Here is a 46,492-nt window from a genome sequence, read left to right as displayed (position 1 = left end):
CCCTACGACGGGGTCGCCTCCGTCGCGGTGGGAACCGTGTTGTGGGCCATCGCCGCGCTGGTCCTGGCGTTCTTCCTCGACGACCTGCGGGACGACGGCCGGCTCTGGTGGTTCGCGACGGCGATCTGCGGCTTCGTCCTCGGGCTCGCCGGCCTGTGGATCGTGATCCGCCGCCGCAACCGGCTGCGGGCGCGGGGAACCCCCGACCACACGGATCGATAGTCCAGCGACCGGAACCCACCGGCGCGGCTCAGGTCTCGTCGAGGTCGTCCTCCGCGGCTCGGAAGGCGGCACCGTCGGGGTCGCGCAGCGCCGCGGCCAGCGCATGCCGCCGGTCCCACTGCCCGCCGCGCCAGGCCAGGGCCCGCGCGAGCGCGTCCGAGCCGGCCTCGGCATCCACGTGGATCTCGCCGCCGATCCCGCCGAGTACCCGCCAGGGCACCCGGGTCGGCCGGCCGGCGAGATCCTCGACCAGCAGCGGGTCGTGAACCCGGTACGGTGTGCCGTCCGGTGCCTGCCGGGCCTCGCCGGGGCCCGCCGAGACGATCTCGCAGGTGCCCGCCTCGGCGGCGAGGCGCACGCCGAGGACGTGGGCCACCTCGGCCGCCCGGTCCAGCGGGAGACGCAGCCCGAAGCGGTCCGCGCCGAGCAGCCCCAGCATGTCCGGTGCGTCCACCACCACGACGTCGGCGCAGGCCCGGACGCCGTCCGGGGTGCGGACGGTCAGCGGCGGGTCGAACCGCCCGTCGTGGGCGGAACCGTCCGGCGCCGTCAGGACCCGGGCCACCGCGTCGACCGCGGCGATGTACAGCGTCCGAGCCGCGGGCCATGGTACGTCCCGGTCGACGTCGCCCAGCCGGTCGAGCAGGTCCATCACCGCGCCCAGGTCGCCGAGGACGTCCTCCAGCGTCAGCCGGCAGCCGAGGTGGCGCAGGAACTCGTCGTCGACCCCCGGGAGCGGTGCCGCCGGCGCGAACAGCCCGGTGAGCAGGGGGTCCGCGTCGGGTAGGACGAGCTCGCCCGGAGGCAGAACCCTGCCGTCCCGGTGCGCCGGGTGTTCCGCGGAGCGCTCCGCCGGGTGTCCCGCGGAGTGGGGCGCCCGGCCGTCGCCACCGACGGGCAGCACCGCGTGTCGCGCCAGCCACCAGCGCGTATAGGACGGCTCGGGGGCGAACACGACGTCCCGCAACGGTGGTCGGGCGAGCTCGGCGAGCGCCTCGGGCCAGGCGGCCCGGTCGACGAGTTCGAGGTCGCGTACCGCCGCGAACACCCCGATCATGGCGGGTGCCGGTGGCCCGCCGGGAGGCGGCCGACGCAGGTTCGCCGAGCCGCCCGGCGCACCGTGGTCGTCCGCCGTGACGTCGTCAACCCAGGTGTCGCTGTCGTCGAGGTCGAGCAGGATCTGCTCGTCGGGATCCAACGGCAGGTCGTGGGCGTGCAACACCCCGAAGGTATGCAGCACACCGACCTTCGCCAGCACCTCGGCGGGCCAGGCCCGCGCGACCTCGGCGCTCAGGGTGCCGAAGGGTGCGTCCTCGGCGAGCACCCGATCCAGGGGGCCTCCCTGGATCAGCAGCTCGCCGGCCGGGGTGAAGCCACCGTCGCCGTCCGGCAGCAGCAGCTCGTCGAGCCAGCTCAGGTCGGCCGTGGACTCCTCGCTCGCGTCCCGGGCCAGCGCCAGCACCGCGTTCGCCAGGGCGGTGAGATCATCGGGATCGTCCTCCGGATCGGCGTCCAGGACCGCCTCGCGTACCGCCGCATCCCGTAGGACACTCGCCGGAGTGCCCTCAAGCGCGCCGAGGGTGCGCAGGGCATCCCGCGCCGCGTCCTGGGCGCAGGCGTCGGGATGTACGATCCGCAGCGGCAGCCCCGATCGGGCCAGCGCGACGATGTCGAGGTCGGCGGTGGGCAGCAGGGTCCCACGCGGACCGGTGACCATCCGCGTCCGCAAGGCGCTGGACCCGGCTGCGCCGCTCGGCTCGGTGCCCTCCCAGGGCGCGGGAACCTCCGCGACCGGTACCGGAAGCGCGCCGAGCGCGTCCCGGTCCGGCGCCCCGACCAGGAGCGGATAGAGACGTCCCCACCAGTGTGGCGGGCGGGACACCCCGGAGAGCAGCTCGACCAGGGCGGCGCTGTCCACCCGTCGAACGCCCAGGGTGGAGAGTGCGGTACGCCACCGGCGGGCAGCATAGGCCGCCGGGAGCAGGCCGGGAACCTTCCCAGCGACCTTCGCCGCGACCTTCGCCGCGACGGTGTCGTCACCATCCGGACCCGCCCCGTCCGTGCCGGCGATCTCGGCCGGGTCGGCCCCGGTCCAGGAGGAGCGCAGCAGCTCGGTGACCGCATCGGTCGCGGGGCCGAGATCGCAGACGGAACAGTCCCGGCCACGCAGACCGCCGGGCAGTAGCGCCGCGTCCGGGAGAAGTCGGGTCAGCGCGTCCCGTAGCCTGCCGTCGACCTCGCCCACCGGCAGCCCCGTCGGCACGAGGGCCAGCGCGGCCAGCGGGTCGCCAGGCGTCTCGTCTGGATCCCTGCCGGCGTCTGGGTCCCTGCCGGCGTCTGGGTCCCCGTCGGCGTCTGGGTCCCCGTCGGCGTCTGGGTCCCTGCCGGCGCCCAGGTATTCGGCCAGCGCCACGGTGGCCGCGCTCAGCTGACCGGTGAGCCAATCCCGTAATGGACCCGATACCGTGTGTCGACGCGAGGGATCCAATGGCAGTTCGACGCTCGCCAGGATCGGCAGCGAGATCGGTTCGTCCGTCGGCTGAGGTGCCCGCACGACCCGGGCGACGCCCTTGGGCCATCCGTCGTCGCGGACCATGACCCGGGCGGTGAAGCGGTTCCGGCCGCGCTCCTCTACCGGGCGGTCGGCCAGCAGGCTGGCCGGGATCATGCCGCTACGGGCGATGCCGCGCCAGCGCTCGCCGTTGAGATCGGCGATCTCCACGCGCGTCGACGCCGCGCTCGACCCGGGCTGGGGTGAGCCGCCCCCGCGGATCCATCGACAGGTGATCGTTCGAACGGTCCCGTTGACGTCGACCACGATCTCGCTGGGACCGCCGAGGACGAGCGGCAGGGTCGGATCGAGCCCGGCCAGCAGATCCCGGGCCGCCGTGGCCGCCGCGACGTCCCGCAGCGGGAGGCGGACCACGCTGTCGTAGCCGTCCGGCGGTGCAGGCGGCGCGGGAAGATCGAACGGTAGCCGGAGGATGGGTACCGCCCCGTCGCGCCGGGCCAGTTCTTCGGTCAGGCCCGGCGCCGGCGCCGTGGTGCCGCAGCCGCCCACCCCCGCGGCCGTCACGGCCTCGATCACCCTGCTCTTCGACCAGGTGACTCCGGACGCCCCCCCGCCCGGGCGGGACCGGGAGACGATCGAGGGATCGTCGCTCACCGCGAGCACCGCGGCGAATCCTGCGCCGAACCGCCCTACCGACGTGGTGTCCCGTTTCGCCGAGGCACGCAGGGTCGACAGCGCCTCCACCCCCGCCGGGCTCAGCGGTGCCCCCGTGTTGGCGATCTCCAACAGGCCGCCGGGACCGGCGCCGGTCTTCGAAACATCAGGAGCATCCGGAGTAGCTAGAACGTCTGGGGCATCTAGAACGTCCGGGGCATCCGGTGCATCTGGCGTGTCCGACTCCGAAGCGGAGGTGCGCAGCCGCAGGTACACCCGGGCCGGGACGCCGGCCTCACGCGCGGCGTCGACCGCGTTCTGCACAAGTTCGACGACGAGGCGGTCGCGGTAGGCGCCGAGAGCCGCGTCCTCCTCGGCATTGGCGTCTTCCCGGAAGCGGGCCGGGGAGGCGGCCCAGGCGTCAAGAACCCGCTGCCGGATCGCGGCGGTTCCGTACTCGTCGGCGGGAGCGCGCGGGATCGTCACTGGCATCTGTCCATACTCGTCTTCCCGCCCGGCAGGGCGGGGGGTCGGGTCCGGCACGCCGGCGCGCGCGGACAGCCGGATATGACCGCGTACTGGTTTGTACCTGGTGGTACCTGGTGGTACCGGGCAGGATGGGATACCCGGCCGGGACGCGGTGCCGGGCAGGATGGAGGGATGCCACCCCGTGGACGCCGCCAGGATCCCCTGGTGACCGGTACCGAGCTGGCCGCGACGTTGGCGGACCAGTGGCAGCGGATCGTCGATGCGGTGAGTGTCCTGCCCGACGGGACTCTCGGGGCGCCGAGTCCGCTGCCCGGCTGGGCGGTCGGCGACCTCGTCCTGCACGTCTCCCGTTCCGCGACCGCGCTCACCGAGGCCCTGGCCCCCGCGGTCCCGGCGTCCCGGCGCACGACGGATCTCGTCACGGCGAGGGATCTCGTCACCGCGAGGGATCTCGTCACGGCGAACGGCTACCTGACGGGCGCCGGAACCCGGGCGGAGGCCGTCGCGGACACCGCCCGCTCGCTGGCGGCAAACCGTGGGCCGGCCGAGATCAGAGGCCGGCTGGCCGGCGAGGTGTCGGCCGCGGTGGCCGCCATGGCCGCGGCGACTCAGGAAGCGGTGGTCCCGACGCCGGGCGGCCCGATGCGACTGGCGGAGTTCCTGCGCACCCGAGCGGTCGAGGCGGTGGTGCACGGCCTCGAGCTAGGCGTCACGCCGGCCCGGGGGGCGCTCAAGGCGGCGACGAAGGTGTTCGCGGAGATATTCGCCGAGCGGGCACCCGGACGCTCGGTGGAACTGCGGGTGCCGCCGTTCACGGCCGTGCAGATCGTCGAGGGTCCACGCCATACCCGGGGCACACCGCCGAACGTCGTCGAGGCCGAACCCGTCGCCTTCGTCCTGCTGTGCGCGGGCCGCCTGCCGTGGGCCGAGGCGGTGGCCGACGGCCGGGTCGCGGCCAGCGGCGAGCGCGCCGACCTCAGTTCCTACCTGCCCCTCCTGTAGGTGCGGGTTGGCTGGGCCGGATGATCTACCAGGGACGATCTGGTCCGTCCGGGGCATGCGCGCACAACGGCCGATGCGCGTCCTCACTGCTAGCGTGGTGGGAGGTAGCTGCCGGGGCGAGGCGGTGGTCGGAGTGGTCGGCGCGTCTCGGCACGTCGGCGGACGAGCCCGGCACCTCTATAGTCCCGCATGGTCCCGCGCGAGATCGTCCGCATTCTTCGGTATCCCTGACCTGTCGAGGAGTCCTGGTGCCAGACGTCGCACCCCGCTTCGGCGCTATCCCCGGCTGGGAATCCGACCTCTCCGACGAGCCGGGGCCGCGTGACGCCTGTGGTGTGTTCGGGGTGTGGGCGCCCGGCGAGGACGTGGCGAACCTGGCCTACTACGGCCTGTACGCGCTGCAGCACCGCGGTCAGGAGGCCGCCGGCATCGCGGTCGGGGACGGCCGGACTGTGGTGGTCTTCAAGGAACTGGGGCTCGTCGCTCAGGTCTTCGACGAGGTCACCCTGTCCAGCCTGAGCGGCCATGTGGCGGTCGGCCACACCCGGTACTCGACGACGGGCTCTTCTACCTGGGAGAATGCCCAGCCGTCGTACCGCACCGCCCGCTTCGGCGGCCCCATCGCGCTCGGGCACAACGGCAACCTCACCAACATCGTCGAGCTCGCGCGGACGCTCGGCGCGGAGCGGGACCGCCTACGGGCGACCACCGACTCGGACCTCATCACCGCCATGCTCGCCGACCATCCCGGCCCGACCCTCGTCGACGCGGCGATGGACGTGCTGCCCCGGCTGACCGGGGCCTTCTCGCTGGTCTTCTCGGACGCCTCGACGCTGTATGCCGCCCGGGACGCGCACGGGATCCACCCGCTCGTGCTCGGCCGGCTCGATGGCCATCCCGACGGCGCGTGGATCGTCGCCAGCGAGACGGCTGCCCTCGACATCGTCGGCGCCACTCTCGTGCGGGAGATCGTTCCCGGTGAGCTGGTCGTTATCGACGCCGAGGGGATGCGTTCTCGCACGTTCGCCCGGCCCGATCCGCACGGCTGCCTGTTCGAGTACGTCTATCTCGCCCGCCCGGACACGTCGATCGCCGGACGCTCCGTGCACGCCACCCGGGTCGACGTCGGCCGGCAGTTGGCCCGCGAGGCGCCGGTGGAGACCGACCTGGTCATCCCCGTGCCGCAGTCCGGGGTACCCGCCGCGGTCGGCTACGCGGAGGAGTCGGGCATCCCGTTCGGTGAGGGCCTGGTCAAGAACTCCTATGTCGGGCGCACCTTCATCCAGCCCTCGCAGACGATCCGGCAGCGCGGGATCCGGCTCAAGCTGAACCCCCTGCGGGACGTGATCGAGGGGCGTCGCCTCGTCGTGGTGGACGACTCGATCGTCCGCGGCAACACGCAGCGCGCGCTGGTGCGCATGCTGCGGGAGGCCGGCGCGGCCGAGGTCCACATCCGGATCTCCTCGCCGCCGGTACGGTGGCCCTGCTTCTACGGCATCGACTTCGCGACCCGCGCCGAGCTGATCGCCAGTGAGGCGGGCATCGAGGAGATCAGAACCTCTCTCGGGGCCGACTCGCTGGCCTACGTCTCGTTGGAGGGCCTCATCGAGGCCTCCCGCCAACCGGCCGGCACGCTCTGCCGGGCTTGCTTCGACGGCGTGTACCCGGTTCCGCTGAACGATTCCGACAAGCTCGGCAAGCATCGGCTGGAGGCGACGGGCGGCGCGGAGACCACCGAGGACATGATCGCCGAGGCGCTGCGGCGCGGCGTGACGCTGGGCATGAACGGTGCCGATCCCTCCCCGGACAGCCACGACGCCGAGCCCGAGCTTGAGCCCGAGCCCCAGCCCCAGCCGGCCGGGGTGAGGCCCGCATGAGCGGTGGATTGAACTCGTACCGGGCGGCCGGGGTCGACGTGGCCGCGGGCGAGCGTGCCGTCGAGCTGATGCGTGGTCACGTCGCGCGCGCCACCCGGCCCGAGGTCGTCGGTTCGCTCGGCGGATTCGCCGGCCTGTTCGCGCTGGACACGGCGCGGTACCGCCGGCCGCTGCTCGCCTCGTCGACCGATGGTGTGGGTACCAAGATTGCCGTTGCCCGGGCCCTGGACACGCACGGCACCGTGGGTATTGATCTGGTCGCCATGGTCGTCGACGACCTCGTGGTGTGCGGCGCGGAGCCGCTGTTCCTGCTCGACTACATCGCGTGCGGCTCCCTGGTCCCCGCGCGCGTGGCCGAGATCGTCTCCGGCATCGCAACCGGCTGCGAGCAGGCGGGGGCGGCGCTGGTCGGCGGGGAGACCGCCGAGCACCCCGGGCTCATGGGTAGCGACGACTACGACCTGGCCGCGACGGGGGTCGGGGTCGTGGAGGCCGACGACGTGCTCGGGCCGGAGCGAGTCCGGCCCGGGGACGTGGTGGTCGCGATGGCATCATCCGGCATCCACTCCAACGGCTTCTCGCTCGTACGGCATATCTTGTTCGGTCCCGTCGATTCTGGCCAGCCAGGTGGGATTCCCGAGACCGCACGGGAGGATCTGGAGTCATACGTCCCGTCCCTGGGGGGCACGCTGGGCGCGTCCCTGCTGGTTCCGACCCGCATCTATGCCCGGGACTGCCTGGCGCTGGCCGCGGCTGTCGAGGTGCACGCCTTCGCCCACATCACCGGCGGCGGTCTCGCGGCGAACCTCGCCCGGGTCATCCCGCCGGGCCTGCTGGCCACGGTGGACCGGGCGTCGTGGTCAGTGCCCCCGATCTTCGGTCTGCTCGCCGAGCGCGGCGGGGTGACCCAGGCGGACATGGAAGCCACCTTCAACCAGGGAGTCGGCATGGTGGCGGTCCTGCCGGCCACTGCGGTCGCCGACGCTCTCGCGCTGCTCGCCGCGCGGGACGTGCCGGCCTGGGTGGTAGGGGAGGTCGGCGCGGCGGGCGCTCCGGAGCCAGCCGGCGTGGCCAGGGCTCGGTTCGTCGGCCGGCATCCACGCTGAGGCGGCCCCTCCGGGGGCAGCACGTCCGGGCAGGGCACCCCCCTGGGCAGGGCAACCCCCTGGGCAGGTTGGGCAACCTGTCCGGGCAGCCTGGGCTGATCAGGAGTGAACTGGCGAAGAAGCATGCAGCGCAGCCAGGATCACGGCAGCACGTTATGGCGGTGGGAGCCCGGGCCTGAGCCCGGACGACCACCATCGGCGACGACCACCGCGGTGAGCCTGCCGCGGTGAGCGACTACCGAAGCGACGCTGTCAGCGGGAGGAACGTCGATCGTCCTCGTCGTCTGCGTAGGCGTCGTATCCGTAGTCGTCATCTACGTACGAGTCGTCGTTGTTGTTCTCGCGCGTCGAGCCCGCGCCCAGATCCGCCTTCAATCGGTCGAGATCCATAGTGGGCGAGTTGTACTTGAGCTCGCGGGCGACTTTCGTCTGCTTGGCCTTAGCTCGGCCGCGCCCCATGGCTCGACCCCCTCGAACATGACGACGGGGACCCGCCCCGGTGCTCTCACTGTCTCGTGCTTCCCGAGACTACAGGGACCGGAGGCTTCTCGGCACGCCAACCCGACAGTTGCCTGTCCCCGGACAAGGTGCCCGCGATTGGAAACGGTGTATGAACCCGCTTGTCCGGTGGGTTCGATCGGGGATATCTGCTCGTCCCCGCCGTCGGCGGCCCGTTTGACGGGGCCTGGATGTGATCATCGTCACCTGTCCCCGTTGACGTTCAGGCCTCCGCCGGGCGGGTGATCGTTCCTGGTGGCGGGGGTGTGCCTCGCCCCACCCCGGTCGGCATCAGGGCAGCAGGATCCCCCGCAGGCGTCCCACGTCGGTCATACGGCGTTCGGCGAGCCGCTCCGCGGCCTCGGTCGGGGTCACCCCCTCGGCCTCGGCGAGGCGGAACACCTCCGAGGTGGTGTCGAAGATCTGCGCGGCCCTGGCCCGGGCCCGCTCCGGCGAGTAGCCCTCGATCTCGTCCGCGACCTGGATCAGGCCGCCGGCGTTGACCACGAAGTCGGGGGCGTACAGGACTCCGGCGTCGGCGAGCTGCCGCCCGGCCTCGGGCTGCGCGAGCTGGTTGTTGGCGCCGCCGCAGACAACGCCGGCTCGCAGCCGGCGGACGGTCTCCACGCTCAGCGCTCCGCCCAGCGCGCAGGGGGCGTACACGTCGACGTCGAGGTCGAGCAGGTCGTCCGGGTCCGGCACGGTCTCGGCCGCCGGGAACTCCACCCGCAGCCGGGCCAGGGCCACCGGGTCCACGTCGCCCGCGACCACCGAGGCGCCGCTGTCGAGGAGATGCCCGACGAGCCGCCGCCCGACCTTGCCGACTCCCGAGACCGCGACGCGGCGCCCCGCCAGGCTCGGCGTTCCCCACCGGTGCCGGGCGGCGGCGCGCATGCCCTCGAAGACTCCGTAGGCGGTCAGCACGCCGGAGTCGCCCGAACCGCCGTGCGCCGGTGACCGTCCGGTCACCCACCGGGTTTCCCGGGCTATGATGTCCATGTCCGCCACGTAGGTACCGACGTCGCAAGCGGTGATGTACCGGCCGCCCAGTGAGGCGACATGGCGGCCGAAGGCGCGCAGCAGCGGCTCCGACTTCGCGACGGCCGGATCACCGATGATGACGGCCTTGCCGCCGCCGAGGTCCAGCCCGGCGCAGGCGGCCTTGTAGGCCATCGCCCGGGACAGGGCGAGGGCGTCCGCCAACGCGACTTCCTCGTCGGCGTAGGGGTGGAAGCGGGTACCGCCCAGCGACGGCCCCAGCGCCGTCGAGTAGACGGCGATGATCGCGTGAAGACCCGAGGGACGGTCCGAGCACAACAGCACCTGCTCATGGTCACAAACGGCGCTGAACAGGGACGACATGGCGCACCTCTCTCCTCGGGGCCTCCGTGGGGCCTCCTGGGGCCTCCGCGGGGCACGCGGCCCCCACCGCATTGATCCCGCGCCGCGGGCCGAACCACCCCGCGCCGCACCCAGGGCCCGCAGATCGTGTCCTGGCGAACCCTACGGCGCCGGTAGGCCGGACGGCTTGTGTGCGGACGTGCCAGGATCGAGGCATGCCAGGATCCAGGGCATCCGCGTGGGTGTCGTCGGTCGGATCGCGCGCGGTAAGTGGGTCCTGAGGTGCCCGTCGTCTCCCCCGCGGCGTATCTGCGGGTGTACGAACCGCTCGCTGCCTTTCCCGCGGCCGAACGTGGCCGCTGGCAGCGTTACGCCGCCGCGGGGCCGCCGTCGCGCCGGGCCGGTTCCCGCCGGGAGCGGGTCCTGGCGCTGGTCGCGACCGTCCGTCCCACCCTTGACGTCGCCGACGAGTCGGCCTTCGTCCAGTGGATCGACGGTCTGATGTTCGTCTGTCCGTGGTCGACCCAGCTGCGGGTGTGGCAGGCGGCGCTCGAGTTCCGCGGCCTGATGCCCGACCGCGTCGCGGAGGCGTTCCTGCCACGGCGGATCATCGAGCCGGCCGAGGTCGAGCTGGACCGGTGGAAGGCCCGCCGCCCCGCGCTCAAGGTCCACGTGCAGACCTGTACCTGGATGGTGCCACCGCCGTGGTTCCTGCTCTTCGACCCGGCCGAACGGTCCCTGGTCACGGGGGACACCGCCGAGCGGTCCATGATCTACCGCACCACGATGAGCCTCGCCAGACGGCGGGCGGGCCGGGCGGTGGAGGCGGTGGAGGAGCTGCGGGCGAGCTCTCCGGACGCCCCGGGAGTCGAGGGCGTCGGCGAGCTGGCCCGTTGGCTGGGGTCCTTCCATCCACAGAGCAGGGTCGAACTGGACTACGACGGGCTAGTTGACTTGCTGGACGATGACATGCTTCGGCGCGACAACTCTGTAGAGGACATCGTCGAGGCTGTCAGTGCGTTACGCCGTGGGCGAACAGACCTAGCGGTCGAAGCCTACGAACGAGTCCTGATGAGGTGGAGGCCCCTGCAGGCACGGGAATCCGCGAGCTGATCGGCGCATTCTGTTAACTGAGAGTTGCCGCCCGCTTCGGACGAGCTGTGACTAGTCAGTAGATGGTCCTGACGTGCCATGTCCGAAATGCCCCCGAAGGATGCACGATCTGTATGGGACGGAGCGACGCTCTGTGACGGGAGGCCAACGCAATGACGACACGAACGCCAGACGCTGAGCCGCTGCTGACGCCCGCCGAGGTTGCCACGATGTTTCGGGTGGACCCGAAGACCGTGACCCGGTGGGCGAAGGCCGGAAAGCTGACGTCGATTCGGACTCTGGGCGGTCACCGCCGGTACCGAGAGGCGGAGGTGCGTGCCCTGCTGAAGGGAGTTCCGAGCATCGGAAGTGACATCTAGGTTCGCGCCAACCTGGCGCGTTGCACGAGCCCCCTCCTCTCCTCGGGTACGGGTCCTCGGGTGCGGGCCGCACGGCTGACAGTGCGAGGGTGTCGGTCGTGAGTCCCGCGGAATAGGGCCGAAGGTCTCGAGAGCGGTTGATCGTCCCGTATCGGACGACAGCCGGAGGCTGCGGTATCACCATCGGGCCGCTGATGGAGGGGTAGATAGATCCAGGCGTCGGGTCGTCCGGCATGTGGGTGAGCCCATGCGTCGGGGTCCTGTCCCGCCGACGTCCCGCGTCAAGGACCACCTCCGCACCGGGAGGGCGCTGGGTGGACCTGCTGGGGAACCGGCGGACGGCTGTTACGGCTGTCCGCCGGTCTCGTCGCGCTGGGCCGAGGCGCTGGACAGCCGAGGCGCTGGACAGAGATCCGAGCTGCCGGGAGGTTGATCATCGTTGGACCGCCGCCTGGCGCCGTAACCCGCCCGGCACCGTGACGTCGGGCGGCGCCGATGACCAGGGCTGGGGACGGAAGTCGGCTGTGCCCGGTTTCCGGCCCAGTACCAGCGCCTTCCGGTTCACGAACAGCTTCGCTCCGCAACCGTTGCTGACCGTTTCGGCGCCATGGTCGACGTGGCGGCTGGGCCTCGGCGACGCCAGCCGGGGCCTGTGCGGCGGGATGATCTACGCTGTGCGTGATCTGTTCGAGGCCGGAATCGGGCCGCCGCCTGACGTCGTGGCGCCGGCCGTCGGGTCCCCGCTGTACGCGTACCTCGTCCGCCGCCTGCTGGAGAGCTTCGATATCCCGCGGGGGGTGGCCCGCTACTACCGGCTCATGCAGGGCGCCGACGCCGACGCCAACCGGGGGATCCGGCTCCGGCCGGGGGCCGCGCGGACGAGCCTGGCGGACGAGTGGCCACGGATCCGGCTCGATCTGGACGAGGGGTTGCTGTCCCCGATCGGGATCATCACGGTGCGGTCCTCCGATCCGCGGCTGCTCGGCCTGAACCATCAGGTGCTCGCCTACGCCTATGTCCAGGCCGGAACGTCGATCACGCTCCGTGTCTATGATCCGAACACTCCCGGGGACCGGGCCGACGAGGTCACGCTGAGTTTCAATCTCGCCGAGGTCCATGGTCGCGGCGATCCCGCCGGGCCGGCGCAGATCGAGCACTCGATCGCGATCGGGGGGCGGCCGGTCCGAGCCTTCTTCCGTTCCCGCTACCGATGGGTCGACCCGCGCCGCGCCATCGCGCCCGCGGCCGGCCGCCCCGCGGGGCAGGAGGCGCCGCCGGGCCGTTCACGCCTGGAGAAGGGTCGGTGACGCGGCAGCCGGGTGGCCGGGCAGTCGTCGGGCAGCCGGGTGGTCGGCTGGCCGGCCAGGGGAGCGTTCCCACGGGGATGCCGAGCGGTCGGGATCGCCCGGGAAGGGTTTGTCGTCCGACCGGGCCGTCCCCTATGCTTGCGGTGTTTCAGACGATCGACGTCGCGGTTGGGCGGATGCGCAGCCTCGCTGAGGGTCGTCGCCGCGCCCCCATCGTCTAGCGGCCCAGGACGTCGCCCTTTCAAGGCGGTAGCACGGGTTCGAATCCCGTTGGGGGCACACTCAGGGTAGTCAATCTGCTACGAAATGGACGGGCGCGATCTACAGCGGCCACAAGTTCGTTGTCACCGCCGCCGAGGGCCACCGCGATGCGCTGCGCGACTACCTATACAGGATGGGGGTGCGTACCGCCAAGGGCGTCTACGAGGTGCCGCTGCACCGCCAACCCGTCCTGGGCCTGCCTGCCCCGGCAGGTGGCCTGCCCCAGGCGGAGCGGTTCGCCGCGACGCACCTGTGCCTGCCGATGTGGAAGGGCCTGTCCGACGATGACGTCGACCGGGTCGTCGCCGCGGTCAACCGGTGGCGGCCCTAACCCCGCAGCCCATGCAGACACCGGGGACGCTGCCCGCGTCGACTGGCCCGTGTATCCACAGTGGACACCCGACGGTACGGGCCACAGTATCTGACCACCACCGACGCCGAGGCCATGGGCTGGAAGGAGTTCTGCGGCCGGCTGCCGCTGCTGCACGCCACCACGGTCGCCGGTCTGCAGCTGGTCGTGGTGGGCAAGTCGGTGACCTGGAGCGACCGCGACCTCAACGTCTACGCCGGAACTCCCGGCCGTTCGGTGCGCTCCTGGCTCGACCTCACCGGCGACGAGTTCGCTGCGGCGCTCGGCTGGCACCCGCAGGTCGCGGCGCGGGTAGCGGCCGAGTTGGACGCCGACGTGTACGTCACGCACGGGTTCAACCCCGACGACACCTCCCCGGACGCCCACTCGGTGGCCTCGAAGTTCCACACCCACCTGCACGTCCCGCAGTACCATCGCCGTCGCCGAGTCACGCCGGCCCGGCTGACCGCCTTCGACCGCCTGGCGCTCGTCGAGCCGTACGTCGCGGTGTTCGCCGACCGGGCTTCACGCCCTGCACCGACTGCTCGACGACCTGCACGCCGGCTACCGGCAGGTCGTGAACGCGCTCACCGACGGCACCGAGGAGACCGCAACCGGCTGCGCCCGCCTCCGGCGACCGGGTGGGCGTCGACTTTGTTCCCCAGGTGGTCAGCACCTCCGGCGCGGCGAAGGTGCTGCACCCGGCCGGGCCGACGCTGGTGGTCAAGGACACCGGCCCCGCGTCAGCGGCCGAGCTGGCGCGGATGGCCGACTTCCACGCCGTGGTCGTCACTGCGGCGGGTGCCATCCGGGCGGCACCGAGATGATCGCCAATGGCGGCAGGCCGCCGCCCGAGCGCCGGTTCCCAGCTGGGTGGTTCAGCCCCCGGCGGCCGGCCCCGCCCCGGCGCCAGCCAGGGCAGGCGTGTCGGCGAGGTAGCGGCGCAGCGAGGTCTTCGGGATGCTTGGTCTTCGCGGCGATTGTGCCGAGGCTTACCCCCCTGCGCCTTGCGCAGCCGGGCGTACTCGATCTTCTCCGGGGGTGGGCTAGGTGCGGCCCACCGACCGGCCGGCGGCCTCGGCCACGGCGCGGGAGTGCGCGGCGCGTTCGGCTGTGAAGGTGCGTTCCATCTCGGTAAAACAAGGCGAGGAACAGGAAGGCGATGTGGCCCATGCCCTCGTCGCCGGTGTTGATCGGTAGCGGGTCGGCGAGAATTCGTACGCCGATGTTTCGCTCGGCGAGGTCGTGCACGAGGTTGAGGATGGACCACGAGGCCGCCGACAGCATCGCCGAGGCGGCGTACCGCGACCCGGACTCGCCGACCGCGATCAGCGGCTTCGACGACCGAGCCCAGGCCGCGGCCCACCGCAGCGCCCCGGGGCGACTACGACGACGAGTATCCCCACGGGCTGACGTACCAACAATCCGCCGATTGTTCTACTTGTGAGATTCTGGCGCGTCAGGGGTCGCCCGTAGGATGCCGGGTCATGAGGATGCTCGTCACCGGCGGGGCCGGGTTCATCGGCGCGAACTTCGTCCACCACACCATCTGCAACTACCCGCAGTACGAGGTGTGCGTGCTGGATGCGCTGACCTATGCGGGCAACCGCGACAGCCTCGCCCCGATCGCCAACAAGGTCCGGTTCGTCCACGGCGACATCTGCGACGCCACCCTCGTCGACCGTCTCATGGCTGAGCACGACGTGGTGGTGCACTTCGCGGCCGAGTCGCACGTCGACAACTCGCTGCACGACCCGGAGCCGTTCATCCGCACCAACATCCTCGGCACCTACACGATCCTGGAAGCGGTGCGCCGCCACGACAAGCGGCTGCACCACATCTCCACCGACGAGGTCTTCGGCGACCTGGCCCTCGACGCGGTCGACAAGTTCACCGAGGAGACCCGCTACGACCCTTCCAGCCCCTACAGCGCGGCCAAGGCCAGCTCGGACATGCTGGTCCGCGCGTGGGCGCGCTCGTTCGGGGTGGCCGCCACCCTGAGTAACTGCGCCAACAACTACGGTCCGTACCAGCATGTGGAGAAGTTCGTCCCCCGCCAGATCACCAACGTGCTCGTCGCCGAGCGGCCCAAGCTGTACGGGGCGGGTGAGAACGTGCGGGAGTGGACCCACGTCGATGACCACAATGACGCCGTGCACCTGATCCTCACCAAGGGCGCCCCGGGGCAGACGTACCTGATCGGCTCCGGCGACGAGCGCAACAACACCGAGATCCTGGCGCTTATCCTGGAGCTGATGGGCCAGCCTGCGGACGCCTTCGACCACGTCTCCGACCGGCCGGGCCACGACCTACGCTACGCCAACGACTCCACGAAGATCCGCACCGAGCTGGGCTGGGAGCCCCGTTACGGCGATTTCCGCGCCGGGCTGGCCGCTACCATCGACTGGTACCGCACCAACGACTGGTGGTGGAAGCCGCAGAAGGACGTCACCGAAGCCAAGTACGCCGAGCTCGGCCGGTAGCCCCCAGAACCTTCCTCGACGTTCCCCTCCTCGTGTCCCGTGTCAAGATCTTGGCTCAGGAATCCTGACCTGAAGGTTGGGTTTTCTGGATCTTGGTGGGGGGATTTGAGAGCGGGATCGCTCCAGCCGGTCACCAGCGTGATCTTGGGGAGCTCCCCGGTGACCGGGTCGGCCAGGACGTCGGTGAGCGGGCGGCCAGCGAGGCGCTCGGCCTCGGCCAGGGCGAGCTGGACGGTGACGACGGCCTCGGCGCCGGTGCAGGTCGGGGCGATGTGCCAGCCGAACTCGACCTTCGAGAAGTAGTCACAGACCCCGGCGAGGGTGAGGCTATGTGGCCGTCGACGGCCATCATCGCGTGGATCTTGCGATGGCCCCAGGCCGGCCAGTCCGCGGCGTACTTCGCCGCCAGCGGTTCGATCTGGTCGACGACCGGGGTGGGCCACGGCCCCTTCCCGATCGGTCCACCCGTCCGCGCGGTGGCCTGCCAGCGGGCATACGTCCGGTGTATCCCGGGAGTACGCGGGCATCAGGTGACCTGCGTGTCGTCGTCAAGTCCGAAGTGCCGGTCGTAGTCGGACAGCGGCCTGTGCTCGACGTCGGTGTCGGTGAGCGCCAGTGCCCGACGTAGCTGGGCTGCGGCGGCGGCATGGGCGGGATCGGTGCCGGTCTGCCGCGACGCCCAGCAAGCGAGGCGGCACCGTTCACGTTCTTTCAGCCGCTTGGAGTTGAGAGGGGCCGGACGGCGCCCTTGAGCGCGTTTCGAGGTCGGATCGACCGCCCGCGACGACGCTGGACTCCGCCGCCATGACTCCTGCCGCCATGGCTTCCCCCGCCCTGACTCCCGGAGGTACCGTGCGGATCGAGGAATCGGGGATAGCGGGCGTTCATCGGGTCTACCCGAAACGCTGGGACGACGCCCGCGGCAGCTTCTACGAGGGATTCCGCGCGGACCTGCTTGGCCAGGCCCTGGGCCACCCGTTCGACGTTGCCCAGATCAACTACTCGGTGTCCCGGAAGAACACCCTGCGCGGCCTGCACGGGGTGCTGATTCCGCCGGGCCAGGCCAAGTACGTGACGTGCGTGCGGGGCGCGCTGGTCGACATCGCGGTCGACCTGCGGGTGGGTTCCCCGACGTTCGGCCGGCACGAACGCACCGTGCTGGCCGCCGGCACCGGCGAGGCGGTGCATATCGCCGAAGGGCTCGGCCACGGTTTTCTTGCCCTCGAGGACGACACCTGCATCTGCTACGTCGTCTCCACCACGTTCGTTCCGGGTACCCAGTTCGAGGTGAACCCGCTGGACCCGGAACTCGACCTGCCCTGGGGCACCCCTGCCGAGCCGATCCTGTCGGCCAAGGATGCCGCCGCGCCCCTTCTCCAACAGGCGCTCGCCGCCGGTCTGCTGCCGGCCTGGCCCGCCGTCGACGAACGGAGCCCGACGTGATCAACGTGTTCCAGCCCTCGGTGGGCGCGGCGGAGCTCGCCGCCGTGGCCGAGGTCTTCCAGAGCAACTGGCTGGGTGCCGGGCCGCGCACCGCTGCGTTCGAGAAGGAGTTCGCCGGGTATCTCGACGTGCCTGCCGAGCACCTGCTGTTCCTGAACTCCTGCACCTCGGGGCTGTTCGTCGTCGCGGACCTGCTCGACCTCGTGCCCGGCGACGAGGTGGTCCTGCCGAGCATCAGCTTCGTGGCCGCTGCCAACGCCATCGCGGCGCGCGGCGCCACCCCGGTGTTCTGCGACGTCGACCCGCGCACCGTCAACCCGCGGGTCTCCGACGTGGCGGCCTGCCTCACCGAGCGGACCCGAGCCGTGCTGCCGCTGCATTACGGCGGGCACCCCGGTGAGATCGAGCAGGTCGCGCGGTTGTGCCGGAAGCGCGGGATCGCCCTGGTGGAGGACGCGGCCTGCGCGGTCGCGTCCAGCGTCGACGGCCGCCGGGTGGGGACCTTCGGCGACTTCGCCGTGTGGAGCTTCGACGCAATGAAGATCATGAGCACCGGTGACGGCGGGATGCTCTACGTCCGCGACCCGCGGGTGCTGGAGCGCGCCCGCCGGCTGGCCTACCACGGGCTCGCGCAGTCCAGCGGCTTCGCCCGCGCGCGGGTCTCGCACCGCTGGTGGGAGCTGGACGTCCAGGACTTCGCCCGCCGCCTGATCGGCAACGACCTGACCGCGGCGATCGGGCGCGTCCAGCTCGGCCGGCTGCCGGAGTTCATCCGGCGCCGCGCGGAGCTCGTCGCCCGATACGACGAGCAGCTCGGCGACGTCGGCGAGCTGACCCTGCCGCCGGCCCCACCCGCCGGGCACCAGAGCTCACACTATTTCTACTGGGTGCAGTTGGACCCCGAGCTGCGTGACCAGGTCGCGGCCCTGCTGTACCAGGCCGACATCTACACGACGTTCCGCTACCCGCCGCTGCACAGGGTGCCCGCCTACGGCGCGGACCCCGACCTGGTCCTGCCGGGCACCGACGCCGCCGCCGACGGCACCCTGTGCCTGCCGCTGCACCAGGGCCTCACCGACGCCGACGTGGACACCGTCGTCGGCGAGCTGCGCGCCGCGTTGGACAAGATCCGCTGACGGCTGGGAAGACAGGCGAGTACTCATGCGACTTCTCTTCCTCGCACTGGTCGTCGACGAGCATCACGAGGTGGCGATCGGCATCGATCTGGCGAACCAGCTCCGCGAGCACGGTTTCGACTGCCACTTCCTGCTGGCGCCGTACAACACCGGCCAGGCCGCCCGAGCCGGGCACCCGTTCACGGTTGTCACGCCGGAGCACGGCGTCGACCTGCGGGACGTCGTACGCACCCTGATCCGCGGGCTGCGGCCCGACGCCCTCGTCCTGAGCGACTACATCGGCCACTGGCTGACGTGCACCTACACCTACGACACCGATCCGTGGTTCGTCGACGATCTCGACCTGCCCGTGCTGCCGATCGACCTGTACGAACTCGCGGCGGGCGGGCTGGGCCTGGAGATCCGGGGCAGGGCCACCGAGGTCAGTGACCGCATCCTGTCGATGCCGGCGCGGCTGCGCCCGGTCCCGGTGGCCCGGCCCGCTGGCGCGCAGGTCGCCCCGCACGCCTTCCCCTACCGGTGCACCCGGGTACGGCGGCGCGATCAGGCGACCCGGGCCCGGGTGCGCGAGGAGCTCGGCCTGGGCCCCGACGACCGGCTGCTGATGATCCCCGGCCTGCGGCCGCAGCACGCGATGCTGACCCGTGGCGACGAGATGACCGGCCGGCTCGCCGCCCGCGTCCCGGAGCTCGTCGTCGAGTACCTGCGCGAGCTGCCGGCGAGCACCCACATCCTGATGATGGGGCCGACCTTCGACGCCTACCGGGCGCTGCCGCCGAAGCGGACGCACCTGCGGCCCGAGCACACCGCCGGGGAACACGACGATGCGGTGAGCGCCGCGGACGCCGTCTGGTCATCCTACTTTCCGGCCGCCTCCCTGGAGGTGGCCGTCCTGGCGGACGTCCCGGGCCTGCTCACCACGAACAGCCTCGACGTCCCTGCCGACGACCCGGGAGCGCTGGCCCGCCTGCTCGGCCCGGTGTCCGGGACGGTCGAGACCTGGCTGCGCGGTTTTCCCGACGGCCTTCCCTCGTTCTCGCTGTGGCCGTGGCGGTGGAACGGGGTGATGCGCCCGCTCATGCGCGACAACCCGTTCCTCGCCGCCGGGCGCACGGCGGAACTGCTCGACCATTCCCGGGTGGTCCGCAGCCTGCATGACATGTTGTACGAGCCGGCCGCGCGGGCGGAACTCGACGCGGCGCGCGCCGAATACCACGCGGCGCGCGCCGAATACCACGCGGCGCTGCGCGAAATACCGCCCACCCGGGACGTGGTGCTGGCCGCCGCCCGGCGGGCGGGCGTAAACGTCTGAAGAGAGCGGCGCGGATCCCGCGACACGCGCCGCGACCTGGGATACTTGACCTCAACTCAACTTCACCTTTTAGCCTGGTGGTCGATCTTTCGAGAACGGAGGTTTCATGGCGATCGACCCACAGGTCTCGGCGGTGCTGGCCGAGATACGCGTCGTAGAATTCAGCACAATCACGAAAACGGGTGGGACAAATACCCGGCCGATGGCGGCGAGCTGGATCCCGCAGACCGGGCAGATAGTCATCACCACGCCGCTGGCCTACGCCGCGAAGGTGTCCAACGCCCGGCGGGACAGCCGGGTGGCGGTCCTCTGCTCCGACTTCACCGGCAGCGGCCTGCCGGACTCCGCCCCCGCCGTGCTGGTGCAGGGGACAGCGACCGTCCCGGACGGCGTCGCCACCCCGCAGGACATCCCCGACTACTGGCGGGTCCTGTTCCGCAAGACGCCGACGCTGGTCGAGGAGTTCGCCTCGAACGAGGCCCGGGCCACGATGGACTGGTACTACTGGCGGCTGCCCATCGTCATCACGCCGGACCGGGTCCACGCCGTGGAGCGCACGCCGGCCGGCGGGGCCCTGGAACCGCCCGCCCCCTGGTTCGGCCCCCTCCAGGAGCGGATCGACGACGCCCTGCGCCGCTACCCGACCGCCGTGCTGACCGCCCCGGACGCGGCCGGCCACCCCAGCTCCGCGCGCGTCGCGCTGGCCCGGCAGGAGGGGCAGGACGTGCTCGCGGTACGCCCGCTCCAGCCGTTCGCCGGCCGGCCGGGACCGGCTAGCCTGCTCTGGCACCGGCACAACGGCCAGTCGGGCGACATGAGCTCCCTGCACGTGGCCGGGACCGCGACGACCTCCGACGGCGGCTGGAGCTTCTCCCCCGAGCGGGTACCGGGCGAGCCGGACGCCACCGCCGACACGGGCGCGGGTGCGGCCGACGCGGGTGCGGCCGACGGCGGCTACGACGCCGGCGAGGAGGACTGGATCGCCGACGCGCGCCGCCGCTCCGAGCTCTACCTGGAGCGGCGCGGCCTGCCGCGGCCGAGGGTCGACTGGGACGCACTGGCCGCCTGCGCCCCGCGCTGACCCAGGTGGCGCGGGCCCGCGCCCGTGCCCGCGTGCCCGAACGCCGTGTCCCACCCGTGCGGGACACGGCGTTCGGATCCAGAACCAGCCTTCGGGTCCGAACCAGCCGGGGTCCCCAGCCAGCGTCCCCAGCCAGCGTCCTCAGCCAGATCCGCGGCCAGCATCGGGGCCGGCCAGGGCATCGACCGCCGGGATCACAGCCCGCCCGGCGCGCTCCCGGCCGTGGCCCGCTCCCACCCCTGTTCCAGCAACTGGAGCAGCGTCTCGGTGAGGAGCGCGCCGCTGACCGCGGTACCGGTCTGGATCCGGTAGGACGGCACCGCCGTCACCCCGCGCCGGGTCGCGAGCCGCTCGTCCTCCCGCACCGCCTCGGCGTAGCGCCCGGCGTGCAGGGTGTCCCAGGCCAGCGCCTCCGGCAGCCCGGCCTCGGCGGCGAGCCGCACGAGCACCTCGCGATCGGACAGGTCGACGGTCGCGACGTGGTAGGCGTCGTACAGCCGCTCGAGCATCTCCTCCCCCCGCCCGCTGTCGACGGCGAGGTGCAGGACCTGGTGGGCGTCGAAGGTGTTCGTCGGGCGCACCCGCTCCGGGCGCATCGCCAGGCCCGCCGCCGCGCCTTCGGCCCGGATCCGGCCGAGCACCTCGTCCACCTCGGCCGCGCCCATCCCCCAGTCCTCGCGCATGATGTCGACGAGGCGCCGGCCTGGGCCGAGCGGGTAGCCAGGCCGCAGCTCGAAGGACCGCCAGGTGGTGCGTACCCGATCCGCGTGGTCGAAGGACCCCAGCGCGCGGTGCCAGCGCTGCCGGCCCAGCAGGCACCACGGGCAGGCGATGTCGAACCAGATCTCGACGTCCAGCCACTGATCCGCCACGGCGTCACGCTCCTTCGGTCGATGTTGTCGTCGGCGGTTTCGCCGACGTGGATGTCGATGTGGACGTGAATGTCGATCTTGAGGTGGATGTCGGCCCGACCGGCGACGCCGGCGCCGGGATCGGCTGCCGGGTCGATGCCCATCCCTGCACGAGTGCGATCGCCACCGAGATGGCGACCGAGATGCCGACCGCGACGAAGACCGTGTCCAGCGAGCTGGCGATGCCGTCGACGACGAAGTCCGCGAGCCGGTTGTCGGCGTCGGCGAGACCCGAGGTGTCGTTCAGGTCGACGCCGTCGGGGCTGCGCAGGTCCGCGAGCAGTGCGGCGCTGGGCGGATCGGCGGCCACAGCCGGGTCGGTGAGGACGGGATGGGCGGCCGGGTCCGCGGCCGCCCGGTCGAAGGCGTCGTCCACCCGCGCCCCGGCGAGCCCGAACATCAGCGAGACGAACACGGCGGTGCCGGCGACCCCGCCGATCTGGCGGGAGAAGTTGTAGAGGCCGCTGGCCAGGCCCATATCGGTGGGGGGCACGCTGTCCTGGAAGGCGATGAGGACCACCTGGAAGAACACCCCGAGCCCCAGGCCGAGCACGATGACCAGGCCGACCAGCGCCCAGATCGGGGTGTCGGGACCCACCCGGCTCAGCGACAGGTAGACGGCGGCGATCGCGGCCATGCCGGTGGCGAGCACCCCCGACTGGCCGAAGCGCTGGACCAGGCCGCTGGAGAGCCGGGAGCCGGTGGTGGTCGCGAGCGACTGCGGCAGCAGCAGCAGGCCGGCGGCCGTCGGGGAGAGCCCGCGCACGATCTGCAGGTACAGCGGCAGCAGCGTCAGCCCGGCGAAGACACCCACGCCGCCGAGGAAGTTCACCGCGTTGACCAGCAGGAAGGGGCGCCGCCCGAACAGCCGGCCGGGCAGCAGCGCGCTGTCGCCGGTGCGGCGCTCGAGCGCCGCGAACAGCGGCAGGCCGACCGCGCCAGCGGCGAGCAGCCCGATCGTCAGCGGTGACCCCCAGCCCCACCGGGCGCCGTTTTCGGCCACCACGAGCAGCGGCAGCAGGCAGAGCACCAGCATGATCGCGCCGCCGTAGTCGATCCGGTGGTCGACCCGCCGCGTCGGCACCCGGAAGAACACCGCGACCAGCACGAACGCCACCAGGCCGACGGGCAGGTTGACAAGGAAGATCCAGCGCCAGCCGGCGATGCCGAGGACCTGGTCGGCGCCGGCGAAGAGCCCGCCGAGCACCGGCCCGGCGACGCTGGCGACGGCGAATACCACGCCCAGGTTCGCCTGGTAGCGCGAGCGGTGCTCGGCGGGCACCATGTCGGCGACCACGGCCAGCGCCAGCGAGGTCAGCCCGCCGGCACCGGCGCCCTGCACCGCCCGTGCCCCGGCCAGATGGTAGATCGACTGCGCCAGCGCGCACAGCAGCGAGCCGAGCAGGAACAGCGACACCGCGCTGAGGTACACCGGGTGGCGCCCGAAGATGTCGGAGAGCTTGCCGTAGAGGGGCGCGGAGACCGTCATCGTCACCAGGTACGCCGTGGTGACCCAGGCCTGCGCGGTCAGGCCGTCAAGCTGGTCGGCGACCGTCCGCAGCGCCGACGCCATGATCATGGTGTCCAGGGCGCCCAGGAACATCCCCAGCATGAGCCCGGTCAGGATGACGAGCACCGTCCGCCGCGGCGGATGCACCGGCTCGTCATCCTGACCGGGACCGTTGGGACCGGCGGCGCGGTCGGTCGGGCTCATCGGGGCGTCCCTTCAGCGGCGCGGGCACACGCGGCACCGGGGCGGTCCGCGGGCATAACTCCCCGGACATCGTGCAACCTCAAGCGCGGTTCAGGTCAAGCACGGAAGGCGGTTCCTCCAGCGAGAGTCGAGGAGGCCTTGAGAGCGGCTGGACAACCCCGTACGAAGGTAAAAACATGCGAGTTCTCGTGGTTGCCGGCGGAAGCGGCGGCGTCATTTTCGCCGTGACACCGCTGGCGCTGGCTGCACGCAATGCCGGGCACGAGGTGTTCGTCGCGACTCTGGCGAACACGGTGCCGCTGGTCACTGGTACCGGCATGGCGGCGGTCAGCGTCAGCGAACAGTCAATGATGGATTTCATGTTCACCGACCGGACGGGAGCCCGCCTGGAGCTTCCCCGGGATCCGCACGAGCGGCTGGTGTTCAACGGTCGGGGATTCGGGCGGTTCGCGGCGGGAACGCTGCCCGCGCTCCGCGAGCTGGGTGAGCGGTGGCGCCCGGACGTCGTCGTCGGCGGCGCGCTGTCGTACGCGGCGCCGTTGCTGGCCAGCCGGCCGGCGAGGTCGGTGGCCGCAGCGGACACCATGACGCTGACCATGGTCGCGCCGGCACCGGCGTAGGCGCGCAGCCGCGCCGCGATCCGGTCGACCGGCCCGACCAGCGCGCAGTAGATGCTGGTCCGCCGGTCGCCAATGCCCAGCAGGTAGGCGTACTGGCCGCGCAGCTGGTTGGCGGCGGCGGCGACGTCGTCGCCGACCGCGGCCGGCACACAGGGGATGACCTCGAAGTCGCGGCCGTCCCGGCTGCCTGCGGCGAGCCCGGCCGCGATCTCCCGGCGCGCCTCGGTGACCGTTGCGGGTGAGGCGAAGACGCCGAGCCAGCCGTCCGCGATCCGCCCGGCCAGCCGCAGGTTGGCCGGGCCGACGGCGGCCAGGTAGATCGGGATGTCGGGTCGGTACCCCATGGTGAACAGGTGCAGCGGCGCCGCCGACCGCGCGCCCGACGGTAGCTGGAAGTGCCGCCCCTGGTAGGCGACCGGGCCGCCGGACAGCGCCGCGCGGACGATCTCGACATACTCCCTGGTGCGCGCGAGCGGCTGGTCGAACGGGACGCCGTACCATCCCTCGGAGACGTCAGGGTTCGAGACGCCCAGCCCCAGCCGGAACCGGCCGCCGGACAGCGCGTCCAGGGTCGCGGCGGTCAGCGCGGCGGTGCCCGGCGGGCGGGCCGGGATCTGCATGACGCACGACCCCAGCGCGATGCCCCTGGTCACCCCGGCAACCAGGCCGAGCACGCTGACCGCGTCCGAGCGGTAGCCCTCGGGCGCTAGCGCGAGCGCGTAGCCGAGTTCCTCGGCGCGCAGCGCGAGTTCGGCCGCGCCGACGGCGGCCAGGTTCACGGCGAGCCGTACCGGGCGCCCCGGGCCGCCGTTCTCCGCCCCGCCGACTTCTCCGGCGGCGAATCCCGCATCATCGAATCCCGAGCCGGCGTTCCCGGATCCGGCGTTCCGCGCGGCGGTGTTCCCGACAGCGGTGTTCCCGGAAGCGGTGTTCGTGGTCATGAGCGCTTCAGCACGAACCCGCGGATGGACTCGGCCGTGTAGTCGATCATCTCGTCGGTGAGCGCGGGATACACCCCGACCCAGAAGGTGTGCTCGGTGATGAGATCGCTGTTGGTGAGGTCGCCGGATACGCGGTAGCGGCGACCCAGGTAGGCGGGGTGGCGGGTCAGGTTGCCGCCGAAGAAGCGCCGGGTGGCGATCCGCCGGGACTCCAGGAAGTCCACCAGCTCGCGGCGGGTGTAGGCGGCGTCCGGTTGGACGGTGAGCACGAAACCGAACCAGCTCGGGTCGCTGTCCGGCGTTGGTTCGGGCAGCAGCAGGCCGGGCAGGCCGTCCAGGCTCTCCCGCAGCCGGCGCCAGTTGTGCCGGCGGATCCGGCCGAACTCGCCGATCCGGCGCAGCTGGCTCAGGCCGAGCGCCGCCTGCAGGTCGGTCGACTTCAGGTTGTACCCGACGTGGGAGAAGATGTACTTGTGGTCGTAGCCGTGCGGCAGCTCGCCGAGCTGGTGGTCGAACCGCTTGAAGCACTTGTTGTCCTCGCCCGGCGCGCACCAGCAGTCCCGGCCCCAGTCGCGCAGTGACTCCACGATGCGGGCCAGCGCGAGGTTGTCGGTGAGCACGCAGCCGCCCTCGCCCATCGTGATGTGGTGCGCCGGGTAGAAGCTCACCGTCGCCAGCTCGCCGAACGTCCCGGTCAGGCGCCCCTGGTAGGTGGAGCCGAGCGCGTCGCAGTTGTCCTCGACGAGCAGCAGACCGCGCCTCTCGGCGATCTCGGCGATCTCGGCGGCAGCGAACGGGTTGCCCAACGAGTGCGCCATCATGACGGCCCGGGTGCGCGGGCCGATCGCGGCCTCGACCCGTTCCGGTGTGGTGTTGTAGGTGCCCAGCTCCACGTCGACGAAGACCGGCGTCAGCCCGTTGTGGAAGATTGGGTTCACCGTGGTGGGGAAACCCGCGGCGACGGTGATCACCTCGTCGCCGGGCACCAGCCGCTGGTCCTCCAGCAGCGGCGAGGTCAGCGCGCTGAGCGCGAGCAGGTTTGCCGACGATCCGGAGTTCGTCAGGTGGGCCTTGCGCAGCTGGTGCATCCGGGCGAACTCCCGCTCGAAGCGGGTCGAGGACGTGCCGGCGGCGATGCGGAAGTCGAGCGCCGCCTCGACCAGGGCGACCCGGTCGTCGGCGTCGAGCGCGGCGCCGGAGGCGAGTACCGGGGTCACCCCGGGGACGAATTCCCCGCCGGCGCGGTTGTGGTGGTATCGGCGGACCTGGTCCAGGATCAGCGCCTTGTCGTCACCCATCCTCGGCTCCTTTCCGGTGTTTCGGGCGTCGCTGCTGTGCCGGGTGTGGGGGTGCGCCCGCGCCGGCGAGCTGGCGGGCGCGGTCGAGCAGGCGGGCCTGGGCGAGCACCGGGCCCGGCGGGTCGCCGCGGCCGGTGCGCACCGCGCGGGCGAACGCGGCGACGGCGTCGGCTACCTGGTCCTCGGCGGGCAGCACGATCCGCTCGTGGTGGTCCTGGCGGTCGACGCGCACCACCGGCTGGTGGTCGGCGGGCGTGGTGAACACGTGCTCGACGCCGATCCGGCCCTCGCTGCCCCAGATCTGGTAACTGGAGACGTAGCCGTTCTCCAGCCCGAAGGTGAGCTGGGCGGGCACGCCGTCGCGGCGGCGCAGCAGGATCGCCCCGCCGACGTCCACCCCCAGGCCCTCATCGTGGCGCAGCACGGCGCCGGCCACGTCGAGGTCCCAGCAGCCGGGGTCCGCGCTGGCGTCCGGATCCCAGCCGACGTCGAGGTCCGCGGCGTCGTCGAGGCCGCAGCCGCCCAGGAAGAACTGGGCCGCGCGCAGCGGGTACCCGGCCACGTCCAGCAGCGCGCCGCCACCGAGCTCCTGCTGGAGGCGGATGTCGCCGGCCGGCCGGGGCGGGATCGTGAACGCCGCGAAGAACGCCCGCGGCTCGCCGACCGCCCCGCGCGCGACCAGGTCGCGGACGGCGGCGTGCTGGCCGTGTCGGAGGAACATGTAGTTCTCCATCAGCACCAGGCCGCGCTCGCGGGCCAGGTCGAGCAGGCTGGCGGTGGCCGCGGCGCTGGTGGTCAGCGGCTTCTCAGCGAGCACATGCTTGCCGGCGTCGAGCGCGCGGCGGATCCACGTCTCATGCAGGCCCGAGGGCAGCGGCAGGTAGACCGCGTCGATGTCCGCGCGGTCCAGCAGATGCCGGTAGCCGGTGACCGGGTCCGCACCGTAGCGGCCGGCGAGCGCCGCGGCCCGGCCGGTCGACCGGCTGGCCACCGCGCGGATTACCAGCCCCGGCGTGGCCGCGGCGGCCGGCAGCACCCGCCGGGCAGCGATGTCGGCGCAGCCGAGCACGCCGAGGCGAACCGGCGCCCCCGCCGCGGCGGTCATCCGGACAACCGGGTGAGCTGGTGGTCGGCGAAGAGGAGCTGGTCGCCGGCGGACTCCAGGATGGCGCGGACGCGACCGACGAGGATGGTGTGGTCACCGGCAGGGTGACGCCCGTACACCTCGCACTCCAGCACGACGAGCGCGTCCGCCACGGCCGGCAGGCCGGCCGGCGTGGTGGTGAACTCGGCGGAGGCATGATCACCGGAAGGGTGATCGCCAGAGAACTTGTCGATGCCCTTGGTCGCGAAGCGGCGGGCAAGCGGTGCCTGGTCGTGGCGCAGCACACTGACCGTGAACAGCGCGCAGCCGGCGAAGGCGGCATAGCAGTTCGCCGCGTTCCCCACGCACACCGCGATCAGCGGTGGGCGCAGCGAGACCGACACCAGCGAGCTGGCCGTGAAACCGCGGCGGTGGCCCTGGTCGTCGACCGTCGCCGTGATCGTCACCCCGGTCGGGAAGCGGGCCATCGCGGCGCGCAGGTGGGCCGGGCCCACCTCGCGCTCGCGGGCGGGGTTCCCACGGGCCGTTGCGGGCACGGCCGGTCGGGTGCCAGCCGTGGCCGGCGTCAGCAGGGACAACCGATCCTCCGTCATGGTCGGGCGGTCCAGCCGATCAGCGGGCCGCGGACGCGGCGGGGCTGACCATGGTCATGCAGGCGAGCAGGCAGCGGGCCGCGACGTTCACGTAGTTGCCGTAGCGGAGGAAGCCACGCAGCTGCTCCGGGCGCATCCAGATGAAGTCCTCCGGCACATCCTCGGAGAAGGCGTCGTCCACCTCGACGACGACATAGCGGTTCTCCGCCTGGAAGAACCGCCCGCCCTCCTCGGAGTGCACGACGTCGAGCTGGATCGCGCTGGCCGGCGCGGCGTGGATCTGGTCCAGGTAGCGTGGACGCAGGCCGGGCGGGCTGCCGGCGTAGTTCGCCGGGATGCAGTTCACCGTCGGGGACATCTCGACCACGTCCGAGGTCCCGGCCTCGGTCCGGGCCTGCACCAGCACGTGCTGGACGCCGTTGATCCGCCGGCTCAGGAACCCGATCAGCCCGCGGTCGCAGGGGGCGATCATCGGCTGCGACCAGCTGCCCACCTCGCGGTTGCTGGCCCGCACGTCAACGCCTATGACCGTGAAGTACCGGCCCCGCTCGTGCTCGATCACCCCACCGGCGCGGACCCAGCCGGGCACCCGCGACAGCGGCAGCACCCGGCGATCCAGGCGGTAGCGCGCCTTCGCCTCGGTGAACCAGCTCAGCAGCTGCTCGGTGGTGTTCCGGGCACCTGCGTCCGGGTCCTCGCCGCCGAGGGCCGGGCTCAGGAACGGCAGGCCGGACAGCACCGTGCGGGCGTCCATGTTCACCAGGTTGTCGCGGCGCAGCAGGCCGCCGAGCTCGTCGAGGGCCACCCAGCGGAAGTCCGGCAGCACCGGCACGTCCTCGGTGAGCTCCACGATCATGTTCCGGTTCCGCTTGTTGAGGAACCACGAGCCCTGCTCGGACTGGAGCGCGTCGAAGGCGGCGCGCCCGGCCCGCGGCGCGAGGAAGTGCTCCAGGTACGGCACCGCGCTGCCCTGGTGTACCCGGCTGTAGTTGCTGCGGGTCGCCTGCACCGTCGGCGAGAGCTGGACCAGGTTCACGTTCCCGGGCTCCATCTTCGCCTGCATGAGCAGGTGCCAGACCCCGTCGAATCGCCGGACCAGCAGGCCGAGGATGCCGATCTCCGGCTGCCGGATGATGGGCTGCGACCAGCTCGGCACCTCGCGGTGATCGGTGCTGATCTCCAGACCGTGGATGGCGAAGAACCGGCCGCTGCGATGCACCAGGTCACCGGTGTCGGCGGCGAAGTGCCAGCCGTCGAGGCGGTCCAGGGGCGTGCGGGTGACCCGGAACTCGTTCGCGCGTTCACGCTCGTCGAACCAGTCGTCGAATGCTGCGATCTCGGGGACCACGGATGCCTCCCTCGGCTGGAACCGTTCTGGACCACCTCGTCCTGGATCCAGGGCAAAGGCTTCGGCATCCCGCTCGAGCATCACTGCCGTCCCGCTCGAGACGGCCCGGCGCGGGCGCCGCCGGGACGCCGGGCCGGGCCGGCGGCGCGGGTCCAGGCGGATGGCAGCGCTCTTCCAGGTGGGTTCGAACGGGGCTCGACGCGGACTGGTGACGCTGGTCGCGCACCCGTGTCCCCGCGCCCGCCGGAGCGCGTCCCGCGCCTGAAGGAATGGAGAACCGATGGCGGACAACTCACCTGTCGCCCTGGTCACCGGAGCAACCAGCGGCATCGGCCTCGCGGTCGCCCGCCGGCTAGGCCGGCTCGGTCACCGGGTGCACATCTGCGCCCGCACCGCGGACGGTGTGAACAAGACGGTCGAAACGCTGCGCGGGGAGGACGTCGAGGCCGCCGGCAGCGTGTGCGACGTGCGCGAGCCGGCCCAGATCGCCGAGCTGGTCCGCGCGGTCGTCGCCGGGTTCGGCCCGGTCGACGTGCTGGTCAACAACGCCGGGCGCAGCGGCGGTGGGGTCACCGTCGACGTACCGGAGGAGACCTGGCTGGACGTCATCAACACCAACGTCAACAGCGTCTTCCGGGTCACCCGCGAGGTGCTGACCACCGGCGGGCTGCTCACCCGCGGGCACGGGCGGATCATCAACATCGCCTCGACCGGCGGCAAGCAGGGCGTGATCTGGGGGACGCCGTACTCCACCTCGAAGCACGCCGTGGTCGGCTTCACCAAGTCACTCGGCCTGGAGCTGGCCAAGACCGGGATCACGGTGAACGCCGTGTGCCCGGGCTTCGTCGAGACGCCGATGGCCGAGGCGATCCGGGCGCACTACTCGCGAATCTGGGAGGTGTCCGAGGAGGAGGCGTACGACCGGGTCACCGCGCGCGTGCCGATCGGGCGCTACGTCGACGTCGAGGAGGTCGCGGCGATGGTCGAGTACCTGGTCGGCGACGGGGCCGCGGCCGTCACGGCGCAGGCCCTCAACGTGTGCGGCGGGCTGGGCAACTACTGAGCCCGGCGGCTGCCGGGGCCGGCGACCACTGAGGCCGGTGGCTGGCCCTGGCGGCGGCACCGCGCCGGAGGCCGGGCGCGCGCCCCACTCCGCGCGCCCGGCCTCGTCCAACGCCGGCCTCACGCAGTGGTGACGGCGGCGGCCTCTGGCGCGGCGACGTCCGGGGCGGCGAAGTCCTTGTCGTGTTCGACGCGGCGGGAACGGGTCAGCAGGCCGCCCGCCTCGCGCACCAGCACGTCGTGCACCTCGCAGCTCGGCCCGACGTCCGGGCGCCCGCCGGGGCGGGTCGTGATGATCAGGGCGTAGCAGGTCGAGATGATCGACCCGTCAGCGGCGAGCTCCAGCTCCACGTGGTTGAACCAGTGCCTCCGCTGGACGGGGTCGTCACGGAACCTGAGGTGGAAATCCTCCAGCGCCGCGACGATGCCCGGTCTGGTCCGGGCCGGCGGCAGGCCGGGCGAGTGCTGGAAGACGCCGTCGGTGGTGAACGTTGCCGCGTACCGGGCGAAGTCGCCGCGGTCGAGCGCCCGCATCTGCCGGCCGTAGAAGTGCAGCACCTCCGCGTACAGCGCGGACGAGACCTCGAAACCGGACATGACCTCTCCTCTCGGGGCCGCGGCCGGTGCGGCCGGCGCCTTGCCCGAGGCTCGCCCAGCACGGTCGACGCCGGCTCGACGGCCCGTCGAACCGGCTGCCACCCATCCGCACCCGGGCGGCCGGGAAGGTCGGGCCGCCGGGAAGGTTGGGCCGCCGGGAAGGTTGGGCCGCCGGGACGGCCGGGCCACCGAACGGTTGGGCGCAGGGAGGGCCAGGGCGCTGGGGCTGTACCGCGGTTCGAGCAGCCGTCTACCCGCGATCGCCAGCCTGGCCGCACTAGCGACCACCGGCGGGTGGGAAAGTGCGGGAGAGGGCGGGACATGAAGGGCATCATTCTGGCCGGCGGCCGCGGGACGCGGCTGTTCCCGGTCACCCAGGGCGTCTCGAAGCAGCTGCTCGCGGTCTACGACAAGCCCATGATCTACTACCCGCTGTCGGTGCTGATGCTCGCGGACATCCGCGAGATCCTCATCATCTCCGGCCCCGAGGATCTGCCCGGGTTCCGCCGGCTGCTCGGCGACGGCAGCACGCTGGGCCTGCAGCTGTCCTACGCCGCGCAGGACTCCCCTCGCGGCATCGCCCACGCGTTCGTCGTCGGCGCGGACCACGTGGGCACCGACAGCGCGGCGCTCATCCTCGGCGACAACATCTTCTATGGGCCGGGCTTCTCCGCCCTGCTGCAGGCCAGCAGCCGCACGGTAGACGGGTGCGTCCTGTTCGGCTACCCGGTCAGCGATCCCGAGCGGTACGGCGTCGGCGAGGTCGACGGCGCGGGCCGGCTGGTTTCGATCGAGGAGAAGCCGCGCTGGCCCCGGTCCAACCGGGCGATCACCGGGCTCTACTTCTACGACAACGAGGTGCTCGACATCGCCAGGAACCTGCGCCCCTCGGCCCGGGGCGAGCTGGAGATCACCGACGTCAACCGCGTATACCTGGACCGCGACCGGGCCCGACTGGAGGATCTTGGGCGCGGCTTCGCCTGGCTGGACACCGGAACCCACGACTCGCTGCTCGAAGCCGGGGTGTACGTGCAGATCCTGGAGCGCCGCCAGGGGGTACGCATCGCCTGCGTCGAGGAGATCGCACTGCGGATGGGGTTCATCACTCGGGCCGAGTGCCACCGGCTGGGCGAGCGCCTCGCCCACTCGCGCTACGGCCAGTACGTGATGGAGGTCGCGGCGGCAGAGGGCCAGGCGGCAGAGGCCGCGGCGATGGAGGTCGCCGCGGCCCGGCCGGCGCTCAGCGCGGGTGCCGGGTCTCGGCCCTGACGATGTCCTGCGCGACGACGTCCCGCGTCACGATGGCCCGGTGCAGCGCACGCAGGTCCGGGGACGGGTCCAGGCCCAGTTCCCGGCCGAGGGTGCGCCGCAGCCGCCGGTAGACCTCCAGCGCGTCGCCGCGGCGCCCGCCGCGCAGCAGTACCTCGATGAGCCGCGCGTGCAACCACTCGTCGAACGGGTGGGCGACGGCCAGCGACCGCAGCTCACCGACCAGGTCCTGGCCCTGCCCGAGCTCCAGGTCGGCCTGGATGCGCAACCGCAGTGCCGCCATCCGCTGCGCCTCCAGGTCCACCAGGTAGGCCGCCAGCCGCGGGCCCGGGTGCACGTTGGTGAGCGGGCGGCCGCGCCACAGCCCCAGCGCGGCGCGCAGGCTGGCCGCCGCCGCGCCGGTGTGCCCGCGCTCGGCCTGCGCCCGGCCCTGCCGGGCGAGCCGGTGGAACTCCCGCAGGTCGACCTGCTCGGGGCGCAGCGCGAGCAGGTACCCGGGCGGCCGTGTGTGCAGGATCTGCTCGCCGGCGCCGGTGATGCCCTCGCGCTGGAAGAACCGGCGCAGGTGGTAGACGTAGGTCTGGACGGTCGCCGGCGCGCTGCGCGGCGGCGTGTCCCCCCACAGCTCCTCGGTCAGCGCGGCGCTGTCGACGATCTGGTTTGCCCGGACCACCAGCAGCGCAAGCACCTGCCGGACCTTCGGCGCGCTCGGGGTGCTCTCCCGCCCATCCCGCAGGACCTCCAGCGGCCCGAGCACCCGGAAGCCCGGCTCCGGCGGGCCCGGCTCCGACTGGTGCGGCTCGGGCAGGCGTGGCTCAGGCAAGGCAGGTCGGCCGCTTCCCGCCGTTGAACTCGATCATCTCCCCGAATACGGCGACCACGTCCAGCCGCTCGCCGGGCTCGGCGCCGCCGAGCCCGGCGTAGGCGCGGTGCAGGTTGCCCACCACCCGCTCCGGGCCGAGCAGGTCGGTGTAGAGGTGGGCACCGAGCTCACGGGCGACCTCCAGCGGCGCGAGGCCGGCGCCGAACCCCTCGGCCGCCGCCGCCCGCACCCAGTGCGGGTAGGCCTCGGTGCGCTCGATGATCTCGGGGCCGCAGATCTCGCCGTGCCCGCACACCACGGTCTGCGGGCAGAGGCCGCGCAGCACCTCGAGTGCGCGCAGCGCCCCGCTGACCGAACCCATCAGGTTGAACGGGGTGCAGCCGCTGAGCAGCACGTCGCCGGCGAAAAGCACGCGCTCCTCCGGCAGCCAGACGACGAGGTCGTTGGTGGTGTGCGCGGGACCCACGAAGATCATCTCGGCCCGCCGGTCGCCGATGTGCAGCGTTGCCCGGTCCTGGATGGTCAGGGTCGGCAGGGTCACCTGGATCTCGCCCCACGCGACGTCGGGCCACAGCCGGGTGATGCCCAGGCCCGTCTCGGTGATCTCCGTCCGAGCCCGCTCATGGGCGATGATCGCCGCCTCCGGGGCGAAGAAGGAGTTCCCGAAGACGTGATCGCTGTGGAAGTGCGTGTTGACCACGGTGTGGTGGCCGGCGGTGCCCAGGTTGTCGACCGCCGCGCGCAGCTGCCGGGCGCGGCGCTCGGTCGCGGCGGTGTCCACCACCACGACCCCCGCGGGCCCGACGATCAGGCCGGCGTTGTTCAGGCACCAACCGCCGTTCGGCTGGACGTAGGCGAAGACGTCCTCGGCGACCTCGGTCATCCTCGGGACCGCGCTGACGGGGGACACATCGGTGGACGACGCGCTCACGGGTGACACGCTCACGCCGGCCGGCTCGATCCGGCGATGCTGTTGACGGCGTCGAGCATCTCCCGCGGCGTGCGCAGGTTCGCGACCTCGTCGTCTGCGATCTCGACGCCGGTCTCCCGCTTGATCCGGGCTGCCGTCTCGATCAGCGCGAGCGAGTCGTAGCCCATCCCCTCGAACGGGAGGTCGATGATCTCGTCCGGCGAGCCCGCGTTCTCGCTGTCGCCGGCGCATTCGACGAGCAGTCTGTGTAGTTCGCCGATGGTCAGTGCGGGCATGGCATCTCCTTGGCTGGTGCCGTCTGTGGTTTGGCGGCGCTGCCAGCCGGTGGCGCGTGACTGGTAGCGCTGTCCTCGGGCCGGGCCGCCCCTCAGGGCTGCGGCGTCGTCCGGTTGCGGCGTCAGCTGGTTGCACCGTCAGCTGGCGGCGACGTTGGTCGCCGGTGCGATGGCCGGCGCGGGGGCTGGCCGGCAACGGCGCGCACGACCAGCGCGGCGTTGAACCCCCACCTGCCCCGGGCGAGGACGAGGGCGGTGCGCACCGGCAGCGACCGCGGGACGCCGGTGACCAGGTCGAGCTCGTACTCCCTCGCGGGCAGCGTCGCGGCGGCGGCCGGCGGCACCACACTGTCCCGGATGGCGAGCAGCGCGCACACCAGATCCAGCGGGCCGCCGCCCGAGTAGAGCCGCCCGACGAGGGACTTCGGCGCGGCGACCGGCACCCCGCGGGGGCCGAAGACGGAACCGATCGCGGCCGCCTCCACCGCGTCGAGCTCGGCGCTGCCGGCGGCGTCCGCGAAGACGACATCCACCTCGTCAGGGCCGATCCCGGCGTCGGCCAGCGCGAGTTCCGCGGTGCGCCGCAGGGCCGGCGGGCGGCCAGAGCCGGGCCGGGGGTCGAACGACGTCGCCTGGCCGATGATCTCGCCGTAGCCGAGGACACCGCGGGCGCGGGCGGAGGCAGCGGACTCCAGGACGAGGATGGCGCCGCCCTCGCCCGGCACGTAGCCGGTGCCGCGCCGGTCGAACGGGAGGTAGGACCGCTCCGGGTCGCGGGACCGGCTTACCAGCCCGCTGGAGAGCTGGGACGCCCAGCCCCAGGGGTCCAGCGCCGAGTCGACCCCGCCGGTGACCACCAGCGCCGTGCCGGAGCGGACGGTGCGCCGGGCGTGGCCGAGCGCCTGCAGGCCGCCGGCCTGGTCAGCGACCAGGGCGGCGCCCGGCCCGCGCAGCCCGTGCCGGATCGAGATCTGCCCGGTGTTCACCGCGTAGAACCAGGCGAACGACTCGTACACGCTCACCGCCTCGGGGCCCTGCGTCCAGAGCTTCTGGAACTCCCGGTGGGTGAACTCGAAGCCACCGGTGGCATTCGAGGTGATCACGCCCATGCTGTAGTCGGGCTGCGCCGCCGGGTCGAGCGCGGCGTCGGCGAGCGCGAGCGAGGCCGCGGCCAGCGCGTACCGGGTCGACACGTCCGTCTGCGGGAGCAGCCGGTTGGGCAGATGCTCGGCAGCCTCGAAGCCGTCGATCTGGCCGGCGAGCACGGCGGGGTAGCCCACCGGGTCAAAGGAGCTGATCTCGCGGATGCCGTGCCGGCCGGCGAGCGTCGCCGCCCAGAACGGCTCGACGCCGAGCCCGTTCGGCGTGATCGGGCCGAGGCCGGTGACCAGCACCGCGTCGTCCGCCAGGCCGCCTGCCGGTCCGACCGCGGATCCGTCAACCGGCCCGGTCATCGGTCCGCGTCCCACGGGCGACGCAGCACGACCGCGGTCTGGAAGCCACCGAAACCGCTGCCCACCGACAGCACGGTGCCGACCCGGGCCTCGCGGGCCTCGCGCGGCACGTAGTCCAGGTCGCACTCGGGATCGGCCTCGTGCAGGTTCGCGGTCGGCGGGATGACGCCGCGCTCGATCGCCAGCGCGCTGGCCGCGATCTCGATCGAGCCGATGGCCCCCAGCGAGTGGCCCACCATCGACTTGATCGAGCTGACCGGCGTCCGGTAGGCGTGCGCCCCCAGGCTGCGCTTGTAGGCCGCCGTCTCGTGCCGGTCGTTCTGCCGGGTGCCCGAGCCGTGCGCGTTGATGTAGTCGACCTCGGTGGGGTCGGTCCGGGACTGCGCCAGCGCCAGCCGGATCGCCTCGGCCATCTCCCGGCCGTCCGTCTTCAGGCCGGTCATGTGGTAGGCGTTAAGCCGGTTCGCGTAGCCGGTGATCTCGGCGTAGGCGTGCGCGCCGCGGGCGCGGGCCCGCTCGCGCTCCTCCAGGACGAACATCGCCGCGCCCTCGGCGAGCACGAAGCCGTTGCGGGTCCGGTCGAAGGGCCGCGAGGCGGTGGCCGCCTCGTCGTTGCGATCGGTGGTGGCCCGGATCGCGTCGAAGCAGGACACCACGATCGGCGTGATTGGCGCGTCCGCGGCGCCGGCCACGAACACGTCGGCGCTGCCCTCCTCGATGAGCGCCCGGGCGTAGCCGAGTGCGTCCAGGCCTGAGGTGCAGCCGTCGGAGACCATCGTCACCGGCCCCTCGGCGCCGACCGCCCAGGCGACCTCGGCGGGGAACGCACCCGGGGACAGATAATCGTACATGTGCGGGGAGAGGTAGCCGGGGTCGACTCGCCACTGCCGGCCCGCGTCGGAGAGCACCAGGTACTCCCGCTCCAGGCTGGTGGCCGCGGCCACCGCGCTGCCCAGGCTCACCCCCACCCGTTCGGGCAGGAGGGCGGTGAGGTCCAGGCCGCTGTCCTCGACGGCCTCCCTGGCAGAGACCACCGCGAGCTGGGTGGCCCGGTCCATCCGGCGGATCTCGCGGGCCGACAGGCCCTCCCCCGCCGGGTCGAAATCACATTCTCCGGCGATCTGGGAACGGTACGGAGCGGGATCGAAGAAGCTGATCCGGCGGGTGGCCGTGCGGCCCGACGTCATCAGGTCCCAGAACTGTTTCACACCGTTCCCGCTGGGGGCGCGTACCCCGATTCCGGTGATCACGACACGCCGAGACACCCGGCACCTCCTCGCCCTGTGGACGACTTCCCGGTAAGCAGCCAGGCGTCACATTGCTGCGGCCGCCTAGAAGCGCACTCGAAAGCCGCTTTCGCCGGGTGGCGGGAGGCCGTTTTTCTCCTGCGATACTGGTTCCGCAGGCGCGCTGGTTCTGGTGCGTGCTGGTTCCGCGGGCGGGGCTGGTATTGCAACAGCACTTGGTAGTCGTGGTGGATGGTCTGTGAGGTGCGAAGGTCGACGAGCTGATCGCTGCCCTGCCATCCCGGGCCTGGTGTCGGATCTCGGCCGGGCCGGGGCCACTGGCTACTTGCCCGCCGCAACCGCACCAGCGGTGAGCTGGCCTACTACGTCTGCCACGGCCCGCGGCGCACCAGCCTGGCCCAGCGCGCGGCTGTGGCCGGAGCCCGATGGGCGATCGAGGAGTGCTTCCAGCAGGCCAAGCAGACCTGCGGGTTGGACGACTACCGGGTCCGTGACTGGCGGGCGTGGTACGCCCACATCACCCTGTCCATGCTCGCCTACGCCACCCTCGCCGCCGTCCGCGCCGAGCAGGTAAAAGGGGCTGTGCCGTAGCCATTCTCAGCACCAGGCCAGACGCTGCCACTACCAGCGACGAGGACACCAGCAAGTGCCGTTGCAGTACTAGCTGGACGCTACCGGGGCCAGCCGGTCGAGGAAGACGGCCTGCTCGACGAGCGTGTCGCCGGGCGGAGCCGAGAAGAAACCGATCTGCCGGCCTTGGTCACTGCCGACCAGGGCTCCGCCGGTGATCTGGGCGGCGAAGGCCAGCCCAACCGGCCAGCCGCGATAGCCGCCGGCCGCCATCTCGGGATATTCGATATACCCGAGCAGGGTATCGACCTCGACGGTGACGCCGAGTTCCCGCGCGGCGATACGGCGCACCGCGTCGGTCAGCGCCTCCCCAAAGTACACGGTGCCGCCAGGAAGATGCCACTGGCCGCGGCACGGTTCGATGTCCCGCCGTACCAGGAGCACACCCCGGCTCTCGCGGATGACGACCTCGGCGCAGAGTCGGGGAACCCGACCGTAGATATCGTCGAACTCTTTTCGACTGAGTGGGAATTCACCATCAATCGGCACGCTGAAAACCCTAGCATCGTCGTCTCGACGGGCCAGGCAGCGCCCGGCTGGCAGCGGATGCCGGTGGCCCTGATCGGGCCGGCGCTCAGCGCAGGTGCACGCCGCCGTCGGCCAGCAGGACCTCGCCGGTGGTGTAGGGCGAACGCAGCACACCGAGCACCGTCTCGGCGACGTCCTCGGGGGTGCCGATGCGGCGCAGCGGGGACATCTCGCCGACGAAGCGGCGGGGCTCGGCGAAGTCCTTCGTCCACAGCGTGTCGATCAGGCCGGGCGCGACCGCGTTGACGCGGACCTCCGGCCCGACCACTGCGGCGAGCAGCCGGGTGAGATGGTTGATCGCCGCCTTGCTGACGGCGTAGGAGATGGAGCTGCCCGCCGGCCGCGAGCCGGCGATGGAACTGATGTTGACCACGGCGCCGGCACCGGTGGCGCTCAGGTATGGCAGCGCCGCGACGGTGATCTGCCAGGTGCCGATCACGTTCGTGTCCAGGATGTGCCGCCAGACCTCCGGGGTGGCCGCCGCGAAGTCCGGGTGCGGGATGACCTGCGTGACGCCGGCGTTGTTGACCAGCGCGTCCAGCCGCCCGTAGTGCCGCACCGCTGCGTCGACCAGCGCCCGCGCCTGGTCGGGATCGGCGATGTCGGCCTGGACATAGTGTCCGTCCGGCAGCTCGGCGGCGAGCTTCTCGCCCTCCTGGACCGAGCGGGCCGAGTTGACGACGGCCCGCATCCCGGCCGCGGCGAGCCGGCGCGCGACCGCCGCCCCGATGCCGGCCGACGATCCGGTGACGAGAGCGACGGCGTTGCCGTCCGGATGTGCCTGCGCGCTCATGGACCCCTCCAGGGGAGACTCGGCCGGCGGGACGCCGCCGGTGCCGGGACGGGTACTACGCCAGCACCTGCCGCTGGAGCTGTTGCAGTTCGGGGGACGGATCGAGCCCGAGCTCGTCGTCGAGGATGGCCCGCACCCGCTGGTAGGCCTGCAGCGCCTCGCTGCGGCGGCCGGTGCGGGCCAGCGCCTCGATGAGCCGGCTGTGAAACCATTCGTTCAGCGGATAGGTGGAGGTCAGCACGCGAAGTTCGCTGATGTGCTCGCGATGCAGGCCGAGCGCGAAATCAGCCTGGATCTTCAGTTCGACCGTGCGCAGGCGTTCCTCGTCCAGCCGCAGCACCTGCGCCTGCAGGACCCGGCCATGGTGAACATCGGCCAGCGCCGAGCCGGACCACAGGGCGAGCGCGCCGCGCAGCGCGGCCGAGGCCTGAACATGGTCGCCGTCGTCCAGGTGCACGCGACCCCGCCGGGCGAGCTGGCGGAACCGCTGTTCGTCGACCTGTTCGCTTGGGATTCGCAGCACATAGCCCGGCACCTTGGTCGTGACGAGTTCACCGGCCGGCCCAGCCAGGTTCTCCTTGGCCAGGAAACGGCGCAGATGGTAGATGTAGGTCTGGATAGTCGTCATCGCGCTCGGCGGCGGTTCGTTTTCCCACAGCTCCTCGATGAGCGTGTCCACGTGCACGACCTGATTGACGTTCATCACGAGCAGCGCGAGGACCTGACGTACCTTGGGCGGCGTCGGCGCCACGACCGCACCGCGCCGGACAATCTCCAGGCTGCCAAGAACACGAAACTCGATCATCGCCGAGAATTTACCTTCCGGTCAACACGGATTCGCGATCGGTCATGGCTGCCGGCGCGCGGCACTCGGCGCCAGGTACCAGATCGACCCTAGAGCCGGCCAGCTGACGATTTCAAGGGGAGTACTCCGTAACCGATACCAGGGGTACATCCAAGGAAGTGACGTCGAGTGGCCGCGGGCGCGCGGACGAACGACGCAATCGACCTAGAATCCTGTCCATGGCAGCAGGTGTGACATGTGGATAAGCCATCGACAGTCGCGGCGGAGCCCGCTGCGCACGCTTCTTCGTTGCGCCCAGGAAGCACGACCGACCGTTCAGATCATCTTTGTGCTGCGATTCCTGGCCGGTGCGGCACTCACCGGCCGGCCACTACGCGACGAGCTCGGCACCCTGCTGCCGGCCACGGCCGCGTGGGTGGCGGTGATTTCCTTCGCCTACCTGTTCAACGGCACGCGGGATGTGGTCGAGGACCAGATCAATGGGGTCGGGCGGCCGATCGCCCGGGGCGGGCTCGACCCGCGCCACGCCCAGCGGGTGGCCGTGGCCACGGCCACGGGCGCCGTCCTGGTGGGCCTCTGGCTGAGCACCGCCTTCAGTGTCGCGCTCTGGCTCGCGCTGCTGCTCGGCTACCTTTACTCCGGCCCGTCGTGGGCCCTCAAACGCGCGCCCGCGACGGCCAGGCTGTCCATTGTTGCCGTGGGACTTCTCACATTCCACGCTGGTGCTGTGGCGGTGACGGGTTCGGCCGTGGGCCGGCCCGCCGCCTGGTGGATCGTCGTCGTCACGATGTCGGCGTGGATGGGGCTGGTCGGCGCGCGGTCCAAGGACCTCTCCGACGTCGAGGGCGACGTGGCCGCCGGGCGGCGGCCGGCGGTCGCGACCAGCCGGCGCCAGCACCTGTGGACGACGGCGGCGTACGCGGTGCTGCTCGGCGCAGGCGCGGTGTGGGCGTGCGCCGCGTTCGCGGTGCACCTCGTCCCGGCCGCGTTGATGCTGCAGGCCGGGGGAGTGACCGTCGCCTTTCTGACACTTGGCCACGCAGCCGAGGGGACCAGGAAACAGCGGCGGCGGCCCTACCAGGCCTTCATGGTGACGCAGTACGCAGTGCATGCCGTTGTACTCGTAAAAACCATCCAATAACGGGTTTGGCTGGGACCGATCGATATGGCGGTGCGGGCGATCGCGCGCCGAATGGAACGCCGCAGCCAGGGAGCCGCCGGAAAATAACTTCGGCTTTTGACCATGACCTGTAGGGGTAGGGTTCCGGGAGTGGAAGGGACCGAGGCGGTTCTGGCGGAGAAGTTCACGGTGTTGCTGCCGCATCTGGACGAGCGTCGGCGGCGGCTGGTCCTGGGAGCGGACGCCAGGGCGTTGGGACACGGCGGAATCCGTCTGGTGGCCCGGGCGGCCGGGGTCTCGCGGGACACCGTCTCGCGTGGGGTAGCGGAGTTGGACAGCGGCCAGCCGCCGTCCGGACGGGTCCGGGGTGCCGGCGGTGGGCGTAAACAGGCGCGGGAGAAAGCCCCGTCCCTGGTGGGCGCGTTGCTGGCACTGGTCGAGCCCGAGCAGCGCGGGGACCCGGAGTCGCCGCTGCGGTGGACGGTGAAATCGACCCCGCATGCTGGCGGGGGAGCTGACCCGGTCCGGGCACCCGGTAAGCGTGGACACCAAGAAGAAAGAGGTCCTTGGGGACTACGCGGTCGCCGGCCGGGAGTGGCACCGCACCGGGCAGCCGGTGCCGGTACGAACCCATGACTTTCCCGCCAAGGACGCGTCCAAGGCGGTGCCCTACGGCATCTACGACCTGGCCGCTGACACCGGCTGGGTGGCGGTCGGCTGCGACGGCGACACTGCCGCGTTCGCGGTCGCGACCCTGCGCCGCTGGTGGGACGGAGAAGGCCGCCACCGCTACCCGAGGGCGACCCGGCTCCTGATCACCGCCGATGCCGGTGGCGCGAACGGCTACCGGGTCCGGGCCTGGAAGACCGGGCTGGCCGCCCTCGCTCACACCGCTGGCGCCGAGCTCGACCCCGGCGCCTGCCACACCGGCATCGTCGTGCCCGACGAGGTCATGGCCACCCTGCCGTTGACCGCCCATGACTGGCACGGGCAGTGGAACTACAGAAAGCGCCGGGATGAACCGGCATGGAGGAGGAGATAAGAGAGCTCTATGCCGAAGGGCCAGCGACCCACGGTGACCCCGAGTCATGCGTCGACGACCCGCGAGGGCGTGGCGAAGCGTTGACAGGGGCATGTGTAGGCCGGGCCATTGAGCCGCGAAATCAAGGTGTTCGGGGTGCCGACGCTGTTGTAGTAGCGGAAGGCCATACCGGCGGCGGCGTTACCGCGAGTTGCTGCCGGACCCCGCGCGGTCGAAGAACCATGGCATGCACGGAACCTCCATGCACGAGAACCGGGAGATCCCGCCTCTCGCCTATCCGGCTGATCATCGGGTGGGCCGTCCAGGGAACGCCGACGGCGGTACGCCTGGGATGAACGAGGGCGGGAAGTCGGACGACCGCGTAGTACCGATGAAGCCGTCGAATAAGGGACTGGCTGTGGCCGGGACTGCGGAGATGGTGGAGGGAAGACGGTCGGCCAAGGGGAACACGGCCAGCAAAACTCCCCCTGGACACAGGGTCGGGTCAGGGGCGTCCAATGCGCTGGATCGTGTGCGGGAAGCAGCACGACGAGACAAGGGGACACGGTTCACCGCGCTGCTGCACCATGTTGACCTGGCCAGACTCCGCAAGGCCTACGGGGCGATCCGTCGTGAGGCTGCGCCGGGGGTGGACGGGGTGACGTGGACCGAGTACGGGCAGGACCTGGAGGCCAACCTGCAGGATCTGCATGCTCGGGTGCAGTCGGGGCGTTACCGGGCCAAGCCGAGTAGGCGGGTATACATCCGTGTGTGCGGCCCGGTTGTCGGGGTGGCCGGGTCCGGGGAGAACCGGTCGGTGTTCCCCAAGGCGCGGGTGGTGGCGCTGGCCGAGTGCGGCACTCACGCTTTCCTCGCGGCCGAGGTCGGCGCCTGGCGGGTCGGGGAGAAGACCCTGGCCGGACGGCTGTACCCGCGGCCGCGGGCGGATGAGCTGCTCACCGCCGACCGGGGTTTCTATTCCTGGGCCGGGTGGGATGCCGCGCAGGCGACCGGGGCGGCGCTGCTGTGGCGGGCTCCGGGCGGGCTGGGGTTGCCGGTGGTGCGGGTGCTCGACCACGGGACCTATCTGACTGTCCTGGTCAGCCCGGCTGTGCGCGGTGCCCGGCGGGAACGGCTGCTGGCCGCCGCCCGCGCCGGGGCGGACCTCGCCGAAGCAGGCGCCGTCCCGGAGGCGTTCGACGCCCGCGGTCTGCCGGTCGTCCATCTGGCCCGGGTGGTGGCGTACGACGTGCCCGACCGGACGGGTGGCGGCACCGGCGAACTGATCGTCCTGCTGACCACGATCCGCGACCCGGCGGACGCCCGGGCCGACGAGCTGGCCGCCGGCTATCACCAGCGATGGGAGGAAGAAACTGGAAACGACCAGCTCAAGACCCATCTGCGTGGTCCTGGACGGGTCCTGCGCTCGAAGCTACCGGACCTGGCCTACCAGGAGATCTGGTCGTATCTGATCGTCCACCATGCGATCAGCGCGCTGACCGCGAAGGCCTCCGCCGCAGCCGACCTGGACCCCGACCGGGTCTCGTTCACCAGAACCCTGCGCCTGATCCGCCGTACCGCCACCGGGACGGCGGACATTCCCCCCTCGGGACTGGGCTGACCAGCTCCCGGACCTGCTCACCTCGATCGCCACACTGCTGATCCCGCCGCGGCGGGAACGCACCAGCCCCCGCGCGGTCAAACGCGCCCGGCACAGCAGCTACCGGGTCAAAAAGACCGGCGAGGCCGCCAGCACCCGCCACGACAGCCCGCCCACCATCCGGTTCCACGCACTCAACCCCCGCGCCGCATGATCAATTTAGGCTACGTGGCATTGCGCGCAAGCGCACCACAACAGACGCGCTGGTAGGCCGCCTCACGGTCCGATCCTCTTGCTCCGGAGAACAGCCGGTGAGCGATGCAAACAAGAAGCACCACGTAGACCACGATGCTTGCGTATAGTTGGCTCCAGAAGGAGCATCGGCGCAGCCCCGAAAGGTTGGATGGTATCCCCATGGAGATGGGGGAAGGTGAGCTCTTCGGTACCCTCGTCGCATTGGTAGAGCGGCGGCGCGAGGACATTGTCGCAGCCTTCTTAACCCGTCTGCGCCACGACCGAAGCCCGCTGTTCAAGGACACCACGATCCGGGAACAGGTCGCCGCGCACGCCGAGCAGATTATCGACGATGTCCTGGCGAGACTCTCCCCTGGCCCGAAGCCCCCGCATCCGGGCGGCGACGCACTGGCGGCGGCGATCGGTGCCGCCCGTGCCGAACGCGGAATCCACCCGGCGGTGTCGCTGCGCGCCGCGAGCTCCCTCTTTCATTCTTTCCTGACCGTTCTCACCGAAGAACTGGCGTCCCGCGAGAACGGCCTGGAAGAACTGTCCCGGGCCGTTCTCGCCGTCGATCTCAGCCTCCAGCGCAGAATCCGGGAGAGCGCGGCGAGTTATGCCGTCTCGCTGCTCCAGCACATTCATCGGGCGCATGTCGACGAGCGCCGCCGGATAGCCCGGGAGGTGCACGACCGCGTCGGGCACTCGATAAGCGCCGCGTACCGCTACCTCGAGCTGTTCGACCTCTTCCAGGACAGCGATCCCGGCCGGGCCGCCGGCACGGTCGACCGGGCCGTCGACGCGTTGCGGGAGGGGCTGGAGAGTATCCGGGCGATGCTCGGTGAGCTGCGCCACGACGCCCCGTTGGAAAGCCTGCGGGCCGCGATCAGCGGCTATCTGGACACGATGGCCCCCGCTCCCCCGCGCACGCGGCTACAGGTCATCGGGGACGAGCGGTGGGTGCCGCCGGTGCTGCGGGACGAGGTGTTTCTGATCGTCCGGGAGGCGCTGCGCAACGCCTTCGCCCACGCGAAGGCCACCGACATCCAGGTCCGCCTCGAGATCTCCCAGCACTGGCTACGCGCCGTGGTGCGCGACGACGGGGTCGGGGTCGACCTCGACCTGCTCACCGGCCAGGCCACCGGGCTGACCGCCATGAAGGAGCGGGCCACCCTGCTCGGCGGCCACCTGATCCTGCGCAGCGAGCCCGAGGGCGGCACGGCTATGGAGCTGATCATGCCGCTGCCGGGTCTCGCGCTGTCCGGGCCGGCGCTGTCCGGGCCGGCGCCGGGCGGTGACTCGAGCACGCCCGGCGCGCACGACGACCATCTGGGCCCGCTGTGATGGGCGGCGTGACCGGGTGCACGACCGGCGGCGCGCCGACCCGCGTGTTCATCGTCGACGACCACGCGCTGGTGCGGGACGGGCTGCGCCAGATCCTGGGCACCACGTTCGACCTGCGCGTGGTAGGCGAGGCCGGTGACCAGGAATCCGCGCTGCGGCTCATCGCCCGCGAGCGCCCGGACGTGGTGCTGCTCGACGTTGAGATCCCCGGGGGCGACGTCCGGGAGACCGTGTCGCTGATCCGGCGCGGCTCCCCGACCACGCACGTCGTCATCCTGAGCGTCTTCGACAACGCCGAGCTGGTCCGCAGCCTGATCGAGCTGGGCATCCGGGGCTACCTGCTGAAGAGCGTCGGCGGCCGCGAGCTCATCGCCGCGGTGCGCGACGCCCGAGGAGACCACGACCGCGTGTTCCTTTCCGTGTCCCGAGAGAGCCTGCTCGGCCCGACGTTCAGGCGGTCGCTGCTCTCGGAGCGCGAGCTCGAAGTGCTCCGGCTGACCGCCGAGGCGATGAGCAACGCGCAGATCGGCGCCCGGCTGTTCCTCGCTGAGGCCACCGTCAAGAAGCACCTGCGCAGCGTCTTCACCAAGTTGGGGGCGGTCTCGCGGATCGAGGCGGTGAACAAGGCGGTCGCCGCCGGCATCCTGCCCGCGCCGGACTGACACGCGCCCCCAGCCGGCACCCGCATCCGGGTGAAACGCGCATCCCGGACGGCATCCGCGCGGCGGATCCAGGGCCGGGTTGATCGAGGTTCCATCCCGGCTCCAGCCGGATCGGCGACGGTGGCAGCGTCCCGCCGGCCATCCCGGAAGGAGCGGCGAGCGCCGTGACCGGTCCCCACGTGCACCAGACCCAGCACCAGACAACGATCGCCGCTCCGGCCGCCGCCGTGTTCGCCCGGCTGGCGGACGTCACCGGTTGGCCCCTCACGTTTGGCCCGACCATCCACGCCGAGCAGCTCGAGCGGGTTGGCGCCAAGGAGCGCATCCAGATCTGGGCGACCACCAACGAGGCGGTGCGGACCTGGACCTCGCGCCGCGTCCTGGACCCGGCCGCCGGACGGATCACCTTCCGCCAGGAGACCCCCACCGCACCGGTGGCGGCGATGAGCGGTGAGTGGATCGTCATCACGACCGCCCCGGCCGAGACGCTGGTCGTCCTGCGCCACGGCTTCGCCGCCGTCGACGACCTGCCCGGCAACGTCGACTGGATCCGCCGGGCCGTCGACATCAACAGCGACGCCGAACTCGCCGCGCTGCGTGCCAACCTGGAGCTGGAGCGCGCCCACGAGGGCCTGACCTTCACCTTCACCGACACCGTCCAGATCGCCGCCCCCCCGCGCCCGGTCTACGATTTCCTGCACGACGTCGCGAGCTGGCCCCGGCTGCTACCCCACGTCGCCCGCCTCGACCTGCGCGAGGGCGTCCCGAACGTGCAGTGGATGACTATGGACAGCCGCACCGCCGAGGGGACGGTGCACACCACCGAGTCGGTCCGGATCTGCTTCCCCCCGCTGCGGATCGTCTACAAGCAGCTCGTCCCGCCGGCGCTGCTGCTCGGGCACACCGGCGAGTGGACAGTGCACAGCACCTTGGCCGGCGCCGTGGCGGTCGCTCGGCACGCGGTGACACTGAACCCGGCGGCGATCGGGCGGCTGCTGGGCCCGGAGGTCACCGTCGACGCA

General features: G+C 71.8%; 42 protein-coding genes, 1 tRNA gene and 3 pseudogenes. 27 read left to right on the top strand and 19 right to left on the bottom strand.

The features are described from left to right. Window positions 1-222, top strand: a 222-nt coding sequence (locus AC08OV_RS07170; RefSeq protein WP_476614582.1) for a DUF2530 domain-containing protein, incomplete at its 5' end; no start/stop codon positions are given. Between the two features lie 28 nt (window positions 223-250). On the opposite strand, the gene AC08OV_RS07165 is transcribed toward AC08OV_RS07170, so the two are convergent. Beyond that, the gene (locus AC08OV_RS07165) at window positions 251-3,880 is read right to left on the bottom strand and encodes a sacsin N-terminal ATP-binding-like domain-containing protein (RefSeq protein ID WP_476614583.1); all 3,630 of its coding nucleotides are present in this window, start codon (window positions 3,878-3,880) and stop codon (window positions 251-253) included. 201 nt (window positions 3,881-4,081) lie between these two features. Between AC08OV_RS07165 and AC08OV_RS07160 the strand changes: the two genes are divergently transcribed. The 3 genes from AC08OV_RS07160 (at window position 4,082) to purM (ending at window position 7,862) form a co-directional block, all read left to right on the top strand. Next, window positions 4,082-4,879, top strand: a complete 798-nt coding sequence (locus AC08OV_RS07160) for a sterol carrier family protein (protein WP_476614584.1) — start codon at window positions 4,082-4,084, stop codon at window positions 4,877-4,879. Window positions 4,880-5,127: 248 nt separating this feature from the next. Further along, the gene (purF, locus tag AC08OV_RS07155; RefSeq protein WP_476614585.1) at window positions 5,128-6,756 is read left to right on the top strand and encodes an amidophosphoribosyltransferase; all 1,629 of its coding nucleotides are present in this window, start codon (window positions 5,128-5,130) and stop codon (window positions 6,754-6,756) included. Next, window positions 6,753-7,862, top strand: a complete 1,110-nt coding sequence (gene purM / locus AC08OV_RS07150) for a phosphoribosylformylglycinamidine cyclo-ligase (RefSeq protein ID WP_476614586.1) — start codon at window positions 6,753-6,755, stop codon at window positions 7,860-7,862. Before purF ends, purM begins: the two co-directional genes overlap by 4 nt. Window positions 7,863-8,114: 252 nt before the next feature. Here purM and AC08OV_RS07145 read toward each other — a convergent pair whose 3' ends face one another. Together AC08OV_RS07145 and AC08OV_RS07140 are read right to left on the bottom strand one after the other, a co-directional pair. Beyond that, the gene (locus AC08OV_RS07145; protein WP_011434572.1) at window positions 8,115-8,321 is read right to left on the bottom strand and encodes a DUF3073 domain-containing protein; all 207 of its coding nucleotides are present in this window, start codon (window positions 8,319-8,321) and stop codon (window positions 8,115-8,117) included. A gap of 330 nt (window positions 8,322-8,651) precedes the next feature. Then, window positions 8,652-9,722 (bottom strand): Glu/Leu/Phe/Val family dehydrogenase, encoded by a 1,071-nt coding sequence (locus AC08OV_RS07140; protein WP_462186984.1) that lies wholly within the window; start codon window positions 9,720-9,722, stop codon window positions 8,652-8,654. 261 nt (window positions 9,723-9,983) lie between these two features. Between AC08OV_RS07140 and AC08OV_RS07135 the strand changes: the two genes are divergently transcribed. The 13 genes from AC08OV_RS07135 to AC08OV_RS07075 all read left to right on the top strand — a co-directional run bounded on the left by AC08OV_RS07135 (window position 9,984) and on the right by AC08OV_RS07075 (window position 20,545). After that, window positions 9,984-10,814: a DUF8083 family protein gene (locus AC08OV_RS07135; RefSeq protein WP_476619467.1), complete on the top strand. Its 831-nt coding sequence runs from the start codon at window positions 9,984-9,986 to the stop codon at window positions 10,812-10,814. A 152-nt stretch (window positions 10,815-10,966) separates the two neighbouring features. Then, on the top strand, window positions 10,967-11,173 hold the full coding sequence (bldC, locus tag AC08OV_RS07130) for a developmental transcriptional regulator BldC (protein ID WP_006540950.1): 207 nt from the start codon (window positions 10,967-10,969) through the stop codon (window positions 11,171-11,173). Window positions 11,174-11,697: 524 nt separating this feature from the next. Further along, a complete protein-coding gene (locus AC08OV_RS07125) occupies window positions 11,698-12,480 on the top strand; it encodes a hypothetical protein (RefSeq protein WP_476619469.1) in 783 nt (260 codons plus the stop codon). A 206-nt stretch (window positions 12,481-12,686) separates the two neighbouring features. Further along, window positions 12,687-12,759, top strand: a tRNA-Glu gene (locus AC08OV_RS07120). A gap of 40 nt (window positions 12,760-12,799) precedes the next feature. After that, a complete protein-coding gene (locus tag AC08OV_RS07115) occupies window positions 12,800-13,072 on the top strand; it encodes a DegT/DnrJ/EryC1/StrS family aminotransferase (protein ID WP_476619468.1) in 273 nt (90 codons plus the stop codon). A gap of 60 nt (window positions 13,073-13,132) precedes the next feature. Further along, window positions 13,133-14,029, top strand: coding sequence for a hypothetical protein (locus tag AC08OV_RS07110; RefSeq protein ID WP_476614403.1), 897 nt, complete (start codon window positions 13,133-13,135; stop codon window positions 14,027-14,029). A gap of 322 nt (window positions 14,030-14,351) precedes the next feature. Further along, the gene (locus AC08OV_RS07105; protein ID WP_476614402.1) at window positions 14,352-14,537 is read left to right on the top strand and encodes a hypothetical protein; all 186 of its coding nucleotides are present in this window, start codon (window positions 14,352-14,354) and stop codon (window positions 14,535-14,537) included. Window positions 14,538-14,577: 40 nt separating this feature from the next. Further along, window positions 14,578-15,573 (top strand): dTDP-glucose 4,6-dehydratase, encoded by a 996-nt coding sequence (gene rfbB / locus AC08OV_RS07100; RefSeq protein WP_476614401.1) that lies wholly within the window; start codon window positions 14,578-14,580, stop codon window positions 15,571-15,573. 95 nt (window positions 15,574-15,668) lie between these two features. Continuing rightward, the gene (locus tag AC08OV_RS07095) at window positions 15,669-16,145 is read left to right on the top strand and encodes a hypothetical protein (protein ID WP_476614400.1); all 477 of its coding nucleotides are present in this window, start codon (window positions 15,669-15,671) and stop codon (window positions 16,143-16,145) included. Between the two features lie 247 nt (window positions 16,146-16,392). Continuing rightward, a complete protein-coding gene (locus tag AC08OV_RS07090; protein WP_476619466.1) occupies window positions 16,393-17,016 on the top strand; it encodes a dTDP-4-dehydrorhamnose 3,5-epimerase family protein in 624 nt (207 codons plus the stop codon). Continuing rightward, window positions 17,013-18,152, top strand: coding sequence for a DegT/DnrJ/EryC1/StrS aminotransferase family protein (locus AC08OV_RS07085; protein WP_476614398.1), 1,140 nt, complete (start codon window positions 17,013-17,015; stop codon window positions 18,150-18,152). Before AC08OV_RS07090 ends, AC08OV_RS07085 begins: the two co-directional genes overlap by 4 nt. A gap of 25 nt (window positions 18,153-18,177) precedes the next feature. Further along, the gene (locus AC08OV_RS07080) at window positions 18,178-19,464 is read left to right on the top strand and encodes a DUF6365 family protein (RefSeq protein ID WP_476614397.1); all 1,287 of its coding nucleotides are present in this window, start codon (window positions 18,178-18,180) and stop codon (window positions 19,462-19,464) included. Window positions 19,465-19,570: 106 nt separating this feature from the next. Then, complete coding sequence (locus AC08OV_RS07075) at window positions 19,571-20,545, top strand: pyridoxamine 5'-phosphate oxidase family protein (protein WP_476614396.1); 975 nt, start codon at window positions 19,571-19,573, stop codon at window positions 20,543-20,545. A 194-nt stretch (window positions 20,546-20,739) separates the two neighbouring features. Here AC08OV_RS07075 and AC08OV_RS07070 read toward each other — a convergent pair whose 3' ends face one another. Continuing rightward, entirely contained in the window at window positions 20,740-21,417 is a 678-nt protein-coding gene (locus AC08OV_RS07070) for a DsbA family oxidoreductase (protein WP_476613124.1), read from the bottom strand. A 4-nt stretch (window positions 21,418-21,421) separates the two neighbouring features. After that, window positions 21,422-23,170: an MDR family MFS transporter gene (locus tag AC08OV_RS07065; protein WP_476613123.1), complete on the bottom strand. Its 1,749-nt coding sequence runs from the start codon at window positions 23,168-23,170 to the stop codon at window positions 21,422-21,424. Window positions 23,171-23,346: 176 nt separating this feature from the next. Between AC08OV_RS07065 and AC08OV_RS07060 the strand changes: the two genes are divergently transcribed. Beyond that, window positions 23,347-23,790: a hypothetical protein gene (locus AC08OV_RS07060; RefSeq protein ID WP_476613125.1), complete on the top strand. Its 444-nt coding sequence runs from the start codon at window positions 23,347-23,349 to the stop codon at window positions 23,788-23,790. Window positions 23,791-23,888: 98 nt separating this feature from the next. Here AC08OV_RS07060 and AC08OV_RS07055 read toward each other — a convergent pair. The 5 genes and pseudogenes from AC08OV_RS07055 to AC08OV_RS07035 form a co-directional block, all read right to left on the bottom strand. Further along, window positions 23,889-24,731, bottom strand: a pseudogene (locus AC08OV_RS07055) (LLM class flavin-dependent oxidoreductase); the annotation flags it as partial. After that, complete coding sequence (gene rfbH, locus AC08OV_RS07050) at window positions 24,728-26,029, bottom strand: lipopolysaccharide biosynthesis protein RfbH (RefSeq protein WP_476613122.1); 1,302 nt, start codon at window positions 26,027-26,029, stop codon at window positions 24,728-24,730. The gene rfbH and the pseudogene AC08OV_RS07055, both read right to left, overlap by 4 nt. Further along, complete coding sequence (locus AC08OV_RS07045) at window positions 26,022-27,134, bottom strand: Gfo/Idh/MocA family protein (protein WP_476613121.1); 1,113 nt, start codon at window positions 27,132-27,134, stop codon at window positions 26,022-26,024. The genes rfbH and AC08OV_RS07045 overlap by 8 nt, the downstream gene beginning before the upstream one ends. After that, the gene (locus AC08OV_RS07040; RefSeq protein ID WP_476619465.1) at window positions 27,131-27,712 is read right to left on the bottom strand and encodes a flavin reductase family protein; all 582 of its coding nucleotides are present in this window, start codon (window positions 27,710-27,712) and stop codon (window positions 27,131-27,133) included. The genes AC08OV_RS07045 and AC08OV_RS07040 overlap by 4 nt, the downstream gene beginning before the upstream one ends. A gap of 34 nt (window positions 27,713-27,746) precedes the next feature. Further along, a complete protein-coding gene (locus tag AC08OV_RS07035) occupies window positions 27,747-29,075 on the bottom strand; it encodes an NDP-hexose 2,3-dehydratase family protein (RefSeq protein ID WP_476613119.1) in 1,329 nt (442 codons plus the stop codon). Between the two features lie 280 nt (window positions 29,076-29,355). Here AC08OV_RS07035 and AC08OV_RS07030 point away from each other — a divergent pair, with 280 nt between their 5' ends. Continuing rightward, on the top strand, window positions 29,356-30,138 hold the full coding sequence (locus AC08OV_RS07030) for an SDR family NAD(P)-dependent oxidoreductase (RefSeq protein ID WP_476613118.1): 783 nt from the start codon (window positions 29,356-29,358) through the stop codon (window positions 30,136-30,138). A 119-nt stretch (window positions 30,139-30,257) separates the two neighbouring features. Here the strand turns inward: AC08OV_RS07030 and AC08OV_RS07025 are convergent, their stop codons facing one another. After that, on the bottom strand, window positions 30,258-30,734 hold the full coding sequence (locus AC08OV_RS07025; protein WP_476613117.1) for a nuclear transport factor 2 family protein: 477 nt from the start codon (window positions 30,732-30,734) through the stop codon (window positions 30,258-30,260). Between the two features lie 321 nt (window positions 30,735-31,055). Between AC08OV_RS07025 and rfbA the strand changes: the two genes are divergently transcribed. Further along, on the top strand, window positions 31,056-32,003 hold the full coding sequence (gene rfbA / locus AC08OV_RS07020) for a glucose-1-phosphate thymidylyltransferase RfbA (protein WP_476613116.1): 948 nt from the start codon (window positions 31,056-31,058) through the stop codon (window positions 32,001-32,003). Here the strand turns inward: rfbA and AC08OV_RS07015 are convergent. The 5 genes from AC08OV_RS07015 to AC08OV_RS06995 form a co-directional block, all read right to left on the bottom strand. After that, window positions 31,975-32,826, bottom strand: coding sequence for an AfsR/SARP family transcriptional regulator (locus tag AC08OV_RS07015; RefSeq protein ID WP_476613115.1), 852 nt, complete (start codon window positions 32,824-32,826; stop codon window positions 31,975-31,977). The two genes, rfbA and AC08OV_RS07015, sit on opposite strands and share 29 nt — an antisense overlap. Then, window positions 32,819-33,757, bottom strand: coding sequence for an MBL fold metallo-hydrolase (locus AC08OV_RS07010; RefSeq protein WP_476613114.1), 939 nt, complete (start codon window positions 33,755-33,757; stop codon window positions 32,819-32,821). Before AC08OV_RS07010 ends, AC08OV_RS07015 begins: the two co-directional genes overlap by 8 nt. An 11-nt stretch (window positions 33,758-33,768) precedes the next feature. Beyond that, on the bottom strand, window positions 33,769-34,032 hold the full coding sequence (locus AC08OV_RS07005; protein WP_476613113.1) for an acyl carrier protein: 264 nt from the start codon (window positions 34,030-34,032) through the stop codon (window positions 33,769-33,771). Window positions 34,033-34,154: 122 nt separating this feature from the next. Continuing rightward, window positions 34,155-35,486, bottom strand: a complete 1,332-nt coding sequence (locus AC08OV_RS07000) for a ketosynthase chain-length factor (RefSeq protein ID WP_476613112.1) — start codon at window positions 35,484-35,486, stop codon at window positions 34,155-34,157. Then, window positions 35,483-36,751, bottom strand: coding sequence for a beta-ketoacyl-[acyl-carrier-protein] synthase family protein (locus tag AC08OV_RS06995; RefSeq protein WP_476613111.1), 1,269 nt, complete (start codon window positions 36,749-36,751; stop codon window positions 35,483-35,485). The genes AC08OV_RS07000 and AC08OV_RS06995 overlap by 4 nt, the downstream gene beginning before the upstream one ends. 230 nt (window positions 36,752-36,981) lie before the next feature. Between AC08OV_RS06995 and AC08OV_RS06990 the strand changes: the two are divergent. After that, window positions 36,982-37,324: pseudogene (locus AC08OV_RS06990) on the top strand (transposase); the annotation flags it as partial. Between the two features lie 69 nt (window positions 37,325-37,393). Here AC08OV_RS06990 and AC08OV_RS06985 read toward each other — a convergent pair. From AC08OV_RS06985 to AC08OV_RS06975, 3 genes are all read right to left on the bottom strand, one after another. Next, a complete protein-coding gene (locus tag AC08OV_RS06985) occupies window positions 37,394-37,852 on the bottom strand; it encodes an NUDIX hydrolase (RefSeq protein ID WP_476613110.1) in 459 nt (152 codons plus the stop codon). Between the two features lie 85 nt (window positions 37,853-37,937). Beyond that, window positions 37,938-38,684: an SDR family NAD(P)-dependent oxidoreductase gene (locus tag AC08OV_RS06980; protein WP_476613109.1), complete on the bottom strand. Its 747-nt coding sequence runs from the start codon at window positions 38,682-38,684 to the stop codon at window positions 37,938-37,940. A gap of 55 nt (window positions 38,685-38,739) precedes the next feature. Further along, on the bottom strand, window positions 38,740-39,489 hold the full coding sequence (locus tag AC08OV_RS06975) for an AfsR/SARP family transcriptional regulator (protein ID WP_476619464.1): 750 nt from the start codon (window positions 39,487-39,489) through the stop codon (window positions 38,740-38,742). 328 nt (window positions 39,490-39,817) lie between these two features. On the opposite strand from AC08OV_RS06975, the gene AC08OV_RS06970 reads away from it, so the two are divergent. The 6 genes and pseudogenes from AC08OV_RS06970 to AC08OV_RS06945 all read left to right on the top strand — a co-directional run. After that, complete coding sequence (locus AC08OV_RS06970) at window positions 39,818-40,630, top strand: UbiA family prenyltransferase (protein WP_476613107.1); 813 nt, start codon at window positions 39,818-39,820, stop codon at window positions 40,628-40,630. A 102-nt stretch (window positions 40,631-40,732) separates the two neighbouring features. Next, window positions 40,733-41,612 (top strand): annotated as a pseudogene (locus tag AC08OV_RS06965) (ISAzo13-like element transposase-related protein); the annotation flags it as partial. Between the two features lie 550 nt (window positions 41,613-42,162). Further along, window positions 42,163-43,251, top strand: coding sequence for a transposase (locus AC08OV_RS06960; RefSeq protein ID WP_476619463.1), 1,089 nt, complete (start codon window positions 42,163-42,165; stop codon window positions 43,249-43,251). A 393-nt stretch (window positions 43,252-43,644) separates the two neighbouring features. Beyond that, window positions 43,645-44,808: a sensor histidine kinase gene (locus AC08OV_RS06955; RefSeq protein ID WP_476615726.1), complete on the top strand. Its 1,164-nt coding sequence runs from the start codon at window positions 43,645-43,647 to the stop codon at window positions 44,806-44,808. 8 nt (window positions 44,809-44,816) lie between these two features. Beyond that, window positions 44,817-45,470 carry a response regulator gene (locus AC08OV_RS06950; RefSeq protein WP_476615725.1) on the top strand — a complete coding sequence of 218 codons (654 nt, stop codon included), beginning with the start codon at window positions 44,817-44,819 and terminating at the stop codon, window positions 45,468-45,470. Window positions 45,471-45,634: 164 nt separating this feature from the next. Beyond that, the coding region (locus tag AC08OV_RS06945; protein WP_476619462.1) for an aromatase/cyclase at window positions 45,635-46,492 on the top strand (858 nt) is incomplete at its 3' end.

This window comes from Frankia sp. CeTa3Moorea (assembly GCF_978021225.1).
The sequence above is the reverse complement of the archived record's forward strand: the minus strand, read 5'-3'. Positions and strand labels throughout refer to the sequence as shown.

Excerpts from the sequence above, each read along its gene's own strand:
- AC08OV_RS07165 (WP_476614583.1), bottom strand. The coding sequence starts at position 3,880 with ATGCCAGTGACGATCCCGCGCGCTCCCGCCGACGAGTACGGAACCGCC.
- purM (WP_476614586.1), top strand. The coding sequence starts at position 6,753 with ATGAGCGGTGGATTGAACTCGTACCGGGCGGCCGGGGTCGACGTGGCC.
- AC08OV_RS07145 (WP_011434572.1), bottom strand. The coding sequence starts at position 8,321 with ATGGGGCGCGGCCGAGCTAAGGCCAAGCAGACGAAAGTCGCCCGCGAG.
- AC08OV_RS07140 (WP_462186984.1), bottom strand. The coding sequence starts at position 9,722 with ATGTCGTCCCTGTTCAGCGCCGTTTGTGACCATGAGCAGGTGCTGTTG.
- bldC (WP_006540950.1), top strand. The coding sequence starts at position 10,967 with ATGACGACACGAACGCCAGACGCTGAGCCGCTGCTGACGCCCGCCGAG.
- AC08OV_RS07105 (WP_476614402.1), top strand. The coding sequence starts at position 14,352 with ATGGACCACGAGGCCGCCGACAGCATCGCCGAGGCGGCGTACCGCGAC.
- rfbB (WP_476614401.1), top strand. The coding sequence starts at position 14,578 with ATGAGGATGCTCGTCACCGGCGGGGCCGGGTTCATCGGCGCGAACTTC.
- AC08OV_RS07090 (WP_476619466.1), top strand. The coding sequence starts at position 16,393 with ATGGCTTCCCCCGCCCTGACTCCCGGAGGTACCGTGCGGATCGAGGAA.
- AC08OV_RS07080 (WP_476614397.1), top strand. The coding sequence starts at position 18,178 with ATGCGACTTCTCTTCCTCGCACTGGTCGTCGACGAGCATCACGAGGTG.
- AC08OV_RS07075 (WP_476614396.1), top strand. The coding sequence starts at position 19,571 with ATGGCGATCGACCCACAGGTCTCGGCGGTGCTGGCCGAGATACGCGTC.
- AC08OV_RS07065 (WP_476613123.1), bottom strand. The coding sequence starts at position 23,170 with ATGAGCCCGACCGACCGCGCCGCCGGTCCCAACGGTCCCGGTCAGGAT.
- AC08OV_RS07060 (WP_476613125.1), top strand. The coding sequence starts at position 23,347 with ATGCGAGTTCTCGTGGTTGCCGGCGGAAGCGGCGGCGTCATTTTCGCC.
- rfbH (WP_476613122.1), bottom strand. The coding sequence starts at position 26,029 with ATGGGTGACGACAAGGCGCTGATCCTGGACCAGGTCCGCCGATACCAC.
- AC08OV_RS07045 (WP_476613121.1), bottom strand. The coding sequence starts at position 27,134 with ATGACCGCCGCGGCGGGGGCGCCGGTTCGCCTCGGCGTGCTCGGCTGC.
- AC08OV_RS07030 (WP_476613118.1), top strand. The coding sequence starts at position 29,356 with ATGGCGGACAACTCACCTGTCGCCCTGGTCACCGGAGCAACCAGCGGC.
- AC08OV_RS07025 (WP_476613117.1), bottom strand. The coding sequence starts at position 30,734 with ATGTCCGGTTTCGAGGTCTCGTCCGCGCTGTACGCGGAGGTGCTGCAC.
- rfbA (WP_476613116.1), top strand. The coding sequence starts at position 31,056 with ATGAAGGGCATCATTCTGGCCGGCGGCCGCGGGACGCGGCTGTTCCCG.
- AC08OV_RS07005 (WP_476613113.1), bottom strand. The coding sequence starts at position 34,032 with ATGCCCGCACTGACCATCGGCGAACTACACAGACTGCTCGTCGAATGC.
- AC08OV_RS07000 (WP_476613112.1), bottom strand. The coding sequence starts at position 35,486 with ATGACCGGGCCGGTTGACGGATCCGCGGTCGGACCGGCAGGCGGCCTG.
- AC08OV_RS06980 (WP_476613109.1), bottom strand. The coding sequence starts at position 38,684 with ATGAGCGCGCAGGCACATCCGGACGGCAACGCCGTCGCTCTCGTCACC.
- AC08OV_RS06975 (WP_476619464.1), bottom strand. The coding sequence starts at position 39,489 with ATGATCGAGTTTCGTGTTCTTGGCAGCCTGGAGATTGTCCGGCGCGGT.
- AC08OV_RS06955 (WP_476615726.1), top strand. The coding sequence starts at position 43,645 with ATGGAGATGGGGGAAGGTGAGCTCTTCGGTACCCTCGTCGCATTGGTA.